Below are 57,671 nucleotides of genomic sequence, written 5' to 3'. Positions count from 1 at the left end.
AGCAGTCTTTGTTTGTGGGGGGGGGAACCATGTTGGTCGTCATAAACAGAAAGGCGTTTCCGGTCCGTCTCGCTCGTCGCGCCATGAGGGATCGATCATGATGGATGGGGGTCCGACAGGAGGTGACCTTACGGCTTAAATCGTAGGGCTGCGTGATGCCATACGCCGGGTGGGGCCTCTTGTTGCTGAGCAACGCGGACAACAAGTTGTCCGCGCTACCCCGCTCCCCCAAGATACCGCCGTATGACACAATTATAGGCGGATTCCAGAAGGTCTCTCCGTATACACCGTGAATGGAAACGGGAAACCCTCTTCCCGACCTTGCGACGCCGGTTGTGTTGAGTTTCGATGGCTTCCATCCATTCGTCATCCAGGTACAGGGCGCGGACCTTACCAGTCTTGTCATTCGTAGATGGCAAGCGTCACAACGCAAATGGCTCTCCGGGGTTTTTTCTTGACATAATTCATATTTTTATTAACCTAATGAGTTAATCCAATCTCAAAAGGTGGATAGATGTAAATACTCTTTAAGAGCCGCAAACTTATGGAGGAATGTAATAATCATAAGAAGTTAGCACGGGTTCACGGCGACACAAGAGCAAAACGCATTCGGCGAAGATTGGACCAGTTGAGAGCTGCATCGGTTTTTCAGGACCTGTTCACACTTCCTCAAGGCCGATGCCATCCGCTCTTGGGAAACCGAGCAGGTACATTTTCCCTGGACTTGGACGGCCCATACAGGCTCTACTTACGCCCCTGCAATGAACCGCTTCCGGAAAAAGAGGACGGAAGCATTGATTTGTCCAAAGTCACCCATATTGAAATCCTTGGAATAGAGGACCCCCATGATAAGAAACGCCCAAAATCAATATAATCCCGACTCTGTTTCGCCCCCAGGCGAAACTCTGCTCGAAACAATCGAAGCATTGGGAATGTCTCAAGCAGAACTTGCGGACAGGACAGGGCGCTCCAAAAAAACAATCAATCACATCATAAAGGGCAAGGCGCCGGTCACCCCGGTGATTGCGCTCGAACTCGAGAGCGTGCTGGGCGTACCTGCGAGTTTTTGGAACAATTTTGAGTGCAATTACAGAGAATTCCTGGCGCGTCGGAAGGAAAAGGAAAATCTTAAAAAATACGAGGAATGGTTGAGCTCAATCCCGGTGCGGCAAATGATCAAAAAGGGCTGGATCAAGGGATTCAAAAACCGAGTCGATCAGATAAAAGAGGCTCTCAGGTTCTTTGCGATTGCCTCGCCGGATCAATGGGAGAACGTATCGCGCAAGTATCTTGCCGCGGCTTATCGCAAATCCAACGCTTTCGAGACGGATAGTTCAGCTTTAGTGGCCTGGCTTCGAAAAGGGGAGTTAGACGCTCAAAAGATTGAATGCGCTCCTTATGACAAGGATAAATTTGGGGATTTTCTCGATAGGAAGATTCGAACTCTGACGAACGAGCCTCCCGAGGTATTTGAATCCAGACTTATAGACATATGCGCGGCTTGCGGCGTGGCTGTAGTATTTGTACCGAGACTGCAAAAGATGCCTATGAATGGTGCAACAAGATGGCTTACCACGGATAAAGCCATAATACAGTTAAGCCTCCGTTATAAAACCGATGACCAGCTCTGGTTTAGTTTCTTTCACGAATCCCAACATATCTTGCGACATGGGAAGAAAGACGTTTTCATAGAGATCAATGACTTGGCAGGGCATGCTGGAAAGGATTATTGGGATGATCCACGCGAGGAAGAGGCCAACAGGTTTGCGGCCGACCTTCTGATCCCGCCTCGTCAGTTCAAGGCGTTTCTCGAACGAAATCGTTTCAGCAAGCGGGCCATAAGAGAGTTTGCCTCGCAAGTTGGGATATCTGCCGGGATTGTAGTAGGGAGACTCCAGTATGAGAAGGTATTGCCCTATTCGAACTGTAACGATCTTAAACAAAAAATTTCAGTGGGTTGAGGACTCCCAAACGGACTAAAGAAATCCGGAGAGACACTGTTCCCGAGATCCGGTAGTCCTTGCGCTCATGGGGGTTCGACTCCCCCCTCCGGCGCCATGAAGAATGGAAGGGTTACAGGAGATGATCCGTAGCCCTTTTGTTTTATGTCCTCGTTCACGAAGTGGTCTTCCAAACCACCACTTTCCCCCATCATTCCGGCATAAGAGACCATGTCGCCATGTCGGAAGCGTCCTTCCGGACGAACGCAGCGAGATCCGGAATCCAAGAAGCTTCAATGAATCCAATCGATTCCGGATCCAGTCTCGGGCCCCGTTTTACGGGGCTTGGCCGGGATGACGAACGGTGACGGGCGCTGCCGGCAAGTGCCGCCCCACAGCACGCCACGGAAACTTCGGTCAATTGATGTGCTACATAAACCGATCAACTTAATGTGTCATTGACAGTCATCCCGTAAACTATTGACCGGATGCAAATCGCAACGTACAATGGAACAAATCTAAACAGAAGACGCAACACAACGGCTCAACCCATCGATGAACGGTTTCCAACAACGTTTTCCGGCCGTTTCTCCCCACATCCAAGGCATAAGGAGACTTCCTTGAACGCGCTTCTGATCTATCCCGAGTTCCCGGACACTTTCTGGAGTTTCAAGCACGCTCTGAAGTTCATTCACAAAAGGGCGGCTTTCCCGCCACTCGGCCTGCTCACTGTGGGCGCCATGCTGCCAAACGAATGGGCCAAACGTCTGATCGATGTGAATGTCGCGAAGCTTACGGACAAGGATCTCGCGTGGGCGGACGTGGTTTTCATCGGCGGCATGGTCGTGCAACGGGACTCGGCACGGGACCTCATTGCCCGATGCAAGGGAGCGGGACTCAAAGTGGTGGCGGGCGGACCTCTCTTCGCCCATGAATACGAACAATTCGATGAGGTCGATCATTTCGTGCTTAACGAAGCGGAACTGACTCTCCCTCCCTTCCTCGAGGACCTCGAGCAAGGATGCGCCAAACGTGTCTACCGGTCGTCCGAGTTTTCCGATATCCGCCAAACGCCGGCTCCCATGTGGAAATTGGCTCGTATGAAACGATACGCGTCCATGAGCATTCAGTTCTCCCGAGGCTGTCCCTTTGATTGCGACTTCTGCAATGTGACGGCTCTCTTCGGACACCGGCCGCGCATCAAGACCGCCGGGCAGGTGATCTCGGAGCTGGATGGTCTCTACAGCTTGGGATGGCGAGGACAGATCTTCTTTGTGGACGACAACTTCATCGGCAACAAGAATTACCTGAAAACTCAACTGCTGCCCGCGTTGATTGAATGGCGCAAGGACAAAAGAGGGATGCCGTTCAACACGGAAGCGTCCGTAAATCTGGCCGATGACGGGCCGCTGATGGAGATGATGGTCGAAGCGGGATTCGATACCGTCTTCGTGGGAATCGAAACGCCTCAGGCGGAAAGTCTGGCCATCTGCAACAAGAGGCAGAACAGGAACCGGGACCTGGTCGAGAGTGTAAAAATCATACAACGCGCCGGATTGCAGGTGCAGGGTGGATTCATCGTGGGCTTTGACACGGACACGCGCTCCATTTTTCAGCGCCAGATCGATTTCATCCAAAAAAGCGGAATCGTGACCGCCATGGTAGGTCTTCTGCAGGCCCCGGTCGGCACAAAGCTGTACGAACGTCTCAAGGAAGAAGGACGTCTTCTCGGGCATATGTCGGGAAATACGGATGGGACCACGAACATCGTTCCCCGTATGGACCTGCAGTCGCTGCGCGAAGGATACAGCAACATCATGCGCCACATCTATTCGCCCAAGCACTACTATGAACGTGTAAAGACGTTTCTGAGAGACTATAAGGCGCCGAAGATCACAACACCGCTGGACCTCCAGCGCTTTCTTGCCCTATTTCGCTCGATCTTTCGTCTGGGATGCAGGTTCTACCTGGTGTAACAACCACGGCGAATCGTACCCGGCCAGAGCACGCCCCGGATACCCGCTTCCGGCGGGTTGGCGCCGGTTTCACTCTCGTTCCCAAGTTGTACTTGGGAACGAGAAAGGGTGAAAACCGTTTGAAATGTTTTCACCCGTGAATCCTTACAACGAATCAGCTCCGGCCGAATTCGGGTTTGCGCTTTTCCAGAAACGCCCGAACGCCCTCCTCACCGTCCGGCTGCGCGGCGCAGTCGGCTATTCCTTTCCGTTCGAGTTCCATCTGCGTTTCAAACGGCGTTTGGAACGAGTCCGTCAACAGCCGTTTGGACCAGCCGAAGGAATGCAATGCTTTTTGGGCCAGTTGCCTGGCCATAAACAGGGCTTCCTCGAGGGCGTGGCCGGGAGGGGCCGTCCTGGTGACCAGTCCCCATTCCAGGGCCTTCCCGGCGGATATGGGTTCATCGAAGGCGGCGATTTCCAGGGCCTTGGCCAAGCCGACCAGGCGGGGCAGAGCGTAGGTGCCGCTGCCGTCCATACTCAAACCGCTCGATGTGTACGCTTGAATCAGTACGGCGCTCTCGGACATCACCCGGAAGTCGCAGGCCAGCGCCAGGGAGAAGCCGCCTCCGGCCGCAACGCCGTCGATGGCGGCAATTACCGGCTTCGGCATTCGCCGGATTTCCAGGACGGACTGGTGAAAGCAACCCGCCAGTTTGTGCAAAGCGGCGGGTGCGCCGGTCGGCTGACTCGAAGCCCATCTCAAGTCGCCCCCGGCGCAAAAGGCTTTGCCTTCAGCCGAGATGACGACGCCCCGCACGCTCTTGTCGAAGGTTGCTTCCGCCAGCCGGCTGAGGAACGACTCCAACAACTCATAATCGAGGGCATTGTACGCCTTGGGCCGGTTCAGTCTCAGTTCCACCACGCTGTCATGCCGGTGCGCGATGATAGGATCATTCATGTCTACCTCCTTTTTACCTTCAAAACGCTCATGGACAGGCGATCAGGGTCATGATTGGCGCGCCGAACCCTTCCTCTCTCTATACGATCTTAAAGGCGGTGGTTCAACCGATTTTGGTGGGTCCGGGGAATCCGACTGAGGGGATTCCCCGGATGCTGTCCTGCGAAGGTCATCTGCGGATCGTTAGAAGTAGTAAAACGTGCTGAGTTGGAATCGGTTTTCCCGGACTTCTCCGTCGATCGAATCCGTGTCGAAAAAGGCGGCCTGTACGCTGAACGGCTTGAACAACCGATAGGTGAACCGCCACCAGTGGGTTTCCTTATCCGTTCCAAGAAAATCGCCGTCCGAAAATAGACCCAGCACGGCGTTGGCTTGAATATACCGATAACTATACTCGAAGGACCATTCTCCCTTTTGTTTCGCTTTTCCGAACGTAAGTCCGGCTCCCCAAGCCGAGTCCGTGTCCTCCGGGACTTCGTCGGCGGTGTTTTTCAAATAGTCCGCCCAGAGGGTGACAGGATAATCGAGAAGTTTGAAATCGGCGAATCCGATGGCCTCCGCTATCCTGAAGTCATAGGCAAGTATGGGCCCCCCCGTTTCCGGGTCCGTGGTGGTCGTGTTCCCAAAGGCCCGCTTCGATTCCCCGAGACGGGAGCGCTCGAGGTTGGTGTAATCGTAGTAGCTTCCCCCAAAGGTGAACTGCACCGGCTTGAAATTGACCCCCACGCCGCCCTGCCAGAGGAACAAAGAGGCATCCTTGGTCAGATCGTTCTCGCTGATCATGATTTGTCCCAGCTTGACGAAGGGCTGCACCGTTTCCCACCCCTTGTATTGGTACAACTCGTAAAACCCCTCGGGATTCACATCCGGGTCGAAAGAAATGGTGCTGTGCAGATAGGGATTCTTGAATTTCCCGAAGCCGACTTCGAGACCTGGAAGCCATTTGGGACGATAATCTCCGTATGCACGAGCAATGAATATGGCCTTGTTGTCGAACTCGTCGTCCAGCGTTTGATTGCTTGTCTGTCCAAACTGGTTGTCGCTGGTGCTCAGCATGTAATGGGCAGCCAACTCGTCCGAGATCTTGGCGTCGCCATAGAGCCGCAAACGGACCCTGAAGCGGTTACGATCTTCCACATCTTGGCCGCTGTTGTCTTTCCGGTTGTATCTCCCTTCGTAGCGTAGCCTCATGTCACCGGATAGGCTCAACCGTTTGGCCCATTCCAGCGGTTTGACCTGTTCCTCCACTTCCTTCCTTACGTTCGCCTGGATGAGGTTTTGCTGTTCTTCCTTGGCCCGATCCTGGCGCTCGGAGAGCTCGTGGAGTGCGTTTTTGAGTCTCTCGATCTCGGCATTTTGCTTCTCGATCGTGGTCTGCAAGTCCCCCAAGGTCTTCAGGATCGCTCCGATGTCGACATTCTCTTCAGTATACGCCGGGTTCGAAACAATCATGGATCCAAAAACCATCACCGTCATTAAGAGTAGAAGAAGTACCTTGCTTTTCCCATGTCCCATGAGTTCCTCCTTGAGCACTGTTTACAGGTGAGAAGACATCGTCCGAGTTCTTCGCGTTACGGCAGCCCCCGGAAGCGCTCGTTTCAGCAGAGTCTTCCGGGGCGCGATCGAGTTCCGCTGCTCGAATCCACAAGATGGGCAGAGGCAATCGGCGTGCCATGGCGGGTTTCCCGGCAATGGTACGTATCGTGCCGATGTTGCATGGTTTATTAAGGAACTGATCCGACCGCCGGCCTTGAGCGGCCGTCCATTTGTTACATTTTTTTTACAGACTGTAAAACTTGATGGGATTCGTTTAGAGGATGATTGGGAAACTTACAAGGCCGGTTCAAACAGTCTCCCCGTGAATGATTGGAAAATTGGAGGCAACCGGGTCCTGGGATCTTATGAACCCATTTCATTCGCCCGGCTCGCCTTCAAAAAATCTCCACGGAAAAAGGATCGTCAGGGTCGAAACGGAAGGCGCCTCGATCGTCGCCATCGCCTTGCACGAGACGATCTTTGAGCAAGCTGTATCTTTTTCGGGTCTTGTCGTTGTGAATGGCCATTTCCAGCGCTTTCCGCTGTCCCAGTAGGATGACCAGCTTCTTTCCTCGAGTGATGGCCGTATAGATCAAATTTCGTTGGAGCAGCATGTAGTGTTGCATCAGGAGAGGGACGATCACGGCCGGATACTCGCTTCCTTGAGACTTGTGAATGCTGATCGCATAGGCCAGGGTGATCTCGTCCAGATCCGAAAAGTCGTAGGGAAGTATGCGCCCGTCGAATTCGACCAGGAGCGCGCGTTCTTCCCGGTCGATGGAGATCACTTTTCCGATGTCCCCGTTATACACCTCCTTGTCGTAGTTGTTCCGGAGCTGCATGACCTTGTCGCCGGTCCGGAATCCCACGTCGCCGCGCTTGAGTTCGATTTCGCCGGGATTCAGCACCTTCTGCAATTCCAGATTCAGGTTGTACACGCCCACGGCCCCCCGATTCATCGGGGTCAGCACCTGCACCTCGTTCACGGGGTCGTATCCGAAGTGGTTTTTAACCCGGACGGTGCACAGATCGAGCAGGGATTCCAGCAGCCGGTCTTCCTGACTTCGCTCAAAAAAATAAAAATCCGGGATTTTCTTGTCCACTTCCGTGTGCATGATCGGCCACTTGCCCGCGTTTACCCTGTGGGCGTTCACGACGATCATGCTTTCTTCGGCCTGTCGAAAGATTTGGTCCAATCGTATGACCGGGACCTTGCCGGAATCGATGATGTCTTTGAGCACGGCTCCGGGTCCCACCGACGGCAACTGATCCACGTCGCCAACCAGAACGAGCACGGCCTCGGCCGGCAGGGCTCTCAACAGGCAGTACATCAGTGTAATGTCGACCATGGACGCTTCGTCCACCACCACCGCGTCGGCTCGAAGGGGATGATCCTGATTTCGCTTGAACGTCGTTTCGTTAGGACTGAATTCGAGTAGGCGGTGAATGGTCCGGGCTTCCTGCTCGGATGATTGCGCCAGACGTTTCGCCGCGCGTCCCGTGGGAGCCGTCAGCAGCACGGTCTGGCCCCGCCTTTTCATGATTTCTATGATCGCTTTGATCAACGTGGTCTTGCCTGTGCCGGGCCCTCCGGTGATCACCGTGACTTTGTTCAGGAGAGCGGTTTTTACAGCCTCCTTTTGCCGGTCCGCCAGGTCGAAACCCAGACGTTTTCGAACCCAGGGTATCAAATTATCCCAGCCCGTGAGCGGAATCGGCGTCCCCGAACGTATCAGATCCCGAATTGCGCTACTGACGCCTTTTTCGGCTATATACAGACGCTTCAGGTACACGTGGTTGCGGGGGGGATCGCCGGACGGCTCCACCGCCACCAGTCCGCGATCCATCAGACCGCGGACGGCCCGTTCGATCACCTCGCCGGATATTTCCAGGAGCTCCCGGCAACGCTCGAGTAAGAGGGCCTCGGGGTAACATACGTGCCCCTGGTCTCCCAATCCCTGCAGCACGTACAGCACCCCCGCCTCGGCCCGCAGGACGGACTCGGTGTCAAAACCCAGATTCCGGGCCAGACGATCCGCGGTAAGGAACCCGACGCCGTACAAATCCGTAGCCAAACGATACGGGTTCTTATTGATGACCTCCAGGGACCGGTTTCCGTATTCCTTAAAAATCTTCACGGCCAAGGCGGGCCCCATGCCGTGTCCCTGAAGGAATACCATCAACTCACGCATCCCGTGATGCGCTTTCCACGAAGATCGTATGAGTTTCAACCGCTTGGGGCCGATGCCCTCGATCTCGAGCAGCCGATCCAGATCCGCATCGAGAAGGTCCAGCGTCTGTTCTCCGAAATGCTCGACGATTCGCTCAGCCGTTACGGGACCGATGCCCTTGATTGCACCGGAACCAAGATACTTCTGTATTCCCTCGGCCGTGGCGGGCATGATGATGCGAAACTGGGACAGCTTTAACTGTTGGCCGAAACGCGGGTGATTGGTCCATTCGCCCTCTACCTCCAGATGCTCCCCCAAGCTCACGCCGACCAGATGGCCCACCACGTTGACCTGCCGTCCGTCGTCGAGCAACAGACGGGCCACGGTCCATCCTGTGTCTTCGGCTTGGAAGGTGATGTGTTCGAGATGTCCGGTCAGCGTTACGGGCATGCTTTTTGGTAATAGTATTGAAAGCTTATGTCAACCGTTTTCGAACGTTTCGGTGCATGCCCGGGGTCGAAAGTCGAAGACAATGTCTTTCCGCACGAAAATACTCTTGAAAATAACGATTGAGTTTACTAACAGAATGACGATGAATAGATATATGAGGCGGTTTGCCTGATTGAACACATAAGGCTCAGGAGGCATGCACCATGAGATTCGAAGAAACGGTCGATCGGGAACGTCAGGGCCTCGCCCTGTGCATGAACCACGGACATCTGTTGGATCTCGAAGTCGAGGGGATTCCCGGGAGTGTCACGGGATTCTGTGTGGGCATGCTGCAAAGAGATTATATCATCGTTCAGGTCCCCCAGATACCTACCCTTGTTCACAGATTGTCTCAAGGATTGAATGTTACTTGCAGCTATCGATACTCGAATCATCCGTATCAGTTTCCGTCCGAGGTTAAAGGCTTTTATTGCGAAAACAATTTCAAGCTGTTGTTTCTGTCTTACCCAGTGTCCATAGAAGACCGTGACATGCGAAGAAAGGAGCGGGTGAACTGTTGCCTGCCGGCGCTTATGACGGTAGATCGTAAACAACACGAAGGCATTATCGCAAATATCAGCATAGACGGATGCAGATTTCAAACCAATGCAGGAACGCTTACGTATATCAACCTGGATGAAGATGTCAGTGTTTCCTGTTATCTGATGGGACTCGTCGAGCGTCAAGAGTTGGGGGGTAGTATCCGAAGTTCCATCGTGGATCAGAAACAAATTCAACTGGGCATCGAGTTCACCAATTTGGACAATAATAAGGTAACGAACATCAGTCGATACATAGAAAACATTGTCGAATCCACGCCGCTGAAGGGAAACGAAGCGTCCTCGTAGGACGATCCGGACTCGATCATAACGTCCGAGTGTATTAACAACCCGGTCTTGGAAACCGATTCCTGATACCTTGTGACTTCCGGGGGACTCCTTCAAAGGGATCCCCCGGAGGTTTTTCTGTAACCCTCCGCCGGTATGGAAGGCGACGCCGGAGACCGGCTGAATGGGTCCTCCACCCCCTATCCCCATCTTTTTCGTAGTTCTCGTAATGACCCCTTCCCATGAAAGGAACTTGATCGGCTGCTCAATTTCATTACAGTAGCTGAGCGAAGATTGCGCAATAGTTGAGCAGTTCAGCCAAACCGGATGTGGGCCGTTTCCGAAATTGCCCGACACTCAAGCAGGTTACGAGATCTGGCATATTTTGTGCTTATCACCGGATTCAAGAACGGATTCATTCGAAACGGGCTTCGCTTGTTCGGAGAGAGCACTCAATCCGTTCGGTCGATACAGCGGCTAGAACCTTCGCCTGATTCATGTTCCTTGTATTCATACTGTGAAGGGTCACCTATGATCTTCCGATCTTTAGCTGAACCTTATCGTTTGTTTTCCGACAACTCCTTTATATTCCGATCCATCCGTAGATCTTATGGCCTCTAAACTGACTCATCGACCGTCTCTTTCCAGAGATCCGTTCTCCAAGAACAGAAAACTGGATCTTCTTCTTGCAGCAATGGGGATCATTCCCTTCGTCTTTATTGTTTATCTGGTGTACAAATATCATGTCAACGCTCCGTACGGGGACCAATGGTATTTGGTCCCCATGGTCGATCGATTCTACCATGGGAAATTAACCTTTTACCATCTGTGGAGTCAGTTTGGAGACCACAGAATATTTTTCCCTAAGGTTATTGCATTGGCCTTGGTTGAGATGAGTTCCTGGAATACGCTGTTCGAGCTGTCATTCAATATTGTACTATATGCCGCCCTGTGCGTGGTTATTCTGGTCCAGATACGTAAATCGTTATCCCTCATCGGATCGGGCTTCGTTTCTATGTTCATTCCCATGGTATCCGTAATCGTATTTTCCGCTCAAAACTGGGAAAATTGGCTATGCGGATTGCAGATTACGTATTCTTTGAATTTTCTGTGCGCGGTATCCGGTCTTCTCCTGCTGTGCGAACCAAGGCATAGAATCGGTAGTCTCATTGCCGCTTTTCTGCTGGGTCTGGTGGCCACCCATTCTTTTTCCTTTGGCTTGGCCTACTGGCCTGTCGGCTTTATTCCGCTGATCCTTTGGAGAGGGGAAAACCGGCCGCTTCGGCGCGGGTTTTTGCTCCTGTGGACCGGTTGCTCCGCGCTAGGCTACCTGACGTTTTTTTATGGGTATGTCCGTATAGCGGATCCTGTTCACAGCAAATTTTATGGATCCAGGATCTATGATGTCGTTCTGTTTACTCTATCCTTGTTGGGAAATCCGCTGCGCAGGTTATTTGACCTGATGCATTTGCCGCAAAAGTGGACGCTTGTGGGATCCCTTGTCCTTTTCACCCTGTTAGGCCTTTCGGCTTACGTCATCAGTCGGTTTGCCAAAGATAAACTCGCGGTTATGTTGCCTTACGTGTGTGTCATTTTCTATGCCGTACTGAGCTCGATGCTGATCGCCGTCGGCCGGTCCGGTGCGGGCATCGGACCCGCGTTTTGGGTCCGATATTCCATGGCGCCTAATCTGGCATGGCTGAGTTTGACAGTCCTCGCGATTATGTCTATTCTTGTTTTATGGCCGTTTCGAGCGGTCTTCACAAGGCTATCATCTTGTGTATTGATACTGTTGTTTTCTATGGTTTGTTTGTCTTATATAGGTTGCGCTGCCGTTGATTCCGTCATGGGCGTGAAATCTTTTAAAAGATTTCACCAGGACTTGCAGGAACCGTATAGGGCATTACTATGCTCCGAAAAATCCGATAAAGTGCGTCCGCTCCTCCCTTGGTCCGTCGAATTTCTTCAGAAACAGGCTGACGTTTTGAAAAGACTCGAATTGTCGGTCTATTCGAAGTCGCTTGCGGCACAGCGGGAAGACATATGCGGTCAGGCGGACACGGCTCGTTGAGGAGGACCCATGAGCAGGTTCCTGTCCGTCGTAATCCCGGTATACAATGAGGAGGAAAATGTCCCGGAATTGGGCCGGCAAGTTACCGACGCCTTAAAAAGTCTGGACGTTCGGTACGAGATACTATTCGTAGATGACGGAAGTAACGACGGCACGTGGAAGGCCATTTGTGACGCTTCGTCCAGGCACGACGGAATCGAAGGAATTCGTCTGTCACGAAACTTCGGGCATCAGCATGCGTTGTTGGCAGGTTTGTCACACGCTCGCGGCGAGGCCGTCATTTCCATGGACGGCGATCTCCAACACCCGCCGAGAATTATACCCGCTCTTTTCGAGAAGTGGGAAGAGGGCTTCGACATAGTCAACACCGTACGCACGGACGATGCCGAGACCGGCGGATTCAAGAAAATGACGTCGACCTGTTTCTACAGATTGTTTTCCTCAATGACGGACGTTAAGTTGGCCCCGGGCAGTTCGGATTTCAGACTGATCGACGCAAGAGTGTTGGAAGTGCTCTTCGGGTTCAGGGACACCGATATCTTCCTGCGCGGCGCTGTTCAATGGGTCGGTTTCAACTGCGCCACCGTTCCTTACACTGCGGATAGAAGGTTCACGGGTGAAACCAAGTATCCGCTGAAGAAGATGTTGAAGTTTGCCCTGGGCGCCGTCATCTCCTTTTCCAACAAACCCCTCCGGATGGGGATATGGCTGGGCGCGGCAACGAGTGTGATGGCCGCCGGAGAACTCGTGTATATTTTGATCCGGTACGCTCAAGGCGCCACCCTACCCGGTTGGGCCTCGACCATGGGGATCATATCCTTTCTGTTCGGCGTCCTGTTCATCATCCTTGGAATCATCGGATTGTATATCTCGAGAATCCACAAGATCCTCCAGGGCAGGCCCAGATTCATCGTCGCCGAACGCACCAAGGCCGTTTCGCGAAGATTCCCGTAGTCTTGCCGCCATGCTCAAAAAGGCCTTCGAACATAGCTTTTTTCGATTCTCCGTTGTCGGTCTTTCCAATACCCTTATTTCGTTCTGCCTATTTTATGTGAGCCACTCGATTCTGCACTCGTTCGAGTCAGGCGGAGCCGTGGCCCAGGTTCTGAGTTACTCCGGAGGATTGGCTTGGAGCTATTACTGGAATCGGTCCTGGTCATTCAAGAGCAGAGGCCGCATTTCCATGGAAGGCCTTCGTTTCATACTGGTTCAATTAGGCTTGCTCTGCCTCAGCGTGTTCTTGATTCATGTGTACGTGGATCAAAAGGGTCTCGTTTCCACCGTTGTCTGGCTCTGGGTAATGGCCTTTATTACGCTCGTCAACTACCTGCTGCTCCGATGTTGGGTATTCAGAAGACCGCGCGTAACAGGATCATAATGATTCGCGGGAAAATTCTTGAACCCCCAGTCCCCTTTGCCAAACCTAAGAACTCGATCGACCGGGGGAAAGGTCCGGAGTCGATTCGGCAAGCCCTGATTTGAGGATAGGGGAGGGTGGGGCACGCAGGAAGAGAAGGGAACAGGATAAAGCCCTTATTTCACGGTCTCCCCATCCTCGAAAGGCTATTGCGGCGCCTTTTTAGCGTTCTTGCAGAAGTCCAGGTACCCGGTTCTCAGGTCCGAGATCTTGGGCGGGCATCCCCGAACAAACGTAAAACCGTTCTTCTTTGCCAGTTTGGCGGCGCAATCTCCAAGACAGAGTACGTGTCCGTCGCCGCCGTTTGACGAGTACGGGATGGCGCCCATGATCACGTCTTTCCTGATCGACATACCCCCAATGGCCATCAGTCGAACTATGAACGGCAGATTGGACAGACTGGGACCGTAGGCCACGGAGGCCGAGACCGAGCACAATGAGCAGGCGGTTTCGTCGAAATGGAAGTACACGTTGTTCTTGACCCACGGGGACGGATCGGGCTTCTTGAACGGGATGACGTTCGCTTCCAAATCCTCGCCGACTACCGAATAGTCGGTGAACTCCGGAATGTGGGGGATGTCGGATACGTTGAACCCCATGACGCGAGCGCCCACATTGTCCGCCGCGTAGATATCTTGCGAAGCGATGATCAGATTCGGCCCTTTCCTCTTCGTACCTGGCGGCAGGGGCCCGTTTCCTTCCAAGGAATGGATGCCGTCGATCACGCTCAGATCCGGCTTGACGGCCTGCGTGAGGAAGCGGATGGAATCATGAAGATCGTCTTTTCGGTGGAAATTCTGCTTGTTCTTCTTGCGCAGCAAGCCCTTCTGGTTCTTCATGCAGAGCGAAACCGAGGCCTGGCAATGGGTTTTCATCTTGGCCACGTTGATATATTCGTGCGTGTCCAGCAGTTCGGGAAGCTCGAGGGTTCCGTGCGCCCAGGAATAGTCTTTTCGTTCCACCTCGTCCAGGCTGACGATTTGGACGCCGTACCGTTCCGTTAGATACCGATATCCTGACTTTTTCAGCACGCGCTCCCAATGCTCGTGTACGGCGCATCCGTCGCCCACCACGATTTCGCCTCGAGGGAAATACTCCCTGAAGATACGAACCAGGGCTTCCACAACAGCGGGATGGGTAATGAAACCGCTGTCGGCGGAGAAACTGCCGACCAGGTTCGGCTTGATGAATATCCTGTCCTTCCTGGGCCTGTATTGAATGAGTTCCAGGGACTTCCTCACTTGCTCGAAAACGTTCTTGTACGTGCTGCGGACCAGCGCAACGCGCACCTCGCCGGCGTTCGACATGATACAACCTCCGTGCATTCTCCAGATGTCGCTAGGAAAAGGGGAATCAGACGTATTAGGGCTTTTGAGGAACGCCATTGTAGGGCTTGCGAGAAAGGAAAAGAAGAGGCATTAATGACATAAACAATGCGAAAAACGCCAAAACAGAACCGGGGAATGAGATGATCCGAATCACGCTCCTGGCGGAGCAGAATTGCGTGCTGTCCGGATTGGCGGCTTCCATCGAATTTTTCAACCTATGCAGTATCTTTCTTCCGTACCTGCAGGAGAACGTTCGAGAATCCCATTTTCATACGGAGATCGTCACCGAAAACGGAAAGGTGGTCTCTTCCTTTGGCGGTATTCCGATTCAGCCCACGAGGTCCATTCATGACGTGCTGGAAACCGACCTGATTCTGATACCGTCCTTTCAGCCGACCGTAGAGCCTTTACGGAGTATGTCGGGAAAGATCCTGGAATGGATTAGACAGCATTACCAAAGGCGCGCAAAAGTCGCGGCCATCAGCGCCGGCGCATTCGTCTTGGCGGAAACCGGGCTTCTGAATGGTAAGAACGCCACCACCAACTGGCTTTTTCTCAGGGAATTCAAAAGCCGTTACCCCGAGGTCAGATTGAAACCGCAACAGATTATCACCGAAGACAGCGGTTTGATGTGCACGGCCTCGAATAATTTTACCGCCGACCTGTGCGCCTATTTTATCAAGCAGTTAGGGTTCAATGAACTGGCGGCCAAATTTTCGAAAGGAATGATGCTCCATCCGAGTTGGGAAAACCAGTCGCCGTGGGCCATCTTTGAAGTGCAAAAAAACCATAATGACCGGAACGTATTGCAGGTCCAGGGATGGATGGAGGAGAACCACGCTGATATCGGGTATATCGATTCGGTTGCCGAGAGGTTTTCGATGAGTCCGCGTCATTTCAAACGTCGGTTCAAGAGGGCCACGGGTGATTCCCCGTTGACCTATCTGCAAAGACTACGAGTGGAAGCCGCCAAACGTAGACTCGAATCCACCCAGGATACGATAGATGAAATTACCTACCTTGTGGGCTACGAAGACACCAACTCGTTCCGAAGGCTGTTCAAGAAGCATACCGGCCTTTCGCCAAGACAATATCGCACCCGATTCTCGAATACCAACGACGTGAATCTGATCTGAGGGATGCACGCGGCGCACGGAAGGTGGGGAGCGTATGTGGGATACCAGCCAAGTATCGTTGGGTCCGGCGATGTTCAACCCGGTCCGTGCGTTAATGACGAGCGAATGACCGACGGCAAGGCCTGGTGATGTTGGGTGGTGATCGAAGGAAAGGGGGGCGTACGGCGCGCGGAGAAGGAATAACCGTTGCGGGAACATCAGTATGTCACGCCCCCCACTCCTCGGAATGGACTTACTTGGGAATCATGTGCCCGGCAAAGGTCTGAACGGAAATCTTGCCGTCGCGGACGACAAACGTGTCCGTACCCAGGGCCACGGTGAGTTTGGGAGTCTCCGCTTTCCAGAGTATGTACGCCACGTCGCCTTGGATTTCCTGTCGCAGCATCTCGAACGTATAGTCGCCTGGAGTGAAAATCTTGAAAATTTCGCCGAAAAACGCTTTGATGGCCTTCAATCCTTTGACCACGCCATCCGGATGCAGCACGGCCGATTGATCCGTGTAGTCCTTCACGATCTCTTCTACGCTGCCTTGTCCGAAAGCGCCCAAGTGATGGGACAAGACGTCACTGGTGGAAGCCATGGTATCCTCCTTTTCGTTTGGGTTGGTAACAGAGGTTATGGTCGGACGATCCTATCCGCCGGTACTAGCAGGTGCGGGTTGCGATCATCCGCCCTTATATCTCGATGCGCGCCCTGCGGGCCACATCGACTCCGTTTTCTTGATCTCGGAAAACCGCCGGCAAAGATCGATCTTACCGCTGACACCGGCGGCATGATAGCCCTTGAGGAGTAAATGAAGACGCGACGGAGAGAGAGCCTCTATGTGTGCGGTTTCGGGCATGGACGGGGCTTCCTTTGACCGAAATATGTGAGGGAGAAGATTGAACGAACTGTCAGTGACAATCTCACAAAAACCGCGAACAGACGCAAGCAAAATCAGGGAGCAACTTTGCCCGGTGTGGCTGAATTCTCGTATTCTATCCGACGTTGACAATTCATAAGAGGCTCTTCCCCGAAGATGAAAGGATGCAACCCATGGGCGTACCGAGTACAACCACCTCTTGTTGCTGCGCAACGCGGACAGACGAGTTGTCCATGCCACCTCGGGCTTGTGACAGAGGGAAATGCCCTCATCCCGACCTTCTCCCTGAGGGAGAAGGAGCTATGTTTGGACATCCGGACTTATGGATCAGATGCTTTGGCCCTTAAAGGGGGTTGACGTCATTGCGCGAAAGGCGAAGGATCGACGTCGTTGTGGTTGGACCTTGTCGTTCTTTGGTACGCAGCCCATTGTGAAATCGGACATAAATCGTTATGCTTAGAGCATGAGACAGACATTTGAGCGCATTCTCCAACTGATCCGGGAACGCCGGATTCTGATCTCCGACCACGGCTATGAGGAATTGGCGGCGGACGAGGTTTTCGTGAAAGACATCGTGGCCGGGGTTGAGGATTACCCCGATTATCCCAAAGGGCCATGTGTGCTCGCGCTGCAGGAGGATGCGGATGGGAAGCCGATTCACGTGGTGCGGGGCGTTCCGAAGGGAGCGTCGTCTCCGGCCGTGATTGTAACGGCTTACAGGCCAAACCCGCGCAAGTGGTCGGCTGATTTCAGGAGGCGTAGGTAATGAAGAAAAGGACCCGAATCAAGTATATCCATGAAGGGCATTACGTTGCGGAAGTCGACGTTGAGCTCGTTGAATCGGAAGAAGGCTGGTCTCCGTACCTATCCCTGGATCAGGCCTTGAGACTTGATGACATCAGAGCGGCATTGCGGAGAGGCGACTTGAAAACCGCATCTTCTTTTGCACGTATTTACGCGATGACACCTGTTGCTCTTTGAGCGTGGCGGGGCGCAGTGACTGTGCTGGGTTACTCGCGCCGAGGGCGGTAACCCAATCCGTTATGCTCGAATGCGGCGTTTCCGGGAGCTGGGGTGGAGTTGTGCATGATGACGAAAGCTAGATAGATAGACACGAATCGGTGGTGCTTGCCCATAAACGCCCCCTCACCCTTGCTTTCTCCCCCGTGCATGTCCTTTATGGGGGTCCGCTCCGCCGACGGCGGTGCGGCCTGCTCAAAAGATTTGGAGAGAGTCTGAGGGAAACGCTTCAAAGTTTCCCTCAGTGAAGCAAAACATTCCACATCAATATTACCCCGCTTTCGCAATGCAATCCCGGTTCAGTTCCTGCAGTCGGGAAGCGCCGGCCATGATCATGAGGCGCCGCAGTTCGTCGGTGATCTGCAGCACCAAGTCCCGCACGCCGCTTTGACCGTCGGCGGCCAGGCCGTACAAGACCGGACGCCCGAGGCCCACCAGGTCCGCGCCGAAAGCCAGGCCTTTCATCACGTCGCTTCCGCGCCGGAATCCGCCGTCCACCATGATATGAACTTTGCCTTTCACCGCTTCCATGATCTCGTCCATGACTTGGAAGGGGTGCGGCAGGTAGTCCAGGGTATGGGCGCCGTGGTTCGATACCATGATCACGTCCGCGCCCGCTTCGACGGAACGAACGGCGTCGTGGCGGCTCAATATTCCTTTGAACACCAACGGCTTCTTGGTTCTGCGGCGGATTTCCTCGAGTTCTTTCATGGACAGAGGTGAGCAGTTTTTGGCCACGAGTTGGTCGCCGATCTTGGTACCCTGTCCTGCGTCGATTTCCACGCCGATCCAGGTAACGCCGGCCTCCTGAATCCGGTTCAGATCCTTGTACAGTTTGTCCCTGTCCGAAAAAGGTTTCAGATTCTGGATGATGGGGACGCCCGTGCCTGCGAGTTCTTTGAGATTGTCCGGAATGGGCGTGCCGGTCCACATCATGGAGCCGGCCTCCTTGAGGCCCCGGGCCGCCATCATCAGGGCCCCGTCCCGGATGGCTGGAATGGGCATGGTCATGGCGCTCATGATCACGGGTGTCGAGAGGGATACGTCCAGCAGCGTGATGTCCGTGGAAGCTACGGCGGGTGCATCGATGGCGCGTTGCCGGATGTAGTACGCGTCCAAAACGTTTCGGTTATTCTTCATGACCCAACCGGTTTCCACCGCGCCAAGGGTGAATCCGATCTTTCGGTCTATGAGGTCCGCTTTTCCCTTGGAGTAGAGTTCCGTAATTTCCATTGCCTTCTCCTTTCGGCGGTTTCGAGTCGTTAAAAGGTTCCTACGGTCCAGCGGCAAACGAAAAGGATCCGGACCGCTCTCTTCGAATGTATTGTTTTTAGCCTAATCGGGATTTCAAGATCCGTCCGTTGCGATCGCTACAAAAATGAGAACCATGTGTCTTTTTAGCGGAGCGCCGGGGAATCCTTATGTAGTATATGTGTCTGGAACAAGGTTAACGGATACCTTCTTTTGACTGGAAGGCGCATACGTCTGTATAATACGGGCCATATAGTAAAATTCCGGGGGTTCCACCGCCTTCCCCGAGGCTCCGGTCCAGGATTCCCCTTCCCACTATGATTCTTTATGTCGGGGAGGGCAAGGTGAAAGAGGCGTTGTCTTGTCCCGCGACGGGGTAACCCGTGTGGGCCCATGCTTCGAAGCGGTTGCGACCGATGGCTCAAAAAGCCTGGAACTTAAAGAAAAATGGAATAATGCGTCCTAATACCGTACGTGTGTCCCTTAGAAATAGTAAGGTGATCTTCAATGGTACGAATACTGCATAAAATCGGATCTGTTGAACGCCCAGTCGACGACGGATGTCGGTCTTCGGATCACGCCTAGGAAGGAGAGTACACATGGCTGAGAAAGAACGTAGAGGGTTCAGGCGAATGGACGACTACCTGTCGTTTACGTACCGGAGAATATCTCGTCAAGAATTTGACATGATGAAGCCGAAGTATCTGTCCGGAACAGTTGACGAGCAGAGCCTGCCGTCGTTGCCGGAATTGGACTTCACCGCCGAGGAACAGGCTGTGTGGCGAGTTCTCGGCCCCGTTCTGGAGGCCTTTCACGAAAGGATTTCATTTCTGAATCACAAACTGGACATGATCATTTCTCTGTTGAGGGGCGAGAAGGTGGGAAGCGTCCTTCCCGAGAAGCCGAGACGGATCAACATTTCGGGCAGCGGCTGCAAGTTTATCGTGAGTGAAGTGCTTGACGAAGGAACGCTCCTCGAAATGAAGATTTACCTGGCCGGCAGTTGTCAACGGGTCATACCGGCTCTGGCAAGGGTGATGCATGCGACTCCTCTCGCGGGAAAATCGCATGCCCTCGCCGTTCGTTTCGAGGCGATCAGCTATAACAGCCGTGAAGCGTTGGTGCAGTATATTTTCAGAGCGGAACGCAGTCTTCTGAGGGCTGAGAGGGAAAAAAAGACCCAGGACGAATCGAAAGGATTGTCCCGTTCCGAGGGAGGCGATATAGAGGGAAGGGTTTCCTGAATCGGCCTTCGCATCGTTTCTTTGGGGGACGGAACGCTCGAAGCACACTCCGAGGCCGGCCGGGCGCGATGTATAGGGGCCGGCCGTCAGGGAGCCCCTCCATCGCCTGCCCTTCGCCGGGGGCTAAGGGCGGAGAACCGCTCCCCGATCATTCCGCGAAAAGCCTCGGGCCCGCACCGGCCGCGAGGCGTTCCTGTTGATACTATTTTTCCATAACGTCGGGTACGAAAACCGTGATGTCCACCTGGCGGTTCAGAGCCCGGTTCGTGGTGCTGTCGTTAGGCATGGGGGCGCCGCCGGAACCCCGGCTGATGACCGTGATGGTTGAAGCCGGCACGCCGAAGCTCATCAGACGGCCTGCCACACTGGACGCTCGCTTGGCCGCCAGTTCCCAGTTGGAAGGAAAATCTTTGGTCTTGATACGGGAGCTATCGGTGTAGCCTTCCAGTTGGATGCGACCGTACAGCGGTGTCACGAACTCCGCCAGGTTTTTGAGGAAGGGATCATATCCGGGTTGAACTTCCGTCTTTCCCGAAGCGAACAGGATCGGTTTGATGGATTTCAGCAGGGTTCCGCCTTTCTCTTCTTGAAACTTCAACCACTCGTCCAGGCCTTTTTCCCGCAACTGTTGTCCCAAATCCTTTTTGTCCGCCGCCTTGGCCGAGGTGTGATGCGTGACCGGAGCCGGCTTTTCCTGGGTCATCATGGCGGCAACTCCGGGATCGAGAGTCCACCAATCGAGCGGCTTGTCGCCGAATCGTTTCTTGACCTCGCCGTTCAACATCTCAAGCTGCTCCACATGGCGGGCTATGAGCGCCTCGAGCCGTTCTTTCTCCTTGGAGGCCGCGTTTATTTTCGTCGCATTGTGTTCAATATGTTTTCCGAGTTCGTAGGGCGTCATGTCCTTCTGGTCCTGGATCCTTTCCTTCCGCAGCGTGGACCATTCCTGTTGCTGGTTCAATTCCAGCAGGTCACGCTCCAGTTCCAGCACTCTGGCGTCATAATCCCGGATGGCTCTTTCCAGTATTCTCTTCTCTTCCAGAGCAAGGATACGGAACTTTTCCGGAGAGTCTGCAACAGGGACGGCAAAAACGGGTCCGCAGAAGTACATGGTCAACAGGCACCATACGGTAATGAATGCTCGCTCGAAGGAACGCTTCCACTATGCCGTCTCCCCGATGCTTTATCTCAATAACTTCGGCTCCCCGCAGCCAGGTTTCGGTCTCGGTCCGGATCCAATCATGATCCACCGCCATGTTGCCCATACTCATAAACGTCTGAATATAGAGCCCATGTATTCTTTCGGCCAACTTCCTGTATCCGTCCGCCACGGCCGCTCTCTCCGCCAGCAGTTCCGCTTGGGGTTTGCTGTAAGCGCTGTCGGGGGGAACGCCCTTTCCTACCACATTTACGTTGAAAATGCCTTCACGGTCAGGCGTGCCCGGGTATTTGCCTAAAACATGGCCCGGATCGGCGGGCGTCAGCGGCAGAATGTATCCCGAGGGCGCCGTTCGATAGTTGGTGCAGGATACCAGCATCGAAGCGGAAGCCAACACAATGATCAAACATGGCCATCCTAAAAACCGTTTCATGGACTTCTCCTTTCCGCGTAACGAACCAATTATTCTTGTTTTTGTATCAGCGCCACTTCTACCCGTCGGTTGGCCTGCTTGTGGACTTCCGTGTCGTTTTCAAAGAGAGGTTTGAACGATGAAAATCCTTCGACGGATATCCTCCCGGGAGCAACTCCTTCATCGATCAGAAATCGCGCCACGTTTACCGCGCGCGCCACGGACAACTCCCAATTGCTGGGAAACTGTCTGTTTCGAATGGGTGTGTTGTCCGTGTGCCCGGACACGACAATGTTGAATTCTTCTTTGGTAGACAAAAAGCGGGCCAACTGTCCCAACAGTGGCTTGAACTCGTTCAGGATCTCGGCCTGACCGATTTGAAAAATGACTCTTTCACCCAATACCACCACCAATTTCTGGTCTTCGATTCGAACGTAAAGATCGCTGGATTCCTCTTCATCCAAGGATTCCAGGAATTCCTGTTTCAAATCCGTCAGCCGCTTCCGATCGTCCGGCTCGGCGGGTACCGGCGTGGGCTGGGAAATCTTGGCTTCGGATTTTGCCGGATTGTTGTTATCCGCCGGACTGATAATACCGGACACCGTCGAGGCTGCGGGTGCTTCCATTGGAATGGGGCTGACCGGTTCCTCCGCTTTCACGTATACATCCATCCGCGAAATCATGATAAAGAAGATCAATAGAATGGTCATGAGATCGCTTACCGTGATCAGCAGGGTGTCGTCTTCCGCCTCGGCATGAACCAATCGTTTACGAAGGGCCCCGCTCTTACGCCGCGCCGCTTCGAGTTTTCGGGTAAGCTCTGTAATATCCGTTTTAGGCATCTTTCCGTTTCGATGACGCCAGATTGCTCAGATATTCCCTGACCCTGAGCGTCGAATCCATCGGTTCGTTGGAGGACTGCTGGCGATGCACATAGTAGTTCAGGCGGTGGTTGATGCCTTTGGAATTCTCCTGCTCCGCAATGCCGACCAATCCTTCGATCATGATCCCCATTACGCTCTGTTCACTTTTCACGTATTCGGAAAATTTTTTGGATAGCGGCAGAAAGAGGACATTGGAGGCGAGCAGTCCATAGAAGGTGGTCAATAAGGCCAAACTCATGGCCGTCCCGGTCTCTGCCGGTGTGGACATGTTGCCCAGCACATTGATGAGGCCGACGATGGTTCCGACAAATCCAAAGGCCGGAGCCAGTTTCACCATGGTGTTCAGCACCGCTTGCTGCGATTCCAGTCGAGAGGCGAAGAATTCGAATTCCTTTTCGAGAATGTCGCGGATATCGTGACGGCCGTACTGGTCAACCACCAACTCGACCCCAATCCTCAAGAAGGGGTCTCCCAGCTTTTCACATTCCGATTCGAGCGCTTTGACGCCTTTGAGCCGGCCCACGCGAGCCAGATGCACCACATCCTGAATCATGTGTACCGGCGTGTTCATGTCTTTCCCGAATATCTTTTTCACGGAACGAAACAGGTCCATGATCGTGGATACAGGAAATGCCAACAAGACGCCTAGAACCGTTCCGCCCAATACGATGCCGAGGCTTTTCAGCGTTGTGAGCATGGACACATCGCTGGTGAACAGTCTCGATAGGAAAATGAAGAACAACAGAATTGCCGCCAGGACGAGCTTCTGGATCAATGGAATCCTTCCTTTCTGAACCATGTCATCGCACAGGTTCGGGATGCATTAGGCGTGCCAAATTGAATTCAGGACAGGGACCGGGGAAAGAGGGAAGTTCTACTGTGCGCATACTCGAGGCCGAGTTGCATTCGACTCGGTCATGTTTGCCCGTGGTCAGATTTTGCCTACGGAAAAGTTGAAAGCAGGGCCTGTTATGGCTGGTTTCCATGTCTTCACATGACGGAGGTCCGTCCTTTCTCGTCTGCGACACATCATCGGGAAAGACACTTGTCCGAGGGGGTCCGGTTGGGACTGGAAGCCATCTTGGCATGGAATGTGCTCCCACTCAAGTCAAAATCGAAGACATAATGACTTGAAGGTGTATCTATGGCCATGAATTCGACAGAAACAGTGCAAATGAAACGAAGCGGGGCCCCTGAAAACAGCCTCCCTACCAACCAAAACCGTCAATTTTTCGACTCAGAAGAGGATCCTATTGGCAGCATGGGTTTCCCCAGGTTTCCAAGGGGAAACTATGACGTGATCATGATCGGCCTGTCCGCCGACGCGGCCTGGAACCGTGAAGTGGTAAAGGCCGTCGAGGATCACCACGACAGGAAGCGCGTGATTTTAATGACCGAAGGGTCGAGTTTGCAGAAAGTGATCCCTCTGGTCAAAGACGGCGCCTCCAATCTGTTCGTGTATCCTCTCGAGTGCGGAAACGATCAGCTGGAATCCTTGGACGGTGTAAGGAGCATTTCCGATGTTTCCAGGCTCGTTTCCAGGTCGCACCATCTGGAGGAATCGAATGGAATCCTGGAGAAGGAAAACAGATCGCTCGAGGAGTCCAGAAACATCTATTCGTTCCTGTACGAGTTCACCACTCGCATACACGAACTGCTGGATGCGGACAGTATAGTGGAAGCCGCTTTGGAGTTGCTGCCAAAGATGGTGTCCGCGGATGTGATCACGTTCCTCGTTAAGGGCGAGAAGCAGAACCACTACCGCATCGGATCCCAATGGGCGCTTCCCAGGAAACAGGTTTTGCTTTTCCAGCGAGCCATTAGATCGCACCTATCCTCGTGGGTGAACGGTACGCCGGACACGTTTAAGTGGAGGTTTGAAACTTCGAGCAAAAGGGAGGTTCCGGATCGTTTCGAGGACTTGTTGGGAGGATCCCTGACGGTTCCGATTCGCTCGGACGGGCAGGTCACGGGTATTTTGAATCTGGCCGGCATCCGGCCGATTTCGGGGTCAAAGGATCTTTCGTTCCTTGTGGAAACCCTGGCCGCCAACCTCGGCCGGGCGTTGAAGAACGCAAGCACGTATGAACGAACCCTGGAACTTGCCGAGAAAGATGCTCTCACCGGCCTGCCGAACTATCGGGCGACCATAAGACGTCTGGAACAGGAACTTGAACGAACTAAGCGCTATGGCCACACCTTGTCCGTCCTGGTGATCGACATCGACAGTTTCAAGAACATCAACGACGCGTATGGCCACCAGACGGGAGATCTGGTGTTGAGGGAAATATCTCGGATCATCGAACAGAGCGTCCGGTCTTGCGACACCGCGGGAAGATATGCCGGGGATGAATTCCTGATTATTCTCCCGGAGACCTCTCGAGGGAACGCCCTGTTGATCTCCGAACGCATCCGATCGAGGGTGGAGAAGCACACGTGGCCGAGGGAATTCTCGAATCTTTTCGCGTCTGTGAGTATTGGAGTGGCTTCTTCGGGCAACATCGAGAATGAAGCGTTATGGGATTTGTTCCGTACCGCGGACGGCGCCCTGTATCGCGCCAAGAATAGAGGTAAGAACCAGGTCTGCGCGACCTGACGTTTGACCGCCGCGGATTGATATGATGTCGCGCCACCGAGGGAAATCCGCATCCAGCGGGTTTCCCCGAGCTTTTCTTCAAGTTTCCAAAATCGTCGCACCGCTCCTGTTGGAGCGGCCGGGTTTTCAAAACAGCCCGGATGTTCCGAACGCCGCCGAAACGACATGTCATCAGCGGTCGCCAATGAGACGGGCGCCGTGGATGGGAAGCCTGGCCTCCCGGAAACACTTCAGTCGGCTTTGTGTTTAAGCCAGTCTTTCAGAGGTCCATTTTCAAGCCGGGACACAATCGTGTCGCGGTCCCGCCAAATCGCCTTATTTGTAACGTCGATTCCTGCACTGTCCAAAATCTGTAGAGCTCTGGCTGCTTCGAATTCCTGAATCATACGGGTCCCGCCCGACGGTTGGAATAGCGGTGTTTGCACCAGGGATCCCAGGTCAGCATAATCTGCGTCGTCGGTAACGATCCAGACCGCCGCCTGCTCGACCCCGAATGACGCACGGGCTTCCTCCAAAACGGGCATCAAACGTTTTAACTCGTCCTGATGGGGGGATAACTGGATCTGAAATCGATCTCCAGGCTCTGGAACTTCCTTTGGGCGATTAGCGCACGCCGCATCCACTGATAGCGTCCGCCATTCGTCGTCGTCCAACACTACGGAAATACCCTTTCTTGAAACCATGTTCTGCGAGGATCCCTGGGCGACGAAATACGTTCCCACAGGAATGGTCACTCGAAGCGGACGCTGCACCCGGCGCCGAATCTCTACGCTGACGCTTTGAATTCCCGATCCTCGTGTCTTTACTTCCACCCTGTTATTTTCCAGGGCGTCTACAATGTCACGTCCCGACACATCGGCCTTGTACTCTGCGATTCGAGACTGAGCCACGGATGCGTAAGGGCTTTGAGGATAGTGGGAGAGAAAGGATTCGTAGGCATCGATGGTGTCGGTCTGGATAACGGCATTCCACTTGTCTTCGTCCGACCAGAGCAACTTGAGCCGTGAGAGGGCTTTATCGAAAAATTTGGAACCTCCATATGCCCTGAGATAGCTTTCGAAATCGGGTATGTTTGTGGAATGTTTTATCTTTTCCCATTCGATTCGGGCGGACATCTGTTTTAACTTTTCATGCGCCTTGGAGGCGTTCACGGAATTTGGGTATTTCGTTAGAAATGCCTCGTAGCCGGATACGGTGTCCTCGGACTGGGCCTCGGTCCATGCTCTCTCAGCGTCGAGCTTTTCCAACAATGACCGAGCTTGCTCGGAATATTCGGAGTCGGGATGATTCCGTAGGAACGCCTCGACATTGGAGACATTGGAGGAAGTTCGAGTTTCTGCCCAATCTCTTCTCGCTCGCAGTTCTTCGACAAGGGCCAGGGCCTTGGAGGCGTGCTCCGAGTTAGGATGTTTCTGTAGAAACGCCTCGTATTCCGGGATGGTATGGGCCTTGCGAGCCTGATCCCAATCTCTTTCCGAGTACAACTGTTCGAGCCGAGTGCGGGCCTGAGTGCTAACCGGGGATTCGGGGTGTTCGCTTAAGAACGTTTCGTAGGACGGGATGCTATCCCCGGTTCGGGCGGCTTGCCAATCCTTTTCTACAGTGGCGCAGCCGACGAGAACACAGACGGCCATTGAAATCCACATGTAGCGCATTACTCGCGAAAGTGTCATGTCGGCCTCCTAGACTTCGAGCAACGAGATTGGGATGAAAAGAGCGATTCGACGGGCATCAAATGAATAACCGGAGCAAGTGCAAATGCGAAAATTCTTTCTCGTGTCCGTTCGCTGTCGGAAACATGTTTACGAGTGCACGGCAAAGGGTTTGAAGATATACCAGACTTCTACAGTTTTGTTGGAAAGTCAACGAGGTAAAGCGTGCGATCAGAAAAATCGGTTCCGGTCCGGGGATAGGGCAGGGCAAGGCGCCCATAGGAAGGAAGAGAGTATTCGGCGAACCTCGAGGGTTTTCGTGCTCGGGGAATGAGAAGCCACGGTCGTCAGGGGATCAGATCTCGAACCGCGCCGCCTATCCGGTTCATCCAGAGACTCATGCTTCTTGCGGTTTCGGAGCGGTATTTCAAGAGCGTGCGGACGCCGCTGTTCGTGTGACCGTATGCGTCCACCCAGAAATCCGAGGAAGGCTTGCTTTCTCCTCCCCATACCGGGGTCTGTATGGGTACTCGCAAAGTGACAACGACGGAGTCTTGGCCGATGGTCCGGTCGAGAATCGTCAGGCCGGGTTGAAGCACATAATCGAATTCGATTTGAATCGTATCGTCCACCACCTCGTAATTGTGCACGGACGTGGATTGAACGAGATGGGCGCTCTTTTCCTTGTTGCGCTGAAATACCTTGGTCAGGGCGTCCAGGACGGCTCTTTTTTCCGCGGCCTCGATGCTCTCTCCCCCTTCCAAATGGGCGGAGCCTTCAACCAGTATATAAACCGTGTTTCCCAGATCCTCGTCTTCCGCTTCGTGGAAAGAGACCCGTCCGTCCACCAATTGGCCGAGTTCAACCGTATCGATGGCCCGGACCCGGAGCCGGTCCTGATATGTCCTCTGCTCGGCTGCGCCGGACGGGGTCGTTAGAAGGACAAGCGCGGCGAGAAAGAGCATGGCTGGGCGGATGATCATGCTTTCTGAGCTAGCAAGAATGATACCAACTGAAGACATCCTATGTTGGTTCGTCCTGGATCCGGGAAGCACTCCCTGCGAGCAGTTCACCACCGGCCCGGCTAAACCGGGCTCCGGCGTTATCCGGAATTCGATTGCAGGTCGTCTGAAAAATGGAACGTTACGGACTTAAGGCCCGAGCCTTCCGTTCCACGTCGCAATGTGTACCGGGAGGGTTCCATTCAATCCGAAGGTTTGAGGTTCCCAAGGCAAGGGGGCTTGATGCGGATGTCAAAGGCTTTTCCTTCCCGGAGAAGGTGTGCCCCGGGAACATTGCTAAATTGGAATTACTATGCTATATTAAACAATAAGGCTCATGATGCTTGATCCGGACGGAACTTTTTCCGCATTGTAAGAAGATAGTATTTTCTTTAATAACTAGAGAGTTCCTTATGGTGGTCGAGATAATCGGACAAGACGGGATCATGCAGCATCAGATCAAACGAGTGGTCGCAGTTCGCGGACAACGGCTCGAATATCTATGTGTCGTCTACCTCGAGAATGGGAGGCAACCCAAGGCGATTTGCAGTGTTCGCTTTCCGAGAGACAGCACTATTTTATCTCAACGAGAATGCTCCAATATAGAAGACCTCGAGGCCCTTATTGATTCCTATTCCCGAGTCATTTCAGAATGCTTCGGCTACAGAATGAACAGCGTATCCGTTCCACGGGGGGTCTATGCCGATGGTTTTATTCGGCACGTGAGGGATTGCGCCCGGCTTGAGGGATGCAACGCTCCTGACGCTTTCCTGAACTAAAGACCGCCCGTTGGGCCGCGTCACTCGATGATCGGCGTCGGGAATCGGTCGCCGGCAACTCCAAGATCGCGGTCAAATGGCTGCGCCGGTGATTCCAGGCGGTCGCGAGACAAAGCATCTTCCCTCGGAGGATGTAATCCTTCCTTTGCTATTTTATACTTCTTCCTTACCGCATCATTGGGGGGTCGCTCAGGTCATCACCAATCCACCCGACACGCTGATCGTCTGTCCGGTGACGTAGGCCCCCAATTCGGAGGCCAAACAAGCCATCATCACGCCCAGTTCTTCCGGTTCGCTGTAACGGCGCAAGGGCGCCAACTTGAGCGTCTTGTCCAGCTTGAAGACCGCCTCTGTGCTCGAACCTTTTACTTCATCGATTTCCTGAACTCCTATGGAAACGCAGTTGCAGGTGATGTTGTAACGAGCCAACTCCTGAGCCAAGGAACGGGAAAACGAGGACACGGCGGCTTTCATGGTCTCGTATATAGACATCTTTGGAACGCCGATACGGGCGGAATCCGAGACGACATGTACGATGCGTCCAAACTTTCTGTCTATCATTCCAGGTATCACGGCTTTTGTCCAAAGAAGGGTGGATTCGAGCACATTTTGGTACTGGGTAGTCCAATCGGTGCTTCGAAATGAGTGAAGGTCCCGAGAATCCGGAAGCATTACAAGTTCGCCTTTCGCGGAACGAACAGATCCTTGAGCAGCGCTTCCTCTCTGAGCACCCCCTTGGCCGCTAGGCCCGAAGCAATGAAATCAATGGCTGAACGCTCGTACTCCGCGGCGGCGGAAGCTTCGACCTCCTCGCTTCCGTCAAACAGTTGCTTTTCGAATTCGCTGCAATAGGCCCCCGGGATTTTTCGTGACCACGAATCCCTCATGCGGCCGACGACTTTTTGGCTTTCCGCAAACCGCCGGAGGTTTAGATTTGACCCATCCGCCGTTCCCTCAGCGCGGAGCGAGACGAGCTCTTTGACAAATGCTTCCCTGTTCAAAGTCACGTTAGCGAGGATCTCCTGAGACACTTCTCCCAGGACGTCCCGAAGCATATCCTCGACCACGCGATCCGTTTTTCTGATCGTGTTCTGAGGGTTGTCGAAGTCGAGGAAATTGGGTGTCAGGCCGATTCTTCCTCGCAGGGCCAAACGGAGGCCGAAAAAGACGTCCTTCAACGTGGCCACCCTTCTCCCCTCCATTTCGCAGGACGAGATCGTGTGTTCGAACGCTCTTCCACCGCCGCGGATGCTGGATTTCTTCTCGAGATTGGGGCACTCTCTGGTATATCGAACGGTCTTGTTCAACACTTCGATCAGCCACCACGGGACGACCGTATTTCGCTCGCACAGCGCCGGATCCACATACGGGTCCTTGGATGCCGTCGAAAGGAGATCGTTTGGTGTAAAACCGTCTCCTTTGAGGAGAGACCGTTCTTTTAGCATGATTTCTTTTTCCACCGCCTCCTCGGGAAGATCCATATAGATCAGCTCAAGCCGGTCCGCCAGCGGTCTGGGAATGTCATTTACGTGAGAGAAGCCGACGGGGTTCCCCGTGGCGATCATAAGCAGGTCCACGGAGCGCTCCCAGTTGTATTCTTCGAGCACGGCCTTCTTTTCTTCGAGGAGAGGGTGCAGCAATACCTGGACCTTGGTCCGTATGGCGGGAAGCTCGTCGATCATTAAAATGCCTCGATTGGCCCTGAATATACCGGTTCCAATAAAGGCTTTCGGGTCCGTAGGGCTCGCCCCGCAGGCGATGGCCTGAATATCCTTCAAACCCAGGAGCTTGGCTTCGTTGGTGTATTCATTGCCCTGGATCCGAGAGAATCTTTTCTCTCCGGGAATCAGTTCGAAGCCGAATGTTGCCACGGGATCCGAAACCTCTTTGCATCGCTCACAAAGCAAGGTTCTGTCCCACTTTGGATCGTCATGATAGGGGCAGCCCTTAATCGCAGGGACGGGTGGGAGTAATCGGGCCACGGATCGGGCAAGCCTTGTTTTTCCGGTGCCCTCCTCGGAGACGAGATACGGGTAGGACCCGGATAAGATCGCCCGTATCAGATCCGATTTGGTCTCCTCGCGTCCGTCGATGTCGGGGAGAACGTTTTCTTTTTTCCTCAGTCCGGTCAACAGGGCGTGACGCAGATGCCAGGTCACGGACACGGGTCGATAACTCTCGAGATCGAACGCTTTTTGAGGACTTGTTGGGAGGATCCCTGACGGTTCCGATTCGCTCGGACGGGCAGGTCACGGGTATTTTGAATCTGGCCGGCATCCGGCCGATTTCGGGGTCAAAGGATCTTTCGTTCCTTGTGGAAACCGAAACGCGGGATCTTGGAGAATAAGCCCTCTATGCCGGACTTGCCTGCATGAGCCCATGCATTGGCCTCCTTCAAGAAACCGCCTCTCGGACGCGACCCAGGATATCGGCCATGGGCGTACCTGCGGGGAAAATACCTTGGACGCCCGCTTCCTTAAGGGCGGGGATGTCCACTTTAGGGATGATGCCGCCCACAAATACGGGTACGGTAAGACCGATTCTTCGGAGTTCATCTACCGTGTTTCTACAGTGTTGCACATGCCCCCCGGACAGAAAGCTCAGGCCCACCAGATGCGCGTCTTCCTGAAGGGTGGCTTTGGCCACCGATTTCGGCGTCTGGTAGGGTCCCAGATACACCACTTCCATTCCCGCATCCCTAAGCCATTGCGACACCATGACGATTCCCCGATCATGACCGTCCATTCCGCACTTTGCCAATACGACTTTGATAGGAGGCCGCGTCTCTGCCATCGCTCATTTTCCTTTCCTGTTTCTCTAGAACGGATATGCGATCTGCCCGAACGGATCGTATTCGGCGCCGTGGCCCATGCGAATGGCTCCCATCATCTCGCCCACGGTGGCTCGGGCGCGAGCAGCATCGAGAAGGGCAGGGAAGATATTCGCTGCCGGATCTTCACACGTGCGAATGATGTGTTCTATGTTTTTTGCGGTCCGGTTTTGGTCCCTGGTGCGCTTCAAGTCTTTCAGATTTCGCAAATGCTCAGAAACGGATTCGGGGTCGGCGCGATGAACTTCAGCCTGCCGGTCCTCTTCCTCCGAGATCTTAAAGCAATTGACTCCCACCACCGAACGAGATGCGTCTTCCACCTCTTTCTGGTATTTGTAGGCTCCCTGTCGGAGCACTTGAAAGATCTCGCCGGAGACAATTTTGTCCGCAATCGAGTCCTTGTACTCGTCCATAATGCGTACGATTTCTCTTTCGATCTGATTGGTCAGGGATTCTACGTAGTAGGAACCACCCAACGGATCCGCCACGTTGACGACACCCGTCTCGTGGCAGATGATCTGTTGTGTTCTGAGGGCCAGGCGGAGGGATTCCTCGGTGGGAAGACACACCGGCTCGTCGTAACCCATGGTGTGTATCCCCTGCACGCCTCCTAAAACTGCGGCCAGTGTCTGGCAAGTAATACGGACCAGATTGTTCTGAATCTGCTTGCCTTGGAGCTGGCTGCCCATGGTAATGGCGTACACCTTGTACGTACACGAACGGGGATTCTCCGTTCCGAACTCATCTCTGAGCATGTTGGCCCACACTCTGCGTGCGGCGCGGAATTTCGAAGCTTCCTCGAAGATGTCCAGTCCTACCCTGTGAGTGAATCCCATTTTGGGCGCAATCTGGTCTATGTTCACGTTATCTTGACCCTTTTTGAGGATCTCCTTGAACCAGTACCGGGCAATGCAAAAATCAAAGGCGATTTCCTGCATGGCGCTGGCTCCGTGCTCGCGCAATCCTTCCGGCCCGGTGCTCAAGGTATAGACTCGTGGAGCATAATCCATGCAATAAAGAACCGTATCCACGGTCATCCGGCGTCCAATATCAAAGGGGTCCATCATTTTTGGGTAATACAGGGTGAGCAGATACGCGAGGGTGTCGTTGAGGAAGGTCCCGCGAAGCTTCTTGGGGTCCACCCCCTTTTCTTCGGCTGAAGCGAACATGCAAGCGAGGAGGGGCGAGATGTAATTGGAGAAGTTGATGCTCACCCTTTCCATGTCGATGTCGCTCATACAGATGTCCCAGTCCAGAACGGAGCAAAGCGGAACCCCTTCGGCGCCCACATCGGCTTCAGCCATGGGATGATCGGAATCGATACCTGTTTGAGCGGGAATGTCCCCGATCAGGTTCAGGGCGTTGGCCCCTTCTTCGATTTGCAGTTTGATGCGCTCGTTGGTGCGCTTGGGAGAATCGAACCCCACCAGCTCCCGCATGGTCCAGAGCCTTCCTCTGTACATGTCGGGAAAGATTCCGCGCGTGTAGGGGAATTCTCCGGGATCTCCGATGTCCTTTCGGTAATCCATGTGACGGATATTTTCCGGAGAATAGTGCGGTTCGACCGGAATGTTGCACCAGGTCATGTGCCTGCCGGCACGGGCGAAAAACTTGTCGTCCAGTACGTTCTTGTTTTCCATCATCCCTGTCCTCTTATGGGTTCAATCTGGCGAAGACGGCGTGGCAGCATGGGTCTCCGGCGGCGAGGGTTGAACGGAGTTCAAGCTCGATTCTACCGGGGACGATGGCTCGGATGATTTCGCTGTCCATGGCCATCATGGCTTCACATAGATCTCGGCCGTGACCGTCAAGGATGTAGGGGCAGGCATACACTTTGATTTCGACGCGGTCGTCCTTTGCCTCGATGATTTCCGCCTTGGGTTCACGTTTCGTCGCCGGATCCACATACGTCAAAACCGCTGTTTTGAAGTCCATGTCTCCAAGCTTCTTCTTCATCTTCTTTCCCTGGACTTCGCCCCACTGTTGAAAAACGTCCCTTATGACGGGCAGTGCTTTGTCACCGTATTTCTCGTAGAACTTCTTGCACAACAATCCCTCGACTTCCATATGGCTTTGAGGCTGCCGATATTCGGCCATGGCGCATCCTCCCTTTGCTGTGTGGTCCTCGTTTATGACAAACGATCGTTTCTCCAGGCGACATCATTACGTAGCGATCAGACGCCGTTGCTCGCTTAGCGCACGACTGAAAGCCCCAAGAGTACGGCCGGCAGCAGGGATGTTTGAAGCCGGAAGATGCTCAGACCGGTCCTCCGAATCCCGCGCCTCGAATGCGCCCTGTCCGGGAGGGCCTCGGCTCGAAGCAAGGTATGCAGCCTTGACGCCTGTCCGTCATCCGGCGTTCAGGTAACGGGTCGTGTCGAGAATCATGTCCACCAGGTGAGTGCATCCCGAGGGGCCGCCAAGCCGCGTCCGGACACGGCTTCCGAATTCACTGTCAATGGTGGAACCGATCAACTCCTTCGACTTGGTAAAGGGAAGTTCGCAGATGTTGCGGTACGGCGCCCTGAACGCCTGCGTTTCAATATCCAGGACCCGTTTGGCTTTCTTGTCCAGGTGCAAATCCACCTTCATTTCGTGGGAGTCATCGCACATGTATTCGTTCAGATGGAGGTCGTCTTCGCGGATGCGGATCTCGATGATTTTGTCACGTCGGAAACGGTTCACCTGGCCCGGCCTCGGACCGTAAATATCCGCTCTGACCGCGGGGTAGACGCCCCTTTCGACGAATGTCTCTTCGATGCCATCCCGATAGGGGACGCAGGTATTCGCGAGATCCGGTCTCGCCCTCATCTCGAAGTTTTTAAGGGCCACGGCGCCAAACGTATGGAGGTCCTTCGGCACTTCGATAGGCGAGTCATTGAGTTGCTTGACCGCTCGAGCGGATTCCACAATCGCATCTAAAATGAACCCACAGCCGTCGCATGACCCCAGCACTTTTACAACCTGCCGGATTAGGCCCGGCCCCAAAACGATACCGGCCAAATTGGAAAGATTTTCGATGGGCTGTTCACAGCTCGCCGTATGCAGGCCGGCTTTGAGTTCTCCCCGCGCGCGAATGATTTCTTTGGTGTCGAGGCGCACGACCGACTCGAACGCAAAGTCGCACCTTTGGTCCATGACGACCGACTCGACCCATAAATGGTCCCTGCCGGCCATTTTCACCGTTGTGTCCAAAATGCGTCTGGAAATAGTTTCCACGTGCAGATCGTTCATGACGGCGTCACGTTCATCGGTCAAGCACGAGTCGCTGCCGCCTCAGACGGGTAAGTGACAAGGGTAAGCCCGTCAGGGACCGATTACCGTCTACCCGGCAACGCGTTCGCCTCGCACGGTTCGTTAGGCGTCTTTTATAGCCTCTTTGATTTTGTTCACCATCAATTCCGTGGCTGCATAATGATCCATTTCCCGGAGGGAAACCCGTTTGACCAATTCGTTAAAAGCCGGGTCCTCATCCCAGCGGGACCAGAAGTCCTGCGACAGCCTTTTCAAGACCAGATCCGCCATCTCCGACCGAATCTGTTCCCGTCTTCTCTCTTCCCTTCTTCCACCTTCGTCCAGGAAAGCCTGATGCTCTTTCACAGCCTCCCAAACCTCCCTGATACCTTCTCCTTGGGTGCCGACCGTCTGAATCACCGGGGGACGCCATTCGCGGGGGTTGACGGCCATATCGAGCACCTTTTCGATCTCGAGACAGGTCAGGTCCGCTCCCGGAAGGTCGGCCTTGTTGACGACAAAAATATCCGCGATCTCCATGATGCCCGCTTTCATGGTCTGGACATAGTCTCCGGTACTCGGCATGGTGGCCACCAGCACCGTGTCCACTTCTTTGACGATGTCCAATTCGATTTGGCCGACTCCCACGGTTTCGACCAGAATGAGGTCACAACCCAGAGCGTCCAGAATTCGCTTGGCGCCTTTGCTGGCTTCGGAGAGGCCCCCCAGGTGCCCTCGGGTGCCCATGCTTCGTATGAAGACGTCGTCGTTTTCCGCGTAGTCCCGCATTCTGATGCGGTCTCCCAGGAGCGCCCCTCCGGTAAACGGGCTGCTCGAGTCCACGGCAATCACGCCCACTCGAAGCCCTTTGGCGCATGCCATGTAGATGATCTGATCCACCAGGGTGCTCTTTCCCACTCCGGGAGGGCCAGTGAACCCCAACGTACGCGCCTTACCCGTGTGAGGGTAGATTGATTTCATGATTTCCGGCACCAGGGGAGATTTGTTTTCGACCATGGAGATCAGCTTCGAGGCAGCGTAATGATCTCCCTGCAACAGACGTTCGATCCACTCCATGTCAAAACCAATCCTTTATCGGCGATGTTGAGAAAATGATTCAAAACCGGTTCCTGCACGCAAGGAATCGGGAATCGCAACCCGTTCATTCGAGTTCGAACCAATAACCGGCCTCATCTTTGCCTATGCAAGAAACCGCTCGCTCGATTTCCATTTTCTGGCCTTCTTTGAGCAACATGCGAGCGGTCAGCCTCAATTCGTGCGGCAACTCGATGATGGCCATGGGGTAGGGGACTTGATTTCGGAAGGCCTCGGGTGCCACTCGTATGGTGGTGTGCGTGTAGATTCTACCTTTCCCTTCCACTTCGTCGGAGACGAATTCCTCGCTTCCACACGCGGCGCACACGTAAGCCGGGGATATGAACCGTTTCCCGCACCGGGCGCACCTGTCTGCGATAATGTCGTGCGTTGACCCAAGCATCATACGGCTCCTTTTAAAATGGTGACCGTGGAAACAAGCCCCGAAGCTCCCAGATTCATGGCAAGGCCGATCTCAGCGTCCTTTACCTGGTTTTCGTGCTCTCCCCGTAAGTGCCTGACTATTTCAAACACCTGGCCGAGTCCTGTAGCTCCGACGGGATGTCCTTTGGAAAGCAGTCCACCACTCGTGTTGATAGGAATCTTTCCATCCACCTGGGTCAGTCCTTCTTCCACAGCGGGTCCGCCCTTTCCCCTCTCGAAGAAACCGATGTCTTCGCTGTCCACAATCTCAGCAATGGTGAAGCAGTCGTGAATCTCCGCCACGTCCACGTCGGAGGGCTTGATTCCTGCCATGTCGAAGGCCTGCTTGGCGGCATAAACCGTTGCCGTACAGGATGGGCCTTCCATGGCGTAAGATGTACTGTTCCCCAATCCATGCCCTGATCCCATGATTTCTATGGGTTTGTCCGTGAAATTCCGGGCGATTTCCGTTGGGCACAGAACAGCGGCTGCGGCTCCGTCCGAAATGGGGCAGCAATCGAACAGTTTTAGGGGGTCCGTAACCAATCGGGAATTCAGTACTTCTTCGAGGGTGGTTTCTTTCCGGAAACGCGCCCTGGGGTTCTTCACCGCATTTTTTCTGTTTTTTACGGATACGAGACCGATCTGTTCAATGGTGGTTCCGTACTCGTACATGTGACGGTGGGCCACGAGGGCAAAGTATCCCGGAAACGTCAGTCCCGTGTATCCTTCCATGTCTTTGTCCATGCCTGCGGCGAGCGCCTCGGTGTTTTTCGCTGTTGAAGCGCCGCTCATCTTTTCCACACCTCCGACCAGTACAAAATCATATACGCCGGAGGCGATGAGCATGAACCCTTGACGTAAGGCAATGCCCGCGGAACAACAGGCCCCCTCGCCTTTGTCGCAGGCCACCACGGGCGCCAGGGTTTCCTGGCCCTCCAAAATGCCCCCAATGTAGTTGCCCAGGTAGAAGGCTCGGATTTCCTTTCGATTGATGCCCGCATCGACAATGGCCCGGTTGGTGGCCAGGGAGGCCATCTTCTTGAGGCTCATACCTTCGAGAATTCCGAAATCGGTGGTTCCCACTCCTACGATCGACACGCTTCTCATGACGTCGTTCCCTGTGATTGAATGGTTTATGTGGGTTGCGGCGCCTGCTATCGGAGTTTGTCTTCAGGAACCAATTTCTTTATGGCGTAGATGATATCCTTCATCATGGTGCCGGGGGAAAACGTCTCTTTGATCCCGATATCCAGCAGCTTCTTGCGGTCCTCCTTCAGAATCGTCCCGCCGTACAAAACCGGAATGTTCATCTGCTTCTCCTTGAGCAGCTCCATCACGTGTCTGCCCATGGGAATCAGGGAAGCGGAGAGATTGCTCAAGCCAATGACATCCGCGTCTTCCTGGACAGCGGCTTTCACAATACTGTTCGGCGTCTGCCTCATGCCCAGATAGATCACTTCCATGCCGGCATCCTTCAGGGCCAGAGCGACCATCTTGACTCCAAGATCATGCCCGTCCAGTCCCGGCTTGGCGAGTAACACCCGTATCGGCCTCGTACCGACCATATGCCTCCTCCTTTCTTTGAAGAAACGCCCGGTCGAACTCATAAAAGCCGTGAGTTCAATGCGATGGAAAGACCCTGAATCTGCTCGTTATAAGATAGAAGGCGGTTTGAATTCTCCGTAAATGTCCCTCAATGCCTGCATGATCTCTCCCTCGGAAGCATATACCTTGGCAGCGGCGATACAATAGGGCATCACGTTTTCATTCTTTTCAGCGGCCCTCCGGAGGTCGTCGAGCGTTTTCCGGACCTCCTGGTTGTTTCGTTCTTCTTTTATCTTCTTTAAGTTGGCGAGCTGTGTCCGTTCCGTTTCCTCGGTGACTCTGAATATCTCAGGCTCCTCCTCTTCCTCCTCGGAAACGAACTCGTTCACTCCCACCAATATCCGTTCTTTGTTTTCAACGGATTTGTTGTACTTGTATGCTTGGTTCGTAAGGATCTTATCCGCATATCCCGTGTCCACGCATTTGGCCATTCCTCCCCGGCTTTCGACCTCCTGAATGACCTCCCATGTTCGTTTTTCCACCTCGTTCGTCAGCCATTCCATGAAGTAGGAGCCCGCAAAGGGATCGACAACATTTGCGATGCCGCTTTCGTGGCAGAGGATCTGCTGAGTCCGTATGGATAGCCTATGGGCGTTTTCCGAAGGAATGGAAAGCGCTTCATCGAAGCAAGCAATGGCCATAGACTGAACACCGCCCAGTGCAGCCGCCATTCCGCCAATGGTCCCTCGGACAATGTTGTTCTCCGGCTGCTGATACGTGTAGGCTCCTCCTCCCGTCTGGGCATGCATTCGAAGCGTCCAGCTTTTTGGATTTTTGGCGCCGTATCTATCTTTGATGATCTTGGCCCAGATCCGTCTGGCTGCTCTGAACTTGGCAATCTCTTCGAGAAAGTCGATATGCACATACCATAACCAGGAAACATTCGGAGCAATGGCATCCACATCGATGCCGCGTTTCAGTGCCTCGTCAAAATAATTAATGGCGCTTGCGAACGTAAAACCCAGCTCATGATAGACGGTTCCTCCCGAGTCTCGGGTGGGATATCCGTTTACATTGGTCACGTTCCACTTGGGCAGATATTTTGAGGCGAACTCCCATGTATCCACCAGGAGTTTAACGCTGGACTGCGGCGGGAACGAGAACATCTTCATAGCGAAACATTCTTTCAGGGGATCGTTCTGAGTGGTGCCTCTCAGCGCACTGAACGGCACACCCTGCTTTTCCGCCAGGTTCAGAAACATGCTCAAAATGGCGGGAGTGGGATGATTGATCGTGAAGGAATGATTGGTGTTTTCCAGGGGAATATCCTCGTAGAGCATCTGCATATCGGCCAGGGTGTCAATGGCGACGCCCACCCGTCCCACTTCTCCTTCAGCGAGGGGATGATCCGAATCCAGGCCAATGCAGGTCGGAACATCGAAGTCGTTGCTCATGCCGGTCTGACCGGTCTTCATTACGAATTTATGCCGCTCGTTAGTCTCCTTGGCCGTGCCTACGCCGACCACCTGCCGGATGGTCCACGGACGGCTTCGATTCATGGGGGCGTAAGCGCCCCGTGTGAAAGGGTATTCTCCCGGGAACCCCAGATCTTTCAGGTAGTCCAAATCCGCAATGTCTTCCGGAGTGTGGATCTCTTTAATGGGTATGCCGGAGATAGTGGTGAATTCTTGTTTTCGAGGAGGGACCTTGGAGAGCGTGTTTTCTTTCCAGGCCTCACGCCTCTTGGCTATTTCTTCGATCGTTTTCTTATGAAACATGCTTCTCCTCCTCTCGGCTTGCCGGATTCGGTCATCCTGTTCGGACAACAGAATCGACGTTAGTCTTACCTCGTGTTTAACCGCGCCATGCCGTCTCTGAATGGGCCGATCGGAAGGCCCAAAAAACGTGAATTCCTGCAGAGGGTCTTCGGGCTGCGAGTGAGCTCGCTGAATCGGTACATGCATCAGCTGCCGTGGGAATCCATGGTTGCATGGACTCCTCACCCGTTCGCCGAAGGGAACGGCTCCTTTTCTATCCCTCTTTGAGCACAACCTCGGTGATTCTCTCCCTGATCGTTTCCAGCGGCACTCCTGAGATAATGACGTCTTTCACTCCCATTCGCTTTAGATCAGGCAGATCTTCCCGGGGTATGACACCTCCGACCAGAAGCGGAATGCTCATGTTCTTTTCTTTCATGGCCCCGAGCATCTTTTCCGAGAAAATCAGGTGCTCACCGCCCAGAAAACTGAGGCCTATTGCATCCACGTCTTCTTGAAGGGCCGCCTGAACCACTTCCTTCACCTTGCGATAGGCGCCCAGGTATATTACCTCCATTCCGCTATCCATAAGCGCCTTGGACAGAATAACGATACCCCGGTCATGTCCGTCCAGTCCTACCTTTGCCAGAAGTATCTTGATCGGCTTTTCCCTCTCCCTTACCATTTTCATGGCATTCCCTCTCTTAAAACGGGTATTCGATCTCATCGAAGGGATCATACGGAGCTCCATGTCCCATGCGTATGGCTCCAATCATTTCCCCAAAGGTCGCTTCACTCCTGGCCGCTTCAAGCACATGCCCAAACAGGTTCTCGTTCTTGTTCTCTCCCGCCCGCATGACGTTCTCCAGGCTCCGGGCGACCTTTTTGACATCCCGTTTCCGCTTGAATTCCTTGAGGTTCTCGAGGTGTTCTCTCACTTCCTGTTGAGGGATTCTGTGAGCTTTCTCCCCCGTCTCTTGATCCTCGGATATGGTAAAGCAATTCACTCCGACGATAGGACGCTCCCCGCTTTCCACCTCTTTTTGAAACTTGTAGGCCTGATTCTGCAGCAGTCTTTGCAGGTCCCCGTTCAAGATTCGGTCGGCTATGGTGTCTTTGTAGTCCTCCATCATGCGACTCATCTGTTCGTACAACTGGTTGGTCAGGCTCTCCACATAGTAAGAACCTCCCAGAGGGTCAGCTACATTGACGACGCCGGTTTCATAGCAGAGAATCTGCTGGGTGCGCAGGGCCAGGCGATGGGTCTCTTCCGTAGGCAGGGCAACGGGTTCATCGAAGCCCATGGTATGAATGGACTGTACCCCGCCCAACACGGCGGCCAGTGACTGATAAGCGATACGAACGATGTTGTTAACCACCTGGGGCCTCTGCAACTGGACCCCCAGAGTGGGAGTGTGTACCTTGTATGTGGCGGATTTGCGATCCGTCGTACCGAAGTCCTCCTTCATCACGCGAGCCCATAGTCTTCGAGCCGCCCTGAACTTGCAGGCTTCTTCAAAGATGTCGATTCCGACGCGGTGGGTAAAGCCGAACCTCGGAGCCACGTCCTCGATCCTGATACGCCCCTCTCCCCGCTCGAGTATGGATTTCAGCCAATATCTCGCTACGCAGAAATCAAACACGATTTCCTGAACAGCGGTGGCGCCGCTCTCCCTTAGCCCTTCCGATCCCTGTGTAATTGTATAATAGCGGGGGACATGTTCCCTGCAATAGATGATCGTGTCCACGGTCATGCGCCTTCCGATGTCAAACGGCAGGACGGTCTTCGGATAGTAAAGCGTGAGAATATGGACCAGGGTATCGTTCAAAAAGGTGCCGCGCAGTTTAGTGAAATCAAAGCCCCTTCTCTCCGCGGCAGCCAAATAAAGGGCCATGAAAGGGCAAAGGTAGTTGGAGAGATTGATGCTTGTGGCCTCGAGGTCAATGCCCTCCATCATCACTTCCATATCCCGTATGGAGTCAATGGGCACTCCTTCCAAACCCACCTCGCCTTCCGCGCAAGGATGGTCGGAGTCAATGCCGTACTGGGTGGGGAGATCCCCAATGACATTCAGGGCGCTTTGGCCTTCCGCGATGAGGTATCTCAGGCGTTGATTGGTTGCCGCGGGTGACGCGTATCCACAGAGTTCTCGCATGCTCCACAGCCGTCCCCGGTACATGTCGGAGAATATCCCTCGTGTGAAAGGAAACTCGCCCGGATGGTTGATGTCTTCCTCGTAGGAGAGGCTTTTCACGTCTTCAGGGCCATACATGGCTTTGACGGGGATGTCGGACCACGTCATGTGCCTGCTTGCCTTCTCAAAGAAACGATCGTCGGTCTTCAGTGTCTTTTCCATATACAGCTCCGTAGCTCTACTTACTGTCTGAAAACGATCAGGATCCTTTCAGGAGAAGCGAAAATAGTCCCTGACTATGGTTTGTGTCATACTGTCCGAGGAAACGAAGAAGGCTCTTCCCATGCTTCTCTGAGCCAACTTCAGGCAGAAGTGCCTGAACTGTTCCTGTTCTCCCAGCATAACGATGTTCAGGGTTATCTTCTCCTTGCGATAGCGCGACGCTTCCTCCAGCACCCTGGGGGCCGCATCCTCGAATCCCACGCGCCGGCCGTTGACCACGTTCGAAACCGAATCGGTAATCAGGTAGGCCTGTTTTTCTCCTTCCAGCAGACGTACCCGCTCACGAAATTTTTCCAGGGGTGCGCAGATGTCCGTAAGTCCACCCGGAAACGTGTTGCGGAAAATGTCCCTGGGTGGCGTCTCTTTTACATGATCCGCAAACAGATACACTTTGAGGATGTGATTGGGGTTTTCTCCTATCAACTCGGCCAGAGCCAGCGAAGTGTCACGAGCCGTTGCCATGACGCCCTTCATTTGCATCGACATGCTGGTGTCCACCAGCAGTCCGGCGATGAGTTTATTTTCGCGCGTCATTTCTCGGACACGGAAATCGTCGGTTCGAAAGGTGATCGCGCCAATGGTTTCGCCCCGGCCGAGGGCGTTCAGCAAACTGCTCTCCACGTCCAGAGATGCGTAGTCGTCGCCGGATTCGTACTTCCTGGTAGTAACGGTTGGGATGAACCCTTCTTTCAAAGCAGCAGGTTTGTTTTTTCCATTCAAATTCGGCTTGAAATTCCCTAAGATCCGTTTCAGCACCCCCCTAGCCAGGACGCGTGCGCCCTTGTCCGTCACGGAAACCGTTCCATCTTCGAAAACGATCAGGCCCTCTCTGTGATACTTTTTGAGAGTGCGTTCGAGTTCTTTCCGGCGTCGTTTCTCCGGCGAGTCGTCTTCGTCTATCGGAACGATTTCTTCGAGCTTCCGCCGCATACTGAGCGGCAGTATGTCCGAGGGTCCCAGGTCCTCCGGCGTTTCGTGCCCGGCCATTTGAGCGGATTCATACATGTTCTCCAATTCTCGAGGATCCCTGTCCGGCTCGGGCAATGAAAGAGAACGCTTACTTTCCGTTGTTTGAAATGAAGATTCTTCGTGGAGAAGGACGTATTTATCCGGATCTTCGAGGATGGATTCGATGGTTAACGCACCTTTCTCGTCCGGATGAGCGAGTTCGCGCAGAACCAGATAGACTCGGTCGTTTCCCCAAGAACAGAATCCTTTTGTTTCCCTGTCTAAAGCGCCGCCCATGCGTTTTCGCTATCCTTTCGGTGATGGAGGATGGCGGGGAGCCGGCGGCCCCCGCCATCAACTCGCTAGTGATCGGATGCGTCTGGTTTACCAGTCCAAAGCCTCCCACCAGTCGTCACGCGCCGCGATCTTCGTGGCGCTGGGCACATGATCCTTCCATTTGAGCATCAAGTCTTTAGCGGTTTGCGGAAGCTCCTTGAAGGGGATAAAGCCGCTGGACCAGGTGGCGCATATGGTGGGCCAGATCTCCTGGAGTACGTCCTCATCCACGAAGCACTCGATGAAAGCGGGTTTGTGTTTGTCACGCACGAAATCGAAGGCCCGCTTCAGGGCGGGACGCACTTGATCGTCCCTTTCCACCAGTTCGGTATGCAGTCCGAACTCCGCTATCATCTTGTCGTATCGTGTGTTCTTGCTGATAAACCATCCATCCCTTTCCCGGTTTCCGGATGGCCAGATGTCCTTCCAGAAGAGGTGACCACCACCCACGATCTGGTTGTTGTTGTGATGGATGAAGACGGCGGGCACATCCCATCTATAACAGGTTTCAATGTCCATGCCGCAAGCGCCCATGGCTCCGTCACCCATGATCGCTATGATGGGACGGTCTCCTTTCGTGGCGGCATTGCATCCGAGGGCCATGCCCGGCGCATGCCCGAAACCGATGGTGTCCGCGGCATCCAGGATTCGCCTTTGATCTTTTACCTTAATCCAGTCGGAGTAGTAGGTGGCCGCAGTGAACCCGTCGATAATGGAATAGTACTCGTCGTTCAATTCATCGCGGAGGAACTCGGCGGTAATCCGTCCTAGAATATCCGGATGAAGCGGGGATACTCCCCTCTGACGTTCGGTGCGATCGAGGGTTTTCTGGTGGTACTCCTCCTTCTTGTTCGCCACTTCGGCTCTCCAAAGAGCCCACTTCTCCGGGGGTTTGGTGATCCCCATATCCTTGGCGCATTCGATCATGAGTTTGATCGTCAGCTTCATGTTCCCGATGAGTTCATGCTCGGTGGGCAGCGACAAGACGGTGTTCTCGGGATGCGTCTGGATCTGGGTGTAGACGCCCTGCGTTCCGAAGAAGGGAGGATATCCGAACCACTCCAGACCTCCGCAGCGCAGTCCCATAAGCACGCCCTTGTCGCACCTGCGCATGACGTAGCCTCTGGCCCTGCCGTAGCAGTTGAGCGGATCGTATTCGGAGATGGCCCCCCGGGAATTGCGCCGGCAGTGTGTGGGGATGCCGGTCAAGGCCACGAACTCCCTGAGTTCATCCTGGGCGTCATCGTAGGTCAGCGCCTCTCCGGTGACGATGGCCGGGCGTTCTGAATTTACCAGCCACTCCATGAACTTTCTCACGTCCTCGGGATCAGGCGCGCTGACTCGAGGCTTTGGAGCCCAGGTGCCGGGTGTGTAGTGGACCAGATAATCGATGCGAGGACCTATGGAGTTCGATCGGTCGAGGTATTCGTAGGTATAGGCCACTACGGCCGGACCGGTAGGGGGTGTGACTGCCGTGCGTAACGCTCGTTTCAGTTGGAACAGGAAGGAACCCGTATTGGGAACGCGCCTTGCTGTCTTGGCTATGGACTCGCACAGGCGCTCGGCGCGAACCAGGCCTTGAAGTTGAAATTTGTCATCGTCCAGGGCTCCGGATTCCCCGGCAATGTACACCATGGGGGACTGAGCGGCCATGGCCTGGGCAACGCCGGCAGACGCATAGCAGATACCCGTAGCGGGACCTGAAACCGCTATTCCGGGCCGACTGGTCATTCGGCCGTAGGCGTCAGCGGCGAATGTAGCCGTCTCTTCGGTTCGTACGTGCACGCGCTCGATACCGGCTCTCAGACAGTGACCTTCGATATTCCAGCAGCCTCCGGCGGTAAGGCCGAAGATGGTGTGCACTCCCTCTTCTTTAAGCATCTCCGCGGCGAGGTCAAAAAGGTCCACCTCTTGATTAAGCCAGCCGGCAACATCATCCGAAGGTGCGCCGACTAAGTGTTCCTCCGCTCCCGGCTTATCAAGGTCAGTCATCATCTTTTCTTCAGCCATTTCTTCCTCCTTGTGGGTGCCTCATCCAGGACAAACGGTTTCTTCTCAGGTTCCCCTGATGCATCGAACTGGATACAGTTGGGTTACAACGTCCACAGTTGGGTTCATACAGGCTGTGTGGCCGGTTAAATTGTTGTTCCTTGGGGTACGTTCACCTCCTTTCCTCGATTGCCGTCAGAAAAAGCCCTCAACGAATGACGTCTCATCTTATCTGGGTTTTGAGTGCGGAGCCCCGTCCAGAGATGCGGCGGATCCGTTCAGCATGGGGTTCTCGACGATCCGCCGGGCGAGTTTCTCGCATTCTTGGGGCTTGCCCGTTCTTGCAGGACAAACACTGGCGGCGATCCCGGACGCCGGGTTGTCTCCTCTGCCTGACGCAAGATCGAAAACGACGAGCTTGGCGCCTTCAGCAACCGGACCTCGAGCACACGTCTCTCGTCGTGCAAGAGCACTTTCCGTGACGACAGCCCCGCGGCTCTTCACCTCCATGCTCGTCTCCCCTGGTTGGGTGTACAATTATTCGGAAGTTCGCCATCTGTCGCTGATCCAGGCCCAAATGCTAGTGCAGGTGAAAGAGCAGTGAGTCCTTCACTTTTTCGCATGTTACTTGTCCTGCCTCCTCGAGCAATTCCAAATGACCGTCCACCTCGGATAGCCCCAGGAACGCCTCGCGTTGTTCGAGTTGGCTGAACAATTTACCGCATATCTGCCATTTGGTTTTTGATCCATTATTGAGTATTCGGACGATTTCGTTCTTGCGTTGCTCGTGGTGACGTATAATCTCGTCGACTCTCGCCTGAAGCGGGCCGAACGGTTCGCCATGTCCGGGCAGAGTGTGTCGAACGTCGACGTTGCGTGTTGAACGCAAGGATTCAAGGTAGGTTTTCAGGCTCTGGTAGCCGAATTCCTCTCGGGCAATCAGGTCCATCACCGGGTTGGGGGTGATTTCAGGAAGCACGTGGTCTCCGGTGAACATCAATTGTTCTTCCGGGTCAAAGAAGCAGACCTGACCTATACAGTGTCCGGGAAAGTGCATTACTTGCAGCTTCCGACCTCCTGCTTCGATTTCATCTTCGTCGGCCATCAGCTCCACGCGCGTAAGTGGTTCGGAATAGTCGTGTATGTTGGTTAGGAACTCTTGCTTGAGAAAGGGGTAGTAATTCGCGGGAACGCCGGCTTCGATCAGGTACAGCGCCAACCTCGATGGTTCGCGATCGAAATCCTGCAGGAAATCATGGTTTACCTTGTTCACGTCGAAGGCGTGGACAAACACCTTTGCCCCGGAGATCTCGGACAAGGTTCGGGCGGCGCCAAAATGGTCGATGTGGCCGTGAGTAACCAGTATTCGCTCCACATCCCGCAGCTTTCGACCGATGCCGGACAATGCTCGCTCCAATGCGTCCATGGTGGCCGTGCTTCGGAGGCCGGTGTCGATGAGGGTCAACGGGGAGCCCTCGAGCAGATACACGTTCACGTCTTCGATAGGGAAGGGAATAGGAATGGTGATCTTGTGAACACCCTCGAGAGGGGTTACTTTTCGAATTTGGATCAACTCAGCACCTCGTTCAGCTATCTTTTAATATGCGGCGGTCCGCCGGTTTTTGTTGTCAGGACGACTCCCTTGCGAGCCATGCCGCGCCTAAAGCGCCTGTAAATTGGGGAGTGGGAGGAATCAGGGCGGTCAAGCCGGCCCGTTGCTCCAGACGCCGTACGATGCCCGGGTTTTGGGCGATACCCCCGGTTATGACAAAATCTTTTTCCAGACCCACGGTTTTTACCAGTTTGAACACCCGCTCCGCCACGGATTCATGTACTCCCTCCAAAATATCTTCCAACGGTGCGCTTCTGCGACGGTAACGAAGCGCCTCTTCTCTGGCGAATACCGCGCACACGGAACTGATTTTTACCGTTCCTTTGCCCTGGAGGGAACGCGGACCGATCTCCTCCAGGGGAAGATTCAGGCTCTTGGCCAGAATCTCCAGAAATCGGCCGGTGCCGGCGGCGCACTTGTCGTTCATGACAAAGTTGGTGTGATTTCCCTGGGCATCCAGGCGAATGGCTTTGCAGTCCTGACCCCCCATATCCAGAACGGTCCGAGCCGTCGGAAAAACAAGGTGTACGCCCTTGCTGTGGCACGCGATTTCCGTGATGCTGGTATGGGGAAAGGGGGCGATATAGCGCCCGTAACCGGTCGTGACAATGCCGGATAATTCATCCATGCGGATTCCCGCCGCCGCCAAAGCGCCCTCGAGGACCTTGATAGACGTTTCCGCGCTGTCCGGGCCCGTGGAAATCAGATGGACGCCTATGGTTTTATTTTCGTTGAGTATGACGACTTTGGCTGTTCGTGAGCCGACGTCAACGCCTGCGTACATCATCTGGAATGGACTCCTTAGGTCATAGCTCAAACGGCTGAGAGGGCCGCTCCCAAAGCCGCCGTCAACAGGGGATCCGAGGGAACGAGAACAGGACGACCCGTAAGATGCTCGATCATGCGCTTGATGGTCTTGCTTTTGGCCACGCCGCCGCAAAAAAACAGCTCCTCTTCGATTCCGACCCGGTTGAGCGCGTCCATCAATCGGGAAGCTACCGAATCGCAAACGCCGGCGCAGATACTCTCGAGGGTGTACCCGTAATGGACATTGGAAATGATGGCGGATTCGGCGAATACGGCGCAGGTAGTGCTCACTTTTGCGATATCTTCCGCTCTGCCCGATAAGTCGTCGAGACGGTCGAGATCGATCTGAAGCACTTCGCAGGCTGCCTTCAGGAACGAACCGGTCCCGCTGGCGCATTTGCTGTTGCTGGAAAACTCGAGAACCTTGCCCTGGGGACCGATCTTTACGGCCCGGCATCCCCCTGCACCCGCGTCGAGCGCCGTGCAGGGCCTGCCGAGCAGAAAATAGGCGCCCCGGGCCACGCAGGTTTCCTGGGTCTTTCGTAGGTCTGCGAAGGAGACCTCTTTGCGTCCCAGGCCCGTGGCCGCAATCCGTTTTACTCGGTTTCGATCCGCTCCCACTTCTTTCAACAGATCTTCCAGCGCTTCTCGCGCTGCCGTGTCGGAATCGATTTCCGTTTCATAGGTCTTATGGGCCACCATCTCCGAGTCTTCCAGAAGCACCGCTTTCACGCTTTGCTGGCCCGTATCTATTCCTGCTACCAGCATGATCATCCTTCCAGCATTTCGATGAACGCTTCCACCTTGGACACAGCCTCGTCCAGTGACCCCTGCCCGTAGTCGCTTTCAAGATACAGGCTTGGAATCCCAAGCTCCTCTTTGAATTTCTCTTTCAGGAACGGGTATTCGAGATTTCGGCACTCGCAGTACATAGGAACGAAAAAGATGGCTCCCTGGACGTCGGCGCCTTCGAGTTTATTCTTGATGTAATCGAGCCGTTCCCTCGGATGGTAGTCGGAGGTCATGGTATGGGGGCAATGCACGTCGAGACGATGTTTCACAATGGCATCCATGGGGGAAACGGACGTATCGATCTTATGGCCGAAATAACTGGCTCCCACGCCGATATCCTCAGCCACCACATTCCCTCCTGCTTCCTCGATCACGGAGTAGATCCGAGAGGTAAATTGATCCACGGCGCCCCCGGAGAGGAATATGCGAACTCTGTCGGATAAGGGTTCCCGGTTTTCCACTTCCTCGAGAAAGGCGGCCATCCGGCGATTGTGTTCGTCCTTAGGCATTTGGAGAGCGGTGAATTCCACCGTGAACGCCTCGCTCCCGGAGATCTTGAGAGACTTGTCCTTGCGCAGCGCATGCATTCTCTGCATCCAATCATAGTGTTCATTGTACACGGCGATGGCCTGGGAGAGCTTTTCGTCCGTGATCAACTCTCTTGTCTCTCGTTCGATGTGTTGCTTGAAAATACGAAATTCGCCCAGGAGGTATTCGTGTACTCCGGGACCGCTGATTTTTTCGGGGCTCTTGATGTACAGGACGTACGGAGACAGCTCGACACCGAGTATGGTGGGCTTTTGATGAGGAGACAGAACTCGCCAGTAGTACTCGCATCGGGACATGATGTCGCAGCTGTTGCATACCACGATGCCGTCCAGATAGTTGTAGTCGCCGCGTCCGGCGGCGTCCAGCATGCTCCGGACGTAGGGGCATGCATAATGAACGACGTGTTTGTCTACAACTTCCAGCGGTTGCGCTCCGCTTCCCGTCACCTTTACGGGGAGGATGCCTCCGGCGTACAAGATCTCCTCGGGCGTCATGCAGCATAGATACCCATATGCTTTGCGGCCGTTTTCCGCTTTCCAGTTTCTTACCCTTTCGTGTCGATTTTCCATCCAATCTTGAAATATGGAAGCCATGACTTAATCTCCTTTGTCTATTTCACGCGGCTCTTTTCAGGAGCTGTTCGGCAAAAGCATCGAAACGCGCCAGGGTCTGAGCTTCAGAGTAAGTGCGCTCGTCAATGAGGTCGCATTCGAGAGGCACGGATGGGATCCCGAAGTCCTCTTGAAGCACTCGAGCAATCTCGACTGTCGGATACACCACCGGCCTGCAAGTGATGAGATAGAACAGCACGGCTCCCGAACATCGGTACTCGTGGGCTGCGTTCACGAGCGTGGACACGGCTTGTCCGATCATGCTCGGCGCGATGAGACCTCCGGATTGCTGTAACGTTCGGACGGCGAGTTCCCGCATGGGTTTCTCGGGCATGCGCGGAGGGAAGGGAACCATGTTATAGATGGGTTCGAACGCGAATACGCCGCCGTACTTTTCGAAGTAGTTGAACAGCGACATGTTGAACCAGGGCGCCAGACCCATCCAAAGCAGCCGGAACTTTTCCTCCTCGATGACTCCCAGACCGTTCGCCACCCGGTCCCTCAGTTCTTGCCTGAGACGTACATAGAAATCATAAGCGCGTTGTGTGCCCAAGGTATAAAGACCCGGGTACATCACGGTCAGACCATCAGCCACCCCCATGGGGGCCGGTACGGCTTTGCGAAGTTCCAGTATTTCCAGGCGAAGCTCGTTGGTTTTGTACGACAGGTCCAGGGCCTCGTTGAACCGGTCCTGGTCGTATTTATGTCCGGTGACGTTTTCAATGAATGTGACCAGTTCTTCCCATTGCTTCTGGGTATAATCAAGCTCGTGGTCGGCCACCGGAGAAAAGAACAGATCCCGTTCCCCTCTTCGGATCTTGTTGTAGAAAGGAAGGAGAGCGGTACGAAGCCCCGGTTGGAGGAAGGGTATGTCGCATCCCCTCTCGGGAATATCCAGGATGTAGAAAGGGACGTTCAATTTCTGGGCGAGGTATCTCAGCCACTTACCACGCAAGTCACACACAAAACTGGTGGTAACGATCAGATCCGGTTTGGGTAACCCCCCCAGAGGAGCGTCGGAAAGGTCCCCGGTGAGCACGTGACCGATGCTCGACCGGGCGTATCCGCACAAATAGCTCGAGAATCCCGCCGCTTCGGCGATTCGCGCGAAACGTACCGCTTCTTTCTCGACGCTTTCGTCTTTGGTTCCATCCCGCCGCATCATGCCCGTGAGCACGGCATAGTGTTCGGGAAAAACGGGGCACAGATCCATGGCCCAATACAATTCCTTGGGTATGATGGCGCAGGACCAGACCACGGGTTTGCCTTCCGCTTTGGCCTGATGCGCCGCCGCATACTCGGCCTTTACATAGGGCCATACCTCTCGAGCGGTTTGGATGGACTTCTTGCTTGGGGCTGTCTTCGGTTTTTTTGCTTCCATGATCATGTCTCCCAAAGCGAAAGCTTAAGCGGACGTTTGAGGAAGGGCCTTATGGCCGGTATCCGAACCTACGGACAGGGCGCCTTCAACATCACCGGACTTGATGGAACGATATCCCAATCTCAAGGTGGTCATCGAAGAGCAGCAGGCGCGATCCAGAGAGAAAGAATAGGACTCCGGAGGCAAGCCTGCAGGCAGTGTAGCCTGCCTGCCGGGTACGTCGAATTCCAGAGCCGTTTCAGCGGGGATACACGCGCCGTAATACGTCTTCTCGACTTCTCCGGGGAAAATCCTCACCCGATTAATCATCTCTTTGATCACCATGGCGCCTAACTGCACGCTTGGAATATCACGCATGGCGCCGTCAAATCGGCTGAAAGGGGTCCTGACCGCGCCAACGATGACTACTTCGTGCTCTCCCATTTCTTCCTCCCTGGAATTTTGGCGACCTTCCTCTAACCAGCCTTCTTTTGGAGTCCGGGAAACAGTACTTCGCAAATGCTTTCCGTTGCAGCGTCCGGAGCTAAGTCTTTGTCGTAGATTACGCCCGGCAGACACATATGTTCTATGGCTCCCAGAAATATCTGTCTTATGTGTTTTACCGGAATATCGTCTCTTATCTCCCCGTCGTGAATCCCTTCTTCAATAACGTCCAATATTATATTACTAAACGTTCTTACGCTATCATAGGTTTCACTTTGAAAATAGGCGGTATAATTACGAACTTCAAGCAGTAGAATCCTAGAAAATACGCGCTCTTTATTATATAGATCGATTTGAAACCAGGCTATTTTTCGAAGTTTGTTAAAAGATCCCTTTATTCCTTTGAGGGCATAGTCCAAACCAGCCAGAAAATCCTCCAAATAGTCGTGAAGTACTTTATGGAGTAGACCTCTTTTATCTTTGAAGTATTTATATATGAGAGCTTCATTCACGCCCGCGGTTTGGGCAATCTCCGCCCAGGTAACGGCATTGAAGTCCTTTTCCCGTAAAAGAAGCCTTAGCGCTTCCATCACCTTAACGTATCCCGCGGGATAAGGGGCAACCCTGCCTGTTTGTTCGGCCTCAGTTACCGTTTGTTTCACCGGATAGTCCTTTTCAAGCTTCGAGAAAGAGGTCTGATTTCGTCGCATCGGCGCGAGTGGCACAACGGTTCCGGAATCCGCGCGAGTGACTTCAACAGTCTCAGGGTCGAACGGTTCCGCGTCTTTCCGATACGGACCTGGAACGCGATTGCCGAGGCCCCCCTCCGCAGCTAAAGTGGATGCGTTTCCGCGGGTCTTGCCCCGAGTTGATTGAGTGAGAGTACTTTTTCAGAGCCGTTATAGCCATACCTGTTGGAAGAAAAGCCCCGTTTATTCTCGGGTACGTCAGGCATACTTACTTTACTATAAGGTATTTTATGGAGTTTTTACGAAAGTAAGTATAGCATACTTAACAGTTGATTTTGCGTCAACTGTTTTTTTGAAGGGCTTGGCTGGAAGTCCGGCTGAGGGTATCGGTTGGATACTCGACGGGGGATTTCCGGGGGGAGGTCCAAGGCTCGACCGGCAGCAACGGGCGACGCCGTGCGATCAGGCGGACACTGGCACATTTCTTGGAAGGGAACGAGATGTCAAGGAGGTCAATTGCCTCTTCAAGGCGTTGCCGACGAACAAAAACACCTTGGCGGTGGATTTGTACCGAGCCCGAAAAGGTGAAAAGGCAAGTAGGCCGGCATTGTTTAGGATATCCGCATCGGCCGGGGCAGGCGTCCCTCGAGAGGTCCTCCTGCCGGAAAGCCGCAGGCCCTCGCTGCTCGGAAGCCCGGCAAAAGCGGCCCCCGGCCCTTGGTCTCCAGCGACTTCAATGCATTCCAACCCCGTCCTTCCGTCACTGGTTCATCCGCCGTTCCGGCCCTAGTCGGGCTCTACATCGGGACGAAGTTGTTGACGCGCCAGTATTCCTCCTTCAGGTTATCCAGTTCGCGGGCGAACGCATCGTAATGGCCCTGTTCCCACTCAGCCAACTGCAGGTAGAGTTCCTTGGCCTTCTCTTCCCGTGCTTTTTCGGCGCACGAGCGGTAAAAGGCAATGGCGTCCAGTTCGAGTTTCATGCCGATAGAGAGCACACTGATTTCAAAATGGCTTTCTTTCAGCCTTTTCTTAAAGTCCGCGCTGAAGATGGGGCCTGATGCATGCTTGTGAGCTTCATCGGTCGGATGTTGGGTAAAATCATACCCGCCCTTTTCCAGGATCGACTTGTACTGTGTTTTCAAGTACTTGAAATGGCCCATTTCTTCTTGCGCAAGGCGCAGGAACGTTTCCTTCCCTTTGGGATCCGCCGTGCTGTCCGCTGCGTTCTTGTAGAACGCATGTCCGGTCATTTCGGCTTCCATGGCGGTTCGAAGTCCCTTTAGAACTTCTTCGTGATATGAATCCATGCGAGTCTCCTATGAGTGTCATCGTGCGGCTTGAAGCTCGGAAAACCGTCCGCGGCTTCACTTGCGCTCCAGAGGTTCGTGGTAGGGAAACAGGTAAAAACCAATGGTCTTCTTGGCATGCTCTTCCTCGAATATGAATCGAACCCCAAATTCGTAGCCTGCATCCGTTGACTTCCGCACCCAGACCACTTCCCCGCCCACCCGAACATCGGGATTATGATCCAGGGAGAGGGACTCGTTCATGGAAGAGTCGAAAGAGGGCGTTTGGCCGCCCAATCCTGCGGGAGGTTCCGCTGACGGAAGGCGAAAGTAAAGGCCGAGCTGATCCCCTTTTCGTGGCGGATCTTCAGCAACCCTGATGCGACAGCCTGTTGCAGATATGTCCATCAGCTCTCCGCGATGGGAAAGATCTCTGAAATCAAAGTCCAGCCGACCGAAACGGATAAGTGGAAGAGGCGACCTTCTATAGTAAGAGCGCCTATCGATCGTATGTTCAAATTTGGTCCCACAATTGGGACAATTGACTTTGATCTTTCCTGTTCTCTTCGGGTCCACACGCATGAAGCCCTGCTTCTTGCATCCCGGACATGTGATGTGAATGGTTGCTGTCATGACGATCTCTTTCACTTCGGCGGAGGTCCGAATTCAGCCGAGGTCCGGGATTAATCCTTCCTGCGGATTCGGGCCTGAGCGAAGCAATTTCGCATTCGGGTTCGAAGCCCACAGAGGCGATTCAGCCGTTCTGCGGATGAGGGAGGCCCATCCGGTTTATCTCGCACATCCCGGTGGCAATCCGTTTCCGGCGTTCAAGGAAACGTCTTCATCCGAATAGAACTTACGACACATCTATCTGAAATACAACCACTATTTCGGTTTTCACCCGGATGGCGCCGGCGACCCGTGTGCAACACTGTGCGGATTCACCGGGAATTCGCCTGCTTGGATCCCGCGTTGCATAGCCACGACCGATTCCCGGGGTCTGGGCGGAGGTTGGAGCCTAAAGCGAACACCTTATGCATTGACCGGTTGGAAAGGCTTGTGTTAAAACGCATCTGCGTATGGTAGGAGTGTTATTTCATGGTTGAAAAGAAGGACGTTAAGGGCACGTTGGCGGAAGGAGAAATGGAAAGCGGCACTGTAGAAGAGCGGAGCCATCGGTTCGCTTTTTTGAAACGGAAAGGCGTCCTGTTTCGACTGCTCATATTGATCTTGGTACTGATCGGCGTGTACATGGGTCTAAGATTCCTGGGGATCTTCGATCACACTTCGGAAACCGCTCCCGTTGCCGGGAAGACGGGCGCTCAATCCGAGTCCGCATTTAAGCCGCAGCCCGTTGAATCGGCCGAACCCGGAGATCAGAAGGCTGAAGCGCCATCCAAACCCGAGCTGGAGGGTGTCCGCTTCACGCGGGCTTTGATTCGTTCCATGGAGTATGAACTCGAAGAGCGCCGTTTCGGCTGGAGGCCCAATTCTTTTCTTTTCGGCAAGATGCACCTCACGGACAATATCAATAATCTTCAACTGGGTGTGCTGGAAACCGTGCGCGTAGTGGGCTTGGTACTGAAAGAAAAGATCAGCCGTTTTGGAGATTCCGACGCCTTTGACCCCAGAATCGAGCATTCGCTAAACCTCTTGATGATCAGCGCGAACCAGTTCTGGTTCCCCGCAGCGGACGATCAGTACCGGGATGCCCTGAAGCAACTGGATCAGTACCAGAGAGACCTCGAAAAGGGCGTTGTGCATTTTTACCCGCGCTCGGACAATTTTGAAGCGCTGATTTTCAGTTGCAAAGAGCTTTTAGGGAATTGTCACTATAATCTGGTCAAAGAGGTGGAAGGGGATGGAAGCCTCGTGTCCACGTTCGTATCGGACGACTATTTCTATTACGCCAAGGGCGTTGCCTTGGCCATGAGTCAGATTCTGGAAGCCACGCTCCATGATTTCAAAGAAGAGGTGACGCTCATCAAAGGCACCAAACTGCTGTCCCAGGTTGTGACGGCCTTGAACGTGGCGGCGGTGCTCGATCCCTGGATCATTCTCAACGGGGATCTCAACGGCTTTGTCGCCAACCACAGAGCCAATATGGCCGTGCCCTTGGGCGAAGCCCTGTTCAAACTGAACAACATCCTCCGATACGGTGGTGGCGGGGGAGGGTGATAACCGGATCCAATGTAGATTCTCGAATCCGGCGACGCATAAAAGCATTCGGGAACACATTCCCTGCCACTGAGGTTACATGAAGCCGGGAACGCCCGCCTCTGACTGAATACCCTTTGAGTCTCAAGAAAAATCGTGCCGCTCGGCGCCCTGTTCGTTCCGGCGTCCCTTCCGGTAAAGGTCGCCGTCCGGCTGTTCTTTCTGCATGGGCATTGACCGGCTCGAGGTGACCCCGAATATTCTTAACTGGGGGAATGTGTTCCGCTCTCTTCCTCTTCCTCGAGGATGGATTCCAATAGGGATCGTTCCTCCAACGGCAATTCGAGCAGCACCTCTAAGTTCTTGGTTTGTAAGTAACGAACTCCGATGCTGAAGAGGCGGCAAATCACGCTGAATGAGGCTTCTTGAGACAGTTCGGAGACAACGCGGTCCCGCAGGTAAACGAGGCGTTCCAAGGGGATTTCCCGATGTCGCTTTAGCAACTCCGTCAGCGCACCGGTGAACCCTTCAGCGAAGGATTCCCGGAACGGCCCGTCCTTGAAGAGATCCCACTGTTCTTTTATCAGATCCGGCAGTCCTTCAAAGAGACCGTGTCTCAGTAGTTCGAAATTCATCTCATCGATACATACTTGCGCGGGTTCGGCCCAGTCCCTGTCCGCTCCGGCCTCCAGAGTTCGAGCGATTTGTTCCATGCATCCTTGCAGATCCCCCGACTGGAAGAGGGCGAGGGCGATGTTGAAACGTGGAAAACAATCATCGGGATCCAGCTCAACAGCTTGACGGTAGCGGTCTATGGCTTCTTTGTGGGATCCTGTTTTCCTTAGTTCTTCACCGATAGTGTTCTGCAGATAGGCGGAGGTCAGCCCCAAGGATTCGGCTTTGTTCAGATACTCCAGCGCCGCTGCATGGTTGTCTTGTCCCCCCTCGAACCTGCCTCGGAAAAGCCATGTAATTGGATCATGTGGGTCGAGATTCGTGGCCTTCTCATAGCTCGCTTTTGCGCCCTCGATATCTCCGGCTCGTTCCCGGGCCACGCCCAGCAGTTGCCAAGCCTCGGGCTTGTCAGGTTGGAGCCTGATCGCATGAGTGAAGCACTCGAGCGCCGTGGCGTGCGCACCCTGATTGAACTCGAACCTGCCCCGGAGTAGCCATGCGTCAAAGTCCAGCGAGTCGAGATCCGTGGCCTTCTTATAACTGGCTCTGGCGCCCTGGATATCCCCGGTTTGCTCTTGGGCTAGACCTAGAAGCCGCCATCCTTCCGATTGCCCCGGAGCGCACTTGGTGGCATCAAGGAAGTACTTTAGCGCAAGGGCGTGGTCTCGTCTGTTCCAGTAAATCCGTCCGAGCCCCAAGAGAGCCTCAACGTTCGCACCGTCCAGCTCCAAGGCGCGGAGATAGCTCCTTTCGGCTGCATCGTCGTCTTCGCACTCTTCCTCCAAAGCACCCTTTTCCGCCCAGACCTCGGGATCCTCAGAGGAAAGCGCACCTAGACCTCTGAGTTTCTCCAAGGCGCTCTGTTTGTCTCCCAGCCGTCGCCGGCCCCTGGCGCTCTTGAGCAGAAATTCGGGCCCTCCCATCTTCAGTTCAAAAGCGGCATCAGCCAGTCGCACGGCCTCCGTGTAGTCCTCCGAGGCGAGGAGTTGGTCGATGATGGACGATCTGTTCCGGATGTCAAGAACATCGGCGCGGCCATAGTGGAAGTCGGGTTCGGCGAGTACTACGGGATGATAGTTGGAGAGGGCTGCATCGATATGGGTGAGTTCCATCTGATGTCTTCTCGCTTCTCGCAGCATGCCTCCGGACCTGTAGATCGACACCAGAACTTCGGCAGCCCTGTGCTTCCTTTTGAGCTCTTCCATAGTGTAGAATCGGCCCAGAAAATCAATGAATAGACGGATGGGATACCCCCTGTCTTCTTTCACCTCGAAACAGATCCTGAAAAGAGGTTCTTGCAGCTCATAGTATGTCTTTCGACCGACCGGGGTGGCCTTGACGAATCTGCGGTCCTTCAAGCGCTTGAGCTGGCCGGAAGCTACCTGATGGGTAATGAAACAGGATTGGGCGATCTCCTT

General features: G+C 54.1%; 52 protein-coding genes (1 of these 52 only partly in view). 13 read left to right on the top strand and 39 right to left on the bottom strand.

Features of this window, described 5'->3' with window-relative positions; translation table 11 throughout:
- Window positions 1–845 precede the first annotated feature (845 nt).
- The gene (locus tag HY788_09555) at window positions 846–1,961 is read left to right on the top strand and encodes an ImmA/IrrE family metallo-endopeptidase (GenBank protein ID MBI4774408.1); all 1,116 of its coding nucleotides are present in this window, start codon (window positions 846–848) and stop codon (window positions 1,959–1,961) included.
- 599 nt (window positions 1,962–2,560) lie between these two features.
- Complete coding sequence (locus HY788_09550) at window positions 2,561–3,916, top strand: B12-binding domain-containing radical SAM protein (GenBank protein ID MBI4774407.1); 1,356 nt, start codon at window positions 2,561–2,563, stop codon at window positions 3,914–3,916.
- A gap of 154 nt (window positions 3,917–4,070) precedes the next feature.
- Here the strand turns inward: HY788_09550 and HY788_09545 are convergent, their stop codons facing one another.
- The 3 genes from HY788_09545 to HY788_09535 form a co-directional block, all read right to left on the bottom strand.
- Window positions 4,071–4,856: an enoyl-CoA hydratase/isomerase family protein gene (locus HY788_09545; GenBank protein ID MBI4774406.1), complete on the bottom strand. Its 786-nt coding sequence runs from the start codon at window positions 4,854–4,856 to the stop codon at window positions 4,071–4,073.
- A 183-nt stretch (window positions 4,857–5,039) separates the two neighbouring features.
- Window positions 5,040–6,371: a putative porin gene (locus HY788_09540; protein ID MBI4774405.1), complete on the bottom strand. Its 1,332-nt coding sequence runs from the start codon at window positions 6,369–6,371 to the stop codon at window positions 5,040–5,042.
- 416 nt (window positions 6,372–6,787) lie between these two features.
- Complete coding sequence (locus HY788_09535) at window positions 6,788–9,013, bottom strand: ATP-dependent RecD-like DNA helicase (GenBank protein MBI4774404.1); 2,226 nt, start codon at window positions 9,011–9,013, stop codon at window positions 6,788–6,790.
- Window positions 9,014–9,216: 203 nt separating this feature from the next.
- On the opposite strand from HY788_09535, the gene HY788_09530 reads away from it, so the two are divergent.
- The 4 genes from HY788_09530 (at window position 9,217) to HY788_09515 (ending at window position 13,328) form a co-directional block, all read left to right on the top strand.
- Entirely contained in the window at window positions 9,217–9,900 is a 684-nt protein-coding gene (locus HY788_09530; protein MBI4774403.1) for a flagellar brake protein, read from the top strand.
- Window positions 9,901–10,489: 589 nt separating this feature from the next.
- Complete coding sequence (locus tag HY788_09525) at window positions 10,490–11,950, top strand: hypothetical protein (GenBank protein MBI4774402.1); 1,461 nt, start codon at window positions 10,490–10,492, stop codon at window positions 11,948–11,950.
- Between the two features lie 9 nt (window positions 11,951–11,959).
- Complete coding sequence (locus tag HY788_09520; protein MBI4774401.1) at window positions 11,960–12,904, top strand: glycosyltransferase family 2 protein; 945 nt, start codon at window positions 11,960–11,962, stop codon at window positions 12,902–12,904.
- Between the two features lie 10 nt (window positions 12,905–12,914).
- Window positions 12,915–13,328, top strand: a complete 414-nt coding sequence (locus tag HY788_09515; GenBank protein MBI4774400.1) for a GtrA family protein — start codon at window positions 12,915–12,917, stop codon at window positions 13,326–13,328.
- Between the two features lie 185 nt (window positions 13,329–13,513).
- Here the strand turns inward: HY788_09515 and HY788_09510 are convergent, their stop codons facing one another.
- Window positions 13,514–14,674 (bottom strand): DUF362 domain-containing protein, encoded by a 1,161-nt coding sequence (locus HY788_09510; GenBank protein MBI4774399.1) that lies wholly within the window; start codon window positions 14,672–14,674, stop codon window positions 13,514–13,516.
- A gap of 161 nt (window positions 14,675–14,835) precedes the next feature.
- Here HY788_09510 and HY788_09505 point away from each other — a divergent pair, with 161 nt between their 5' ends.
- The gene (locus HY788_09505) at window positions 14,836–15,831 is read left to right on the top strand and encodes a helix-turn-helix domain-containing protein (GenBank protein MBI4774398.1); all 996 of its coding nucleotides are present in this window, start codon (window positions 14,836–14,838) and stop codon (window positions 15,829–15,831) included.
- A gap of 232 nt (window positions 15,832–16,063) precedes the next feature.
- Here HY788_09505 and HY788_09500 read toward each other — a convergent pair whose 3' ends face one another.
- Window positions 16,064–16,411 (bottom strand): nuclear transport factor 2 family protein, encoded by a 348-nt coding sequence (locus HY788_09500; protein ID MBI4774397.1) that lies wholly within the window; start codon window positions 16,409–16,411, stop codon window positions 16,064–16,066.
- Window positions 16,412–16,495: 84 nt separating this feature from the next.
- Window positions 16,496–16,672 carry a hypothetical protein gene (locus HY788_09495; protein MBI4774396.1) on the bottom strand — a complete coding sequence of 59 codons (177 nt, stop codon included), beginning with the start codon at window positions 16,670–16,672 and terminating at the stop codon, window positions 16,496–16,498.
- 484 nt (window positions 16,673–17,156) lie between these two features.
- Here HY788_09495 and HY788_09490 point away from each other — a divergent pair, with 484 nt between their 5' ends.
- Together HY788_09490 and HY788_09485 are read left to right on the top strand one after the other, a co-directional pair.
- Window positions 17,157–17,459, top strand: coding sequence for a DUF4258 domain-containing protein (locus tag HY788_09490; GenBank protein ID MBI4774395.1), 303 nt, complete (start codon window positions 17,157–17,159; stop codon window positions 17,457–17,459).
- Entirely contained in the window at window positions 17,459–17,674 is a 216-nt protein-coding gene (locus tag HY788_09485; protein ID MBI4774394.1) for a hypothetical protein, read from the top strand. Before HY788_09490 ends, HY788_09485 begins: the two co-directional genes overlap by 1 nt.
- A 309-nt stretch (window positions 17,675–17,983) precedes the next feature.
- Here the strand turns inward: HY788_09485 and HY788_09480 are convergent, their stop codons facing one another.
- On the bottom strand, window positions 17,984–18,946 hold the full coding sequence (locus HY788_09480) for an alpha-hydroxy-acid oxidizing protein (GenBank protein MBI4774393.1): 963 nt from the start codon (window positions 18,944–18,946) through the stop codon (window positions 17,984–17,986).
- A 617-nt stretch (window positions 18,947–19,563) separates the two neighbouring features.
- Between HY788_09480 and HY788_09475 the strand changes: the two genes are divergently transcribed.
- Window positions 19,564–20,208 (top strand): PilZ domain-containing protein, encoded by a 645-nt coding sequence (locus HY788_09475; GenBank protein MBI4774392.1) that lies wholly within the window; start codon window positions 19,564–19,566, stop codon window positions 20,206–20,208.
- A gap of 202 nt (window positions 20,209–20,410) precedes the next feature.
- Here HY788_09475 and HY788_09470 read toward each other — a convergent pair whose 3' ends face one another.
- Genes HY788_09470 through HY788_09455 form a run of 4 tightly spaced genes read right to left on the bottom strand, consistent with a single transcriptional unit; the run spans window position 20,411 to window position 23,438 of the window.
- The gene (locus HY788_09470) at window positions 20,411–21,319 is read right to left on the bottom strand and encodes an OmpA family protein (GenBank protein MBI4774391.1); all 909 of its coding nucleotides are present in this window, start codon (window positions 21,317–21,319) and stop codon (window positions 20,411–20,413) included.
- Window positions 21,207–21,800 carry a hypothetical protein gene (locus HY788_09465; GenBank protein ID MBI4774390.1) on the bottom strand — a complete coding sequence of 198 codons (594 nt, stop codon included), beginning with the start codon at window positions 21,798–21,800 and terminating at the stop codon, window positions 21,207–21,209. Before HY788_09465 ends, HY788_09470 begins: the two co-directional genes overlap by 113 nt.
- A gap of 29 nt (window positions 21,801–21,829) precedes the next feature.
- A complete protein-coding gene (locus HY788_09460) occupies window positions 21,830–22,621 on the bottom strand; it encodes a flagellar motor protein MotB (GenBank protein MBI4774389.1) in 792 nt (263 codons plus the stop codon).
- Window positions 22,614–23,438, bottom strand: coding sequence for a MotA/TolQ/ExbB proton channel family protein (locus HY788_09455; protein MBI4774388.1), 825 nt, complete (start codon window positions 23,436–23,438; stop codon window positions 22,614–22,616). The genes HY788_09460 and HY788_09455 overlap by 8 nt, the downstream gene beginning before the upstream one ends.
- Before the next feature lie 486 nt (window positions 23,439–23,924).
- On the opposite strand from HY788_09455, the gene HY788_09450 reads away from it, so the two are divergent.
- Window positions 23,925–25,259, top strand: coding sequence for a sensor domain-containing diguanylate cyclase (locus tag HY788_09450; protein ID MBI4774387.1), 1,335 nt, complete (start codon window positions 23,925–23,927; stop codon window positions 25,257–25,259).
- A 230-nt stretch (window positions 25,260–25,489) separates the two neighbouring features.
- On the opposite strand, the gene bamD is transcribed toward HY788_09450, so the two are convergent.
- Window positions 25,490–26,932, bottom strand: a complete 1,443-nt coding sequence (gene bamD, locus HY788_09445; protein MBI4774386.1) for an outer membrane protein assembly factor BamD — start codon at window positions 26,930–26,932, stop codon at window positions 25,490–25,492.
- A gap of 326 nt (window positions 26,933–27,258) precedes the next feature.
- Window positions 27,259–27,894: a hypothetical protein gene (locus HY788_09440; GenBank protein ID MBI4774385.1), complete on the bottom strand. Its 636-nt coding sequence runs from the start codon at window positions 27,892–27,894 to the stop codon at window positions 27,259–27,261.
- 431 nt (window positions 27,895–28,325) lie between these two features.
- On the opposite strand from HY788_09440, the gene HY788_09435 reads away from it, so the two are divergent.
- On the top strand, window positions 28,326–28,691 hold the full coding sequence (locus HY788_09435) for a hypothetical protein (GenBank protein MBI4774384.1): 366 nt from the start codon (window positions 28,326–28,328) through the stop codon (window positions 28,689–28,691).
- Between the two features lie 189 nt (window positions 28,692–28,880).
- Here the strand turns inward: HY788_09435 and HY788_09430 are convergent, their stop codons facing one another.
- From HY788_09430 to HY788_09310, 25 genes are all read right to left on the bottom strand, one after another.
- Complete coding sequence (locus tag HY788_09430; GenBank protein MBI4774383.1) at window positions 28,881–29,363, bottom strand: SDR family oxidoreductase; 483 nt, start codon at window positions 29,361–29,363, stop codon at window positions 28,881–28,883.
- The gene (locus HY788_09425; GenBank protein MBI4774382.1) at window positions 29,363–30,856 is read right to left on the bottom strand and encodes an AAA family ATPase; all 1,494 of its coding nucleotides are present in this window, start codon (window positions 30,854–30,856) and stop codon (window positions 29,363–29,365) included. Before HY788_09425 ends, HY788_09430 begins: the two co-directional genes overlap by 1 nt.
- A gap of 229 nt (window positions 30,857–31,085) precedes the next feature.
- Window positions 31,086–31,484 (bottom strand): cobalamin B12-binding domain-containing protein, encoded by a 399-nt coding sequence (locus tag HY788_09420; protein MBI4774381.1) that lies wholly within the window; start codon window positions 31,482–31,484, stop codon window positions 31,086–31,088.
- Window positions 31,485–31,508: 24 nt separating this feature from the next.
- Complete coding sequence (locus HY788_09415; protein ID MBI4774380.1) at window positions 31,509–33,164, bottom strand: methylmalonyl-CoA mutase; 1,656 nt, start codon at window positions 33,162–33,164, stop codon at window positions 31,509–31,511.
- 10 nt (window positions 33,165–33,174) lie between these two features.
- Window positions 33,175–33,618: an L-2-amino-thiazoline-4-carboxylic acid hydrolase gene (locus HY788_09410; GenBank protein ID MBI4774379.1), complete on the bottom strand. Its 444-nt coding sequence runs from the start codon at window positions 33,616–33,618 to the stop codon at window positions 33,175–33,177.
- Between the two features lie 252 nt (window positions 33,619–33,870).
- Window positions 33,871–34,779 carry a DUF2889 domain-containing protein gene (locus tag HY788_09405; protein ID MBI4774378.1) on the bottom strand — a complete coding sequence of 303 codons (909 nt, stop codon included), beginning with the start codon at window positions 34,777–34,779 and terminating at the stop codon, window positions 33,871–33,873.
- A gap of 99 nt (window positions 34,780–34,878) precedes the next feature.
- Window positions 34,879–35,832: a methylmalonyl Co-A mutase-associated GTPase MeaB gene (meaB, locus tag HY788_09400; protein ID MBI4774377.1), complete on the bottom strand. Its 954-nt coding sequence runs from the start codon at window positions 35,830–35,832 to the stop codon at window positions 34,879–34,881.
- 85 nt (window positions 35,833–35,917) lie between these two features.
- Window positions 35,918–36,256: an OB-fold domain-containing protein gene (locus HY788_09395; protein MBI4774376.1), complete on the bottom strand. Its 339-nt coding sequence runs from the start codon at window positions 36,254–36,256 to the stop codon at window positions 35,918–35,920.
- Window positions 36,253–37,383, bottom strand: a complete 1,131-nt coding sequence (locus HY788_09390; GenBank protein MBI4774375.1) for a thiolase domain-containing protein — start codon at window positions 37,381–37,383, stop codon at window positions 36,253–36,255. Before HY788_09390 ends, HY788_09395 begins: the two co-directional genes overlap by 4 nt.
- A gap of 47 nt (window positions 37,384–37,430) precedes the next feature.
- On the bottom strand, window positions 37,431–37,841 hold the full coding sequence (locus tag HY788_09385; protein MBI4774374.1) for a cobalamin B12-binding domain-containing protein: 411 nt from the start codon (window positions 37,839–37,841) through the stop codon (window positions 37,431–37,433).
- Window positions 37,842–37,928: 87 nt separating this feature from the next.
- Window positions 37,929–39,599: a methylmalonyl-CoA mutase gene (locus tag HY788_09380; protein MBI4774373.1), complete on the bottom strand. Its 1,671-nt coding sequence runs from the start codon at window positions 39,597–39,599 to the stop codon at window positions 37,929–37,931.
- A gap of 253 nt (window positions 39,600–39,852) precedes the next feature.
- A complete protein-coding gene (locus tag HY788_09375) occupies window positions 39,853–40,263 on the bottom strand; it encodes a cobalamin B12-binding domain-containing protein (GenBank protein MBI4774372.1) in 411 nt (136 codons plus the stop codon).
- A gap of 19 nt (window positions 40,264–40,282) precedes the next feature.
- The gene (locus HY788_09370) at window positions 40,283–41,935 is read right to left on the bottom strand and encodes a methylmalonyl-CoA mutase (GenBank protein ID MBI4774371.1); all 1,653 of its coding nucleotides are present in this window, start codon (window positions 41,933–41,935) and stop codon (window positions 40,283–40,285) included.
- A 48-nt stretch (window positions 41,936–41,983) separates the two neighbouring features.
- The gene (locus HY788_09365) at window positions 41,984–43,240 is read right to left on the bottom strand and encodes a hypothetical protein (GenBank protein ID MBI4774370.1); all 1,257 of its coding nucleotides are present in this window, start codon (window positions 43,238–43,240) and stop codon (window positions 41,984–41,986) included.
- An 87-nt stretch (window positions 43,241–43,327) separates the two neighbouring features.
- Entirely contained in the window at window positions 43,328–45,289 is a 1,962-nt protein-coding gene (locus HY788_09360) for a thiamine pyrophosphate-binding protein (protein MBI4774369.1), read from the bottom strand.
- Between the two features lie 207 nt (window positions 45,290–45,496).
- Window positions 45,497–45,778, bottom strand: coding sequence for a hypothetical protein (locus HY788_09355; protein ID MBI4774368.1), 282 nt, complete (start codon window positions 45,776–45,778; stop codon window positions 45,497–45,499).
- Between the two features lie 70 nt (window positions 45,779–45,848).
- A complete protein-coding gene (locus HY788_09350; GenBank protein MBI4774367.1) occupies window positions 45,849–46,841 on the bottom strand; it encodes an MBL fold metallo-hydrolase in 993 nt (330 codons plus the stop codon).
- A 55-nt stretch (window positions 46,842–46,896) separates the two neighbouring features.
- On the bottom strand, window positions 46,897–47,667 hold the full coding sequence (locus tag HY788_09345; GenBank protein ID MBI4774366.1) for a 2-hydroxyglutaryl-CoA dehydratase: 771 nt from the start codon (window positions 47,665–47,667) through the stop codon (window positions 46,897–46,899).
- A 26-nt stretch (window positions 47,668–47,693) separates the two neighbouring features.
- Window positions 47,694–48,455: a hypothetical protein gene (locus HY788_09340; protein MBI4774365.1), complete on the bottom strand. Its 762-nt coding sequence runs from the start codon at window positions 48,453–48,455 to the stop codon at window positions 47,694–47,696.
- 2 nt (window positions 48,456–48,457) lie between these two features.
- Entirely contained in the window at window positions 48,458–49,621 is a 1,164-nt protein-coding gene (locus HY788_09335) for a 2-hydroxyacyl-CoA dehydratase (GenBank protein MBI4774364.1), read from the bottom strand.
- Window positions 49,622–49,643: 22 nt separating this feature from the next.
- Window positions 49,644–51,020, bottom strand: coding sequence for a 2-hydroxyacyl-CoA dehydratase (locus HY788_09330; protein MBI4774363.1), 1,377 nt, complete (start codon window positions 51,018–51,020; stop codon window positions 49,644–49,646).
- 24 nt (window positions 51,021–51,044) lie between these two features.
- Window positions 51,045–51,443 (bottom strand): hypothetical protein, encoded by a 399-nt coding sequence (locus tag HY788_09325; protein MBI4774362.1) that lies wholly within the window; start codon window positions 51,441–51,443, stop codon window positions 51,045–51,047.
- Between the two features lie 32 nt (window positions 51,444–51,475).
- Window positions 51,476–52,153 (bottom strand): TetR/AcrR family transcriptional regulator, encoded by a 678-nt coding sequence (locus HY788_09320; protein MBI4774361.1) that lies wholly within the window; start codon window positions 52,151–52,153, stop codon window positions 51,476–51,478.
- A gap of 776 nt (window positions 52,154–52,929) precedes the next feature.
- On the bottom strand, window positions 52,930–53,442 hold the full coding sequence (locus tag HY788_09315) for a ferritin family protein (protein ID MBI4774360.1): 513 nt from the start codon (window positions 53,440–53,442) through the stop codon (window positions 52,930–52,932).
- A 57-nt stretch (window positions 53,443–53,499) separates the two neighbouring features.
- Window positions 53,500–54,054: a PilZ domain-containing protein gene (locus tag HY788_09310; GenBank protein ID MBI4774359.1), complete on the bottom strand. Its 555-nt coding sequence runs from the start codon at window positions 54,052–54,054 to the stop codon at window positions 53,500–53,502.
- 465 nt (window positions 54,055–54,519) lie between these two features.
- Here HY788_09310 and HY788_09305 point away from each other — a divergent pair, with 465 nt between their 5' ends.
- On the top strand, window positions 54,520–55,599 hold the full coding sequence (locus HY788_09305; GenBank protein MBI4774358.1) for a DUF2333 family protein: 1,080 nt from the start codon (window positions 54,520–54,522) through the stop codon (window positions 55,597–55,599).
- 242 nt (window positions 55,600–55,841) lie between these two features.
- Here the strand turns inward: HY788_09305 and HY788_09300 are convergent, their stop codons facing one another.
- Window positions 55,842–57,671 carry the 3' portion of a tetratricopeptide repeat protein gene (locus tag HY788_09300; protein MBI4774357.1) on the bottom strand. Its footprint extends 984 nt past the window's final position, so only the last 1,830 of its 2,814 coding nucleotides appear in the window; the start codon falls outside the window, past its right edge; the stop codon is at window positions 55,842–55,844.

This window comes from Deltaproteobacteria bacterium, from assembly GCA_016208165.1.
Classification (GTDB): Bacteria; Desulfobacterota; Desulfarculia; order JACQYL01; family JACQYL01; genus JACQYL01.
The sequence above is the reverse complement of the archived record's forward strand: the minus strand, read 5'-3'. Positions and strand labels throughout refer to the sequence as shown.

Bases quoted from the DNA above. Each gene is read 5' to 3' on its own strand.
- HY788_09460 (MBI4774389.1), bottom strand. From the start codon at position 22,621: ATGCCTAAAACGGATATTACAGAGCTTACCCGAAAACTCGAAGCGGCG.
- HY788_09495 (MBI4774396.1), bottom strand. From the start codon at position 16,672: ATGCCCGAAACCGCACACATAGAGGCTCTCTCTCCGTCGCGTCTTCAT.
- HY788_09305 (MBI4774358.1), top strand. From the start codon at position 54,520: ATGGTTGAAAAGAAGGACGTTAAGGGCACGTTGGCGGAAGGAGAAATG.
- HY788_09375 (MBI4774372.1), bottom strand. From the start codon at position 40,263: ATGGTAAGGGAGAGGGAAAAGCCGATCAAGATACTTCTGGCAAAGGTA.
- HY788_09530 (MBI4774403.1), top strand. From the start codon at position 9,217: ATGAGATTCGAAGAAACGGTCGATCGGGAACGTCAGGGCCTCGCCCTG.
- HY788_09395 (MBI4774376.1), bottom strand. From the start codon at position 36,256: ATGATGCTTGGGTCAACGCACGACATTATCGCAGACAGGTGCGCCCGG.
- HY788_09435 (MBI4774384.1), top strand. From the start codon at position 28,326: ATGGTGGTCGAGATAATCGGACAAGACGGGATCATGCAGCATCAGATC.
- HY788_09325 (MBI4774362.1), bottom strand. From the start codon at position 51,443: ATGGGAGAGCACGAAGTAGTCATCGTTGGCGCGGTCAGGACCCCTTTC.
- HY788_09520 (MBI4774401.1), top strand. From the start codon at position 11,960: ATGAGCAGGTTCCTGTCCGTCGTAATCCCGGTATACAATGAGGAGGAA.
- HY788_09525 (MBI4774402.1), top strand. From the start codon at position 10,490: ATGGCCTCTAAACTGACTCATCGACCGTCTCTTTCCAGAGATCCGTTC.
- HY788_09380 (MBI4774373.1), bottom strand. From the start codon at position 39,599: ATGTTTCATAAGAAAACGATCGAAGAAATAGCCAAGAGGCGTGAGGCC.
- HY788_09465 (MBI4774390.1), bottom strand. From the start codon at position 21,800: ATGAAACGGTTTTTAGGATGGCCATGTTTGATCATTGTGTTGGCTTCC.
- HY788_09410 (MBI4774379.1), bottom strand. From the start codon at position 33,618: ATGGCCGAATATCGGCAGCCTCAAAGCCATATGGAAGTCGAGGGATTG.
- HY788_09335 (MBI4774364.1), bottom strand. From the start codon at position 49,621: ATGGCTTCCATATTTCAAGATTGGATGGAAAATCGACACGAAAGGGTA.
- HY788_09450 (MBI4774387.1), top strand. From the start codon at position 23,925: ATGGGTTTCCCCAGGTTTCCAAGGGGAAACTATGACGTGATCATGATC.
- meaB (MBI4774377.1), bottom strand. From the start codon at position 35,832: ATGGAGTGGATCGAACGTCTGTTGCAGGGAGATCATTACGCTGCCTCG.
- HY788_09440 (MBI4774385.1), bottom strand. From the start codon at position 27,894: ATGATCATCCGCCCAGCCATGCTCTTTCTCGCCGCGCTTGTCCTTCTA.
- HY788_09470 (MBI4774391.1), bottom strand. From the start codon at position 21,319: ATGTACTTCTGCGGACCCGTTTTTGCCGTCCCTGTTGCAGACTCTCCG.
- HY788_09480 (MBI4774393.1), bottom strand. From the start codon at position 18,946: ATGGAAATTACGGAACTCTACTCCAAGGGAAAAGCGGACCTCATAGAC.
- HY788_09475 (MBI4774392.1), top strand. From the start codon at position 19,564: ATGGCTGAGAAAGAACGTAGAGGGTTCAGGCGAATGGACGACTACCTG.
- HY788_09500 (MBI4774397.1), bottom strand. From the start codon at position 16,411: ATGGCTTCCACCAGTGACGTCTTGTCCCATCACTTGGGCGCTTTCGGA.
- HY788_09430 (MBI4774383.1), bottom strand. From the start codon at position 29,363: ATGCTTCCGGATTCTCGGGACCTTCACTCATTTCGAAGCACCGATTGG.
- HY788_09330 (MBI4774363.1), bottom strand. From the start codon at position 51,020: ATGGAAGCAAAAAAACCGAAGACAGCCCCAAGCAAGAAGTCCATCCAA.
- HY788_09310 (MBI4774359.1), bottom strand. From the start codon at position 54,054: ATGACAGCAACCATTCACATCACATGTCCGGGATGCAAGAAGCAGGGC.
- HY788_09390 (MBI4774375.1), bottom strand. From the start codon at position 37,383: ATGAGAAGCGTGTCGATCGTAGGAGTGGGAACCACCGATTTCGGAATT.
- HY788_09515 (MBI4774400.1), top strand. From the start codon at position 12,915: ATGCTCAAAAAGGCCTTCGAACATAGCTTTTTTCGATTCTCCGTTGTC.
- HY788_09420 (MBI4774381.1), bottom strand. From the start codon at position 31,484: ATGGCAGAGACGCGGCCTCCTATCAAAGTCGTATTGGCAAAGTGCGGA.
- HY788_09355 (MBI4774368.1), bottom strand. From the start codon at position 45,778: ATGGAGGTGAAGAGCCGCGGGGCTGTCGTCACGGAAAGTGCTCTTGCA.
- HY788_09505 (MBI4774398.1), top strand. From the start codon at position 14,836: ATGATCCGAATCACGCTCCTGGCGGAGCAGAATTGCGTGCTGTCCGGA.
- HY788_09540 (MBI4774405.1), bottom strand. From the start codon at position 6,371: ATGGGACATGGGAAAAGCAAGGTACTTCTTCTACTCTTAATGACGGTG.
- HY788_09340 (MBI4774365.1), bottom strand. From the start codon at position 48,455: ATGCTGGTAGCAGGAATAGATACGGGCCAGCAAAGCGTGAAAGCGGTG.
- HY788_09415 (MBI4774380.1), bottom strand. From the start codon at position 33,164: ATGATGGAAAACAAGAACGTACTGGACGACAAGTTTTTCGCCCGTGCC.
- HY788_09315 (MBI4774360.1), bottom strand. From the start codon at position 53,442: ATGGATTCATATCACGAAGAAGTTCTAAAGGGACTTCGAACCGCCATG.
- HY788_09485 (MBI4774394.1), top strand. From the start codon at position 17,459: ATGAAGAAAAGGACCCGAATCAAGTATATCCATGAAGGGCATTACGTT.
- HY788_09360 (MBI4774369.1), bottom strand. From the start codon at position 45,289: ATGGCTGAAGAAAAGATGATGACTGACCTTGATAAGCCGGGAGCGGAG.
- bamD (MBI4774386.1), bottom strand. From the start codon at position 26,932: ATGACACTTTCGCGAGTAATGCGCTACATGTGGATTTCAATGGCCGTC.
- HY788_09545 (MBI4774406.1), bottom strand. From the start codon at position 4,856: ATGAATGATCCTATCATCGCGCACCGGCATGACAGCGTGGTGGAACTG.
- HY788_09490 (MBI4774395.1), top strand. From the start codon at position 17,157: ATGAGACAGACATTTGAGCGCATTCTCCAACTGATCCGGGAACGCCGG.
- HY788_09385 (MBI4774374.1), bottom strand. From the start codon at position 37,841: ATGGTCGGTACGAGGCCGATACGGGTGTTACTCGCCAAGCCGGGACTG.
- HY788_09555 (MBI4774408.1), top strand. From the start codon at position 846: ATGATAAGAAACGCCCAAAATCAATATAATCCCGACTCTGTTTCGCCC.
- HY788_09535 (MBI4774404.1), bottom strand. From the start codon at position 9,013: ATGCCCGTAACGCTGACCGGACATCTCGAACACATCACCTTCCAAGCC.
- HY788_09370 (MBI4774371.1), bottom strand. From the start codon at position 41,935: ATGGAAAAGACACTGAAGACCGACGATCGTTTCTTTGAGAAGGCAAGC.
- HY788_09365 (MBI4774370.1), bottom strand. From the start codon at position 43,240: ATGGGCGGCGCTTTAGACAGGGAAACAAAAGGATTCTGTTCTTGGGGA.
- HY788_09320 (MBI4774361.1), bottom strand. From the start codon at position 52,153: ATGCGACGAAATCAGACCTCTTTCTCGAAGCTTGAAAAGGACTATCCG.
- HY788_09510 (MBI4774399.1), bottom strand. From the start codon at position 14,674: ATGTCGAACGCCGGCGAGGTGCGCGTTGCGCTGGTCCGCAGCACGTAC.
- HY788_09345 (MBI4774366.1), bottom strand. From the start codon at position 47,667: ATGATGTACGCAGGCGTTGACGTCGGCTCACGAACAGCCAAAGTCGTC.